The following is a 57,671-nucleotide window of genomic DNA, read 5'->3' on the forward strand; positions in this document are numbered from 1 at the left end:
GTTTAGCTAGGATAGGGTGGATATAATTTAAAGGTATGATATGGCTTAAGTAAACGCCAAAGGCATATTTATCTATAATAGCCATCCATTTTGGGATACGGATAGGGTTCCAGGTTTTGATTCCTATAAATACGAGGGAGGCAATAATTGCGGTATTTGGAGTCACGTAGTTAAAAAAAAGAGGGTCATATTTGTTTTTTTGCGCAGAGAGCTGGTGAGTTGCCCAGAAGGTAAAAACCACAACAACAAGATAGCCAGCCCAGATATACATCGGTCTCCAATTAATTTGTTTAACGGTTAAGTAATACCCCCATACTAAATATCCCATATAACCGGAGAAAAAGGTCAGATCAAATTTTGGAGTATATACGGTCCATCTTTTGTTCATGATTACCATGGCTATCAGCCAAAGTGCTAGAAATAGCTCTATCTCACGTACCGTAAGTTGTCGCATTAATTTTGCTAAAAACGGAATCGCGAGATAGAGCCCGATTATCATATATAGATACCATAGATGTGCATTCGCGCCGTGTAAGATTTTATCCACTGTAATCTCCCTAATTTGATGGGCAGAAAGATCTTGAAAATTGGTGTACCTATAGAAGTAATACAGAAGATAAATGATCGTCCAAAAAACAAAGGGATATAAAAGCTTGGGTAATCTATTTCTATAGAAGAGCATTGTATCTTCGGCTTTTGACAAAAGGAGCGCACCAGAGATCATAATGAATATGGGGACGGAACAGCGCGTGGCTGAATGAATTAAGTTGCTGTAGTTCCAGTTGAAGCCCATTGATTCATAGTTGTATAGATACCCCGTCGAGGCATGGAGAAGTATGACAAATACTGTCGCAATGACACGTAGGTAACTAATAAATACGCTTTTTTCGGACATAAGGTAAAAGTAAAGATTCTTGGAACAGGAATTGGGAATTTGAAATATAAAAATGCAAAAATGAACTTGAATTTATTTTTGCAACGTATTAATAAAAAAATAATTAAATTGCAGAATGGGTTGGGCAACTAAAAAGAATAAAACGTGGGAAGTTAGGCATCTGATGTGGACATTTACGTCTATTATCCTGTTTTTTCCCTTACCGGTTCATATTCACCCCTTCGTCATGATGTCCCAAGCGTCTAAAAGTAAAGTACGCTCTTGGTATGTAATAGCCTGGGCTTTGTTAATGGTCGAATTGGCACTCTTTGGATCTTTTGTCTTCTTCTTTGGCGCGATGTCTCAGGGAATGTTACTCACCTTGGGTGGTTCGGTTGTTTCTTATATTCTAGGTAATGGTCTATTATTAAACCAGGCGAAACCTTATCTCAAAAGATTGGAGCTGGGCGAAGTCAGGCAGCTTACCTGGATTGGGAGTGTGGAACGGCAACAACGCCTCGAATTAGCGCAGGCGAGCATGGAAAGTCCACAGTCGTTTGTGACTAAAATGCTACATTACCGCAAGGAGATTAATAACACAAATATTCATCAGCACATTGATAGAATAATACGTCTTTTTCATTTGTTAGAACAAAGAGATATGATGGAAGCGGAAAAATTTTTGGTACGTCATGGTACAGTAATCAACGTGCTCCGTCAATATGATGAACTTGAAAATACGCGTTTACATAATCAGGTGACTATAGACTCGAAAGTCAAACTGGAGAGTGTGTTGGCCCAAGCTGCTACAGCTATCGAGCAAGATGTCACGAATAGCATAAAATCAAGTTTGCTGGATGTATCTGCTGAATCGGATGTGTATATCCAAACATTAAAAAACAGAAACCTATTAAAAGAATAAGAAACTTAGAACTATGGCTACAATAGATTTAACGACATACGATGATAGTGCCGATAAAAACAACGAAATTCAAGTTAATTTTACGGACGAAGAAAAAGCACTCATCAAGCAGTATAAAGATAAGATCAATCTGAATTCAACGACGGATATTATCCAATTTGGTGTGTCGAGTCAAACGAAGGTAAGTAATTTTTCCAACGAGATATTGAAACAGGTTCGGACAAAAGATATGGGAGGGGCGGAAGATATTTTATTGAATCTCCGTTCGGATATTAAATCTTTTGATGAGAATCTAAAAAAGAAACCGCTGATTCCTTTCTTTGATAACATGAAGAAGAAAATTCAGCGTATGCGTACAGAGTATGCTTCGGTGGAAAAGAACATCCATCAGATTGAGCTGAAGTTGGAGGGACATTATAAAACCTTATTAAAAGACGTCAATATCTTTGACAAGCTTTTTGTAGAGAATCAGAATTATTTTAAAGAACTGTCATTACATATTACTGCAGGTGAAGAGAAGCTACAGGATGTGTATACAAATGTATTACCCCAATTGAAAAAGGAAGCCGAAGAGACCGGTGATCAACATAAGATACAGGCATACAAAGATACGGAGCAACATGTGGTACGTTTCGAGCGAAAGATACACGATCTGAAACTGACGCGTATGGTGGTATTGCAGACTGCACCGCAGATTCGTATGATCCAAAGTAACAGTAGCTCATTAATGGAAAAAGTACAATCGAGTATTGTCAATACGTTGCCCCTATGGAAAAATCAAATGGTATTAACATTAGGGATTGCTCATTCGCAACGAGCTTTAGAGGCGCAGAAGGCCGTGACGGATGCGACGAATGAGCTGTTGCGGAGGAATTCGGAAATGCTGAAGGAGTCTACTGTAAATATTGCGCGCGAAACGGAACGCGGTATCGTCGATATTGAAACCATTAAAAAGGCAAACTCTGATATTATTCAGACGATCGAACAAGTGTTGCAGATCCAACGTGAGGGGCGCGAAAAACGGAAAGTGGTTGAACAGGAATTGTTACAGGCGGAGACGGAATTAAAACAGAATATTCTGAAATCTTCGGATGACACAAAACTAATAAACTAGAAAAAGCAGCATAAAGCTGCTTTTTCTAGTTTTACATTTCCCATCTTTTCTTAGGAATACAGATGAGATCGGAAACTTTACGCAGCACGATTGGTCGCAAATCAAATTTGTTTTCCAATACAACAGAATCTGCGGAATGGTGAACAATTTTAAATCGCGGCAGATATTGACCTTGTTTATAGCACCCTGAAATTTTTTGTTTCCAGTTTTCTTTGGTATAAATGCCTTCTACAATCATACTGTCTCCTCGCACGACATAAACAGCTTTCGCATATTCTGTCCATTTCCCATCTTTGTAACAGCTGTCTGGCATTGTCTTCGTTTTGGCATGTACATGCATAGTGGTGTACACCGAATCGCAAGAAAAGATAAACTCGTGCAACGTATAGTTAAGCATCTGATCCTGATGAGGAATACTATCTTGCACCCATGTGCCGTGTAGATAGGAAGTTCCTTCTGTTTGCATTTCAGAATGACGTTGGCAACCAGCGGTACTAAAAAGCATACCTACTACGGAAAGTAGGCATGTTTGAAAAAAAAGATATTCCTTAAGGTATTTGCTCACTAGACTATTTTAAGGTACCTACCATCTCTTCGGGTTTTACCCACTCATCAAACTCTTCAGCAGTTACATATCCCAAAGAAATAGCGGTTTCTTTCAATGTACTGTTGTTTTTGTGCGCGGTTTGAGCAATCTCCGCAGCCTTATAGTATCCTATTTTTGTGTTTAAAGCCGTCACTAACATCAATGAATTATCTACCAGTTCTTTGATGCGTGCATAATTAGGTTCGATACCTTGTGCACAGTGCTCGTCAAACGAAACACAGGCATCTCCGATTAAGCGTGCCGACTGTAAAAAGTTTGTAGCCATTAACGGTTTGAATACATTAAGTTCATAATGTCCTTGAGTACCGCCAATAGTGATCGCGACATCATTGCCCATTACTTGTGCTGCTACCATGGTAAGGGCTTCACATTGTGTAGGATTTACTTTACCCGGCATAATGGAAGAACCGGGTTCATTTTCAGGAATTATAATTTCACCGATACCCGAACGAGGTCCTGAAGCCAACATACGAATGTCATTGGCGATTTTATTTAAGGAAACCGCTAATTGTTTAAGCGCTCCGTGAGACTCTACGATAGCATCATGTGCAGCTAGCGCTTCAAATTTATTTTCGGCGGTTACAAATGGAAGGCCAGTAAATTCAGCAATATACTTAGCGACGACAACATCATATCCATCAGGAGTATTCAAACCTGTTCCTACCGCCGTACCTCCTAACGCTAATTCGGATAAATGAGCTAAGGTGTTTTTAAGAGCCTTTAATCCGTAATTTAATTGCGCAACGTAACCGGATAGTTCTTGTCCTAAAGTCAAAGGAGTAGCATCCATCAAGTGTGTACGGCCAATCTTTACGACATTCATGAACTCTTCGGATTTGCTTTTCAAGGTATCCCGTAATTTTTCAACTCCAGGGATTGTTACCTCAGCTACAGTTTTGTAGGCAGCAATGTGCATGCCTGTTGGATAAGTATCATTCGAGGACTGCGACTTGTTTACATCATCATTCGCCTTCAATACAGGTTCTCCTTCGCCTATTTTACCGCCGGCCAAAACCTGAGCGCGGTTCGCTACTACCTCATTGACATTCATATTAGACTGTGTGCCCGAACCAGTTTGCCAAATTACCAATGGAAATTGATCGTCCAACTTTCCAGCTAATATTTCATCACAAACGGCAGCAATAGCATCGCGTTTTTCGATAGGTAATACATTCAACTCGTGATTAGCATATGCAGCAGCTTTTTTTAAATATGCAAAGCCTTCTATGATTTCTTTGGGCATAGAAGCCGAAGGGCCAATTTTAAAGTTGTTACGTGAACGTTCGGTCTGTGCTCCCCAGTATTTGTCTGCGGGAACTTGAACTTCGCCCATGGTATCTTTTTCTATTCTGAATGACATATGTTTTAAGTAAAAAAGTAAAAATTATCTAAGGATTAGCTTGTTAAAGCTCAGTTTAAATGATGTAAATTTGTATAGCTGTAAATGCATTAAAGATCCCAGTTTCTTGCTCGCTAATATCTAAATGCGCGTACATAATATCAAGACAAAGTTACGGAATTCAAAACACAAACATAAAAATTAGTGAATTATGTGCCCAATCGTTTGGAGAGCTGCTCGTTGACATGATGGTACAATTGTTTGGGTTTTAAGGTACGCCAAGGCATTTGGTCAAATACGCCTCCAAAGTTTATAAAATAGTCGATATTATGTGTTTTAAATTCTTCAATCACATGTGCTCTAAAGTTAAGAGCTGCAATCCACCCATCTTCGATATCCTGAAACCATTCTTCGTAGTAAGAATCGTCTGAAGCATGAAAATTCAGCACATTTTCACCGATGAGTATAAATTTGGTGATGCCCTCACCAATCATGAGGTCTATCACTTCTCGTTTCAGTGTCATAATATCATTGTAAATGGTGTCATTCCATTCGCCCATGAACTCAATCACGGTATATCTACGATCGTAATCTACATAAAGAACTTTTAAATAAAGGGTTTGCGATCCGAAATGATCCCATTGTGGGTGTAATAGAAAATTGTAAATCTGTTTGTCATATTCAAATTCATTATGAACTGTTCCATAAAAGGGCGAACGCTCATCCTCTGATGAAATATAATCATGGCGCCAATTGTAATATGGTTCTATTTCGTGCACGTATTGTTTTTTGATTAAGTTTGTACTGTTCCAAGCTATTCATTCTCTAAAACAGTTTGGAACTCATTTTGTAGGATAAAGTTAATTAATCTTGCTGAAGAAATTAAAATAACTAATTACTTTTGCAGTCTCATTTGTTTACATGCAAAAAGGTACTAGACGTAATATTTTCGTAGCTGCTACTTATGGAGCTACATTATTACTTGGGCTTATCTTGGGGCAAAATTATGCCGATCAACAGGGTAAGAATCCAAGCAGCGCTTTAGTACCTATTGGTTTTTCGGACAATTCGTATAAAATACAACAGGTATTAGACCTGCTTTCCAATAGCTATGTCGACAGCCTAAATCTAGATTCGCTTCAGAATGGTGCCATCAACCACATCGTCTCGCATTTGGATCCTTATTCTAATTACTTGTTGGCGAATGAGTCTCAAGCCCAAAGTGAAGCTTTGGAAGGTACATTTGAAGGAATTGGTTTGGAATATTTTAATTTAAATGATACGTTGCTGGTCGTAGGGCTTATTACAGATGGACCTTCTGAAAAAGCGGGATTAAAGGTGGGTGATCGTATCATAACCATCGATTCTATTCAAGTTTCGGGCAGGAATATCGGGCAAAAAGTGGTTGAAAAATTGATCCGTGGGAAGAAAGGTTCTCGCGTAAGACTCCAGGTAATTCGTGATAGTGTATTGGTGCCATTTCCCTATAAAGTTATAAGAGATCAAGTAAGTGTAAGCTCCATTGATGTTGCCTACCTCATTAAGCCAACAGTGGGTTATGTTAAAGTACGTCGATTTGGGTTGAAGACAGCTGAGGATTTTAAAAAATCCATAACGGAGCTAAAAAAACAAGGTGTTCAAAATCTTATTCTCGATCTACGTGATAATGGCGGTGGATATTTTCACATTGCCATTAGATTGGCTAGCGAATTCTTTGATGAACAGAAGGTGTTGGTGTACACTAAGGGCGCTCATGAGGACAAAAGGGAGTATTTTTCGGATGAAAATGGGGTTTATGCAGATGGTAAATTGGTTGTTCTCATAAATGAACATACCGCTTCAGCGTCCGAAATTGTAGCAGGCGCCGTACAAGACTGGGATCGCGGAACGATTGTGGGGAGACGCTCGTACGGGAAAGGGATCGTTCAGGAGCAATTTGATTTTTCAGATGGATCCCGGGTTAATTTAAGTATTTCAAGATATTATACCCCTTTGGGTAGAAGTATTCAGAAAAAATATACCGCCAATTGGTCGAGTATGATCGATTATTCGAGCATGTATAACGGGTTATGGGTATTGGACACTACCTTTGCGCACGCACAGACCTATAAAACGTTGGCAGGGAGAGAACTATTTAGTGGCGGAGGGATAAGTCCGGATGTCGAAATTTCTATTGATTCGAATGCCGTCAGTGTATTATACCAACGGATAGCGCAATCGAGTTATTTGGAACAGTTTGTTTATGAGCGTTTTACGAAGAGGTTGCCGGCGTATTCTATTGAAAATTTTTTACAAGGATATCATTTGCCTCAGCAAGAATACACTGCTTTTCTAGCGTATTTAAAGGACAGGGATATAATAATTGATGATCGCAAAGGGAGAGATTTATTGGAGCTTATTCAATCAGATATTGAAGCAATAGTCGGGAGGTATTATTTTGGAAGAGAGGCATATTTCAAAGTTAAGAATAGATATGACGATTACGTCGAACAGGCTATTCGTATATTGACTGCCACCGATCCGGTTAAAGATTAACATCTGCCCAGATCGGGTAGTGATCTGAAAATCGTTCCTTCACAATACCATAGTTGTCAATGTTGAATTTTTTGCCGCACAAAATATAATCTATTTGAAATATAGGGAGCATAGCATAATGCGTTACGCCCCATCCAAAGCCTTTTTCCTGAAATGCATTATTCATGTTTTTACCAACTATATTTACACTATACGACATGGGGGTGTCATTAAAGTCTCCCATCACTATACTTGGATAGGGGGAGGTGTCAATATGTGCACGAAGTGATTTTGCCTGTTCACTCCGGTGTGTAAATGCCTGTTTTAGCTTTCTTCCTACACGCTTTGTTGTTTCTTCGTCTTTCACTTTTTGACCCGTTGGTTTTTGAATAAATTCTTTGTCCTCATCCTGTAAGGCAAAGGAGCGCAAGTGTACATTGTAAATTCGTAAGGTATCAATTTCGCGGCGTACATCGACAAAGATAATACGGTTAATGCCGTACTCGTTTTGGAGTATGGTGCCGCGATTTATGATAGGATACTTTGAGAAAATTGCCTGACCGTATCCTTCATGATCGTTTTGCGACGCAGGTTCGAAATAGTATCCTTCAAAATTACCTTCCTCCTTCAATATTTTTGAGAATTGTGCCTTTCCTTTTAGTTTACTGTAAAATTCCTGAAAACAGACAATATCTGGATTTACCGTGTTGACCAGTTCAATGGCCTCGGATTTGAATGTTTCTTTATTATTGTCTTCTTTTTCAAAAAGATGTACATTGAAACTCATCACACGCAGATTCGTATCGGATTTAGAGGTTATTTTTTCGTTTTTATTCTTGAAATTAATATGTTTGCTCATCAGATTCCAACCCATTAGTATAGGAACCAAACTCAGTAACATGTAACGTCGTTTTCTTAGAAACCAAAAGACGATAAACCCCAAATTGATGATTAAAATTGGAAGATAGCCCAGGCCGAAAAAGGCTATCGGCCAAAAAGATTGTGGATCAAGATAAGAGGCAGAATAACTCAAGATTAAAGCCATTACTGCAAATAGATTAGCGGTAAAGATAGATTTGCTAAAAAAGCCTAGCTTTTGACGAAGAACTCTTTCTTTCGACATTATTGATCTTGCTTACTTGCTTTGAATAATATTTCTTTTTCGCTTGAAGTCAGACTTTCATACCCGTTCATTGAAATTTTATCCAATATCTGGTCTATAGTTTCCTGATTCGGTATTTCCGAATAGCTTTTCTTGTGCGAAGGTGTGTTTTTAGCATTCTCGTTCTTATGGACGATCTTTAAAGTGCGGCGTGCGAACTTTTTATGAAAAAAACTGCTCCAATCATGACCTTTTCTTAATTCGCGCATAAACGCTAAACCGAATAAAACCATACCTAGATATGCTATCGCCGCTGGTTGGTTGGAGATAACGTAAAATCCAAATTGGAGACCAAGATAAATAATAGCTATGGTGCGGAGTCGTATGTTGCCGATAATAAAAACCCGTATTTCGTAAGTGGGTAATAGCAGTGCCGTGGCACTGATGAGAGCAGCGAGACCAAGAGCATTAGTGTTCAGTTGATTTTCGGGATGATTTGCCAAAAAAGGAATATTCCCTACCAACAGATAGGCAATACCGCCCAGCAACAATCCTGCGATGAAAACATATAAAAATTGTCTTCTATTAAGGAAGCTTAAAAATATGTTTCCAAACCAATACAACCACAGACAATCAAAAAGTATATTGAACAACCCTTGGTAAATAAAGGGGTGTGTGATTAATGACCAAGGCTGTGACAAAAACTTAGCAAATGATACTGGAAGGCTAAGCTTGGCAACGACATTATCATATAAATTGCTCGAGACGATGTCCGAAAAACTCAATAGATCGACAACGTGGGTCAAGACAAATAATACAACCTGTATTGTGATGATATATGGTATAGGAGAAGAGGTAGCATAGGTGTCTCTCCAAAAGGATTTTAAGACATTCTCTTTCATATGCATATCGTTAGATTTTTATACATTATTAATAATAACCTCTTTTTATTCCCCAAATTTTGATCAAGAGAAAGCCAAATAGAGCCCCACTTACGTGGGCAAGATGCGCAATAGAAGACCCGGATTGAGAGAACCCCAAATATATTTCGATCAAAATTAATCCAGGTACAAAATATTTTGCCTTAATCGGTACAGGAATAAAGAGTAATTGTAATTCTAAATTAGGAAATAGCATCGCGAAAGCGAGCAACAAGCCATAGATTGCTCCTGAGGCACCTACCATGGGGCCGCTGTAAATTGATACGAGTGTGTTGAAATCCGATTGGGAAAGATGGTTTAGCGATGGACCAGGTATGTATCCAGAAAAGTTCCCTTCGCTATGATAAACCATTTGGTGTTTGCCAAACGGAGAACCGAGTATTTCGTTTACTTCCCAAGCCTGAACACCATATTGTAATACCAAGGCGCCTAAACCGCAAATGATATAGTAATTTAAGAATCGTTTGGAACCGAACACCCGCTCAATGATTGGCCCAAACATAACAAGCGCAAACATATTAAAGAAAATGTGACCAATTCCTCCGTGCATAAACATATAGGTGATAATCTGCCAAATTTGAAAAGAGGGCGAGTCGGGGTAATAAACACCGAATAATTTGTTGGCAGGTTCGAAAATCATTGATCCCACGAAACAGATAATATTTATAATAAGCAGGTTTTTTACAACCGGTGTTAAATTTGAAAATAGGTTATTCATATATAAAGTATAGTGTTCTACTGCATTTTGTCAAATCGTTCCATAAGCTCCTGTAACGTATACGTGATTAACGTTGGTTTTCCATGAACAGATATATTTGGACTTTCACATGCAAATAATTTGTCAATCAAATCTGCCATAGATTCATTGTCAAGGGCTGTCCCACTTTTCAACGCGGCACTTTTTGCAAGGCTGCGGGCGAGATTTTCTCTTTTATTAAGCTTTAATTCAGACTTATTGTTTTTGAAATCTTCCAAAAGCTGTTCAATAATTTTGGCCTCATTCACGTTGTTACCTAAATCTGCCGGAATTCCATCCACAATATACGTAGTTTTTCCGAAAGGTCTCAGTTGAAAGCCTAAGGTATGTAACTCTGGTAAGAGGTCAGTCATCAATTCGAAATCTCCAACACTGAGTTCTACGGTCTGCGGAAACAAACTTTGTTGGCTCGATCCCTTGTTCTGATCCAATTGTTCTTTGTATTGCTCAAATAAGATGCGTTCGTGTGCCGCTTGCTGATCAATCAACAGGAAGCCCGAATGAATTTGAGAAACGATATAGCGGTTGTGAACTTGGAAAAATTGCTTTCTGCTTTCTGACGTTAATATGTTCTTATCGTCAGCTTGATCTTTATCAAAAGGGAGTAGGGGGAGCTGTTTTGCAGATTCCTGCTCAGTAATCTGATAGAGCGTGTCCCAATTCTGCGGAATACCGGTCTTTTTTTCTAATCCTACAGCATAACTATTGGATCGCGAAGCTGCAGTAGAATAATCGGATTCGAAGGGGTTAAAGTTTGGATTAAACGAAATAGTAGGCATTTGGATCTCGTCCAACGGCTTCTGTGTGATGAAGTTGGTAAAGCTGGTTTCCTGATTGAAGTCCAAAGAAGGGGCAATATTATATCTTCCTAATGACCTTTTTACTGCGGATCTTAAAATGGCATAGATGGCTTTTTCGTCTTCGTATTTGATTTCCGTTTTCGTGGGGTGTACGTTTATATCAATTTTTGAGGGGTCAATCTCGATAAAAAGTACATATAAAGGATACGAGTCTGCTGGTAAGATCTCTTCGTAGGCATTCATAATTGCATGATGCAGGTATGGATCTTTAACGAATCTCTTGTTGACAAAGAAAAATTGTTCACCTCGGGTTTTCTTTGCGAATTCGGGCTTTCCTACAAAGCCGCTGACATTAATTATAGTAGTTTCTTCCTCAACCGGAACGAGACGTTGATTGTAATTGTTGCCAAAAAGATGAACGATCCGGTGTTTTAGGGTGCCGGCAGTTAAATGGAAAATTTCATTGCCATCACTGTGGAGGCTGAAGAATATTTCGGGATGAGCTAGCGCGACGCGTTGAAATTCGTCTACAATGTGACGCATCTCGACGGAATTGCTTTTTAAAAAATTACGCCGAGCGGGTATATTATAAAATAAGTTCTTTACTGCAATGCTCGTGCCAGTCGATAAGGATTCGGGATATTGGTCTATGACTTTGGACCCTTCAATCTGTATAATTGTTCCAAGTTCGTCTGCCTCACGCCGGGTTTTGAGCTCAACTTGTGAAATGGCGGCAATGGATGCCATAGCTTCGCCACGAAAGCCCATCGTACGGATGGCAAATAAATCTTCTGCTTTTCGAATTTTGCTTGTAGCATGTCGTTCAAAGCAAAGTCGAGCATCTGTTAAGCTCATTCCGGAACCGTCATCAATTACCTGGATCAACGCTTTTCCTGCTTCTCTGACTATAAGTTTAATCCGATGGGCTCCTGCGTCAATAGCGTTTTCTATCAATTCTTTAACTGCAGAGGCGGGTCGCTGAACGACTTCGCCTGCAGCAATTTGATTAGCGACTGAATCTGGTAGTAATTGTATAATATCAGACATACAGTTGCGAAGTTACGAAAAAAACCTTCATCTTGCCTAGGGCAGGTTAGCACATCCGTCTTTGGAGAACCGCGAATTCATTTATGCGTGAATTCGCGGTTAGGTATTTTACAACGTAATTTGCCTCTTTATACTTTCTTCTAGAGAGATAATTGTTTCCGTGCGCTGTATTCCTTTCAATCCTTGGATGTCTTCGTTTAATACTTTGCGCAAATGGGCGGTGTCACGACATACTATTTTGGCAAACATACTGTATTGTCCCGTGCAATAATGTAATTCTACTACTTCTTTTACCTGCCGTAATTGTTCGACGGCATCAGAATATTGCGAGCCTTTTTCTAGATAGATGCCGAGAAAGGCTGTTATGTCAAATCCAACCTTCTGAGGGTTGATAATTAGGTTTGATCCATGTATTATTCCTAATTCTTCCATCTTTTTCATGCGAACATGTATAGTTCCTCCAGAAACTATTAGTTTTTTTGCTATTTCTGTGTATGGAATTGATGAATCTTCCATTAAAATTGATAAAATTTGGACATCTAAATTGTCTAAATCGTAATTTGTGTAGTTTTTCTCCATGAAAATGGTCTTATTTTGGTATAAAATCCTATTTTTTTTAAAAAGTATAAAAAATTTGCAAATATTTCATATAAAATTTGCAAATAATTGTTTGTTTGTGTATATTTGTTTTATCAAAAGAGATGAAATGATGATAATCTCTTAAAAAAATGCATGTTACTCCCTCAAAATAACATAGGTTTATAATTGGTTAGCGTTGAAGCTCTTCGCCCGGAGAGCTTCTTCTTTTTTTTGTCCAATCATTCACCTTTAATTGTCATTAAGATTTTTGCAAAAATAACAACAAAATTCGTTAAATGTTTTCTATTTTCTTAGAAAAAAGGTTTCAAAATTGTAAATTTTTTAGGATATACGCATGTTTACGCTTTAACGCCTGTTAAATAATTTGTATCTTTAGCTTAGTTAATTCGTTTTAATTTATGGAAGTCGAAGATGTAAAGATATCTAGAAAGAAGCCGATCTACCCCGTAGGGCCCGGGTTGTTTAAATATCTCAAGTTGTACCAACGAGATGGGAAACTTCCTATGTCTTATTTTGACCTGTTGAATTTTCAGGAGACGGTACCGGTTATGGATAAGTTTGGACAGGATACTTTTTGGGAAACACCTCTTTATCCACCCTATCTTCAAGGTCAATTATACGATGGCTTAAAAATAATTTACGCTCAACTTAAAGCCTCAGGAAATACGCGAATTGTCGAACATAAAATTATTGATCGCATAGAGTATTGTGCTTTCGGGAATACGCGACCTTTTCGAATCCGAATTGTTAATCGTTTGAATGATGTGTACGATTATTTCTACATTAAACAGGCGGATGCATCGCGGATATATGGATTGGAATTGGAGGAGATTTTGTCACCTAACCAGGTGAACTATATATACGATCGGGATACGTTGGTAGAGGAGCATATTGTAGGTATACCTGGAGATTTATTTAGTAAGGGGAGGATGTATACGCCTGATTATAATCAAACACGTATTGCCAAAGAGTTTGTGAAATTTAACGAACGCTGTATCATTTCCTTGTTAGGGGATATGCGTGCTTATAATTTTGTTATGCAAATCACACCTGACTTTGATGATTTTCAATTTCGGATTCGAGCAATTGATTTTGACCAACAATTTTATGAAGGTAATTCTAAGGTATATATGCCGCAGTTTTTTAAAGAGAACCTTCCCTATGTAAAACTGTCTATGGAATACCTGACTGAAAAGACAGTATTGCAATATCAGCAGGAAGAACGTTCTTCTATTGTACATCGGGTACGTAGCGAACGTCACCGTATTAAAGATTTACGGGATGCTTCTAAAACACAGCAATTATCTACAGAAGAAAATATTAAACAACTCAGAGAAGGGTATGCGATATTTCACCAAAATGAAAATTACCATAAATGTAAAACGATGACGGATATTGTTGAACTGAATGTTAAAAACGTCATTCGCCAAGTCAAGCTTTAGCGAATACGCTTTTCGTTATCTTTTACAAAGGCTGCCCATCCGGAGTAGGATTTGCCTCTAGTGGTCGTTTTTTGTTGGAAGGAATGGCAAACCGCTACCGCTAGGCCGTCTGTAGCATCTAGAAATTCGGGAGTTTCTTTAAATCCCAAGAGCGTTTGTAGCATAGCCGCCACCTGTTCTTTGCTGGCGTTGCCATGTCCCGTCACGGATTGTTTGATTTTACGGGGGGAATATTCAAATATAGGGATGTCGAAATTCAAGGCTGCCGCCATCGCTACTCCTTGCGCGCGACCTAATTTCAACATGACCTGAATATTTTTGCCATAAAAAGGTGCCTCTAAAGCGACACAATCTGGTTTATATTGTTCAATCAGCGCAGTTGTTTTTTTGAAGATGCGTTGTAGTTTCAATCCATGGTCATCCAGATGGTTCATTTTGATTACACCTAAAGTTTCTAACGTAATTTTACTCCCTAGTTCTTTTATGATACCGTAACCTAATACAGCTGTCCCGGGGTCGATGCCTAGTATGATTCTTTCCTTCGCTTTCTCCATTTGCATAGTGCAATATTACGTAAATAGATGCGCTGTTTTCTAATATCTCTATCTAATTACATAAATTTTAGTAAAATTGTGCTTTGATTTGAAAAAGCGTTGACTAAAAGCCAGAAAAAATATCTCAATTACTGCATTAAGATTGCCATCGTAGGATTGGCATTTTGGTTTATTTACAGTAAAGTCAATAATCAACAAAGCCTCGCTGAATTTAAAAGTTTACTCTCTGGAGTGGATACAGATACCATGTATTGGACAATGGCCTTGATCATACTCTTAATGTTGGTGAATTGGTTTTTGGAAGTAGTAAAGTGGATCTTTTTAAGCCGGGGTATCGAAAAGATAGGTTTTTGGAAAGCGACAAAGTCGGTCTTCTGTGGTTTGACTTGGGCTATTTTTACACCCAATCGAATCGGGGAATATGGCGGCCGTGTACTTTTACTGAAACCAGAGAACAGAGCTAAGGGGGCAGTGGCAATGGGTGTGGGTCTTTTTGGTCAGCTGGTGTTAACCAGTGTTTTTGGTGCGTTGAGTATCGCTTGGTTTGTTTCTACTTTTCTAGAAACGCCGATGTCCGTTACTTTCGGTGTTTGGGTTATTGCGCTAATCTATGCCTCGGCTTTTATCATCCTTTATTTTAATGTGCATTGGATAGACTATATAGTTGGTAAAATAAAAGTCTTGGATAAGGTGAAATCTTTTTTTTCTATACTGGAAAATTTTACCAAGAAAGAATTGTTGCGGGTATTGTTAATTTCTACGGCACGCTTTTTTATTTTTACTTCGCAGTACGTGATCCTTATGTTGGTCTTTTTGCCGGAATTACCTTTTTTTTCTATGGTATTGATGATTTTTATCCTTTTCTTTGTGCAATCTGCTGTCCCTTCTTTGGATATATTTGATTTTAGTGTCCGCAGTTTCGTAGCAAGTAATTTGTATAGTTACATTACCACACAGGAGATTGCTGTAATGGCTATCGTTTCTTGTATCTGGTTTGTTAATCTGATATTACCGGCTATTATTGGTTCTTTTTTTGTGTTGAATGTAAATTATTTAGGTGACAACAATTCTTAATTCTATATTAATCTTATTTGCAGGGATCTATGTTTTATTAGTTCTCTTCATGCGAAAAGGGTGGTCGGGTATTCCTTTTTTCTACTCTTCAAAAGATGTTGGTACGCGTGTGTCAATTTTAATCGCAGCGCGGAATGAAGAGCAAAATATAGCACGCACGATTGACTGTTTATTGGCTCAGGAGTTTCCAAGATCCCTTCTCGAAATCATTGTTGTCGACGATCATTCGACCGATCGTACTTCTGCCATCGTGTCTTCTTATGCTGATCGGGGCGTTCAGCTGATTCGTCTTAATGTCGGAGATACCATGAATTCGTATAAAAAATATGCAATCAGTCAGGCGATTGAAAAGTCTCAAGGAGAGATCATCGTGACAACAGATGCAGATTGTAGAATGGGGCCGAATTGGTTGAAAACTATTGTGCAGTATTTTGAGGAGCACCAATCGTATATGGTTTCTTCTCCGGTGATCTATTCTGAAGAGAAGAGTTTCTTTGAAGAACTGCAGACATTGGAATTTCTGTATCTGATTGGATTGGGGGCTGCGGGTATTGGAAATGGAACTCCTACTACTTGTAACGGTGCAAACCTGGCCTACCGCAGGGATGTGTTTTATGAAATGGGCGGGTTCAACGGTATTGATGAGCTGGCTTCTGGAGATGATGAGCTTTTTTTGCATAAAGTAGCGGAAAAATATGCCGACAGGATCGGTTTTTGTAAAGCTATAGCAGCTATCGTATATACAGATGCCAAACCTGATTTACGGTCTTTTATCAGTCAGCGTAAACGTTGGGCGTCGAAAAGTACAAAATATAAAGACAAGAAAGTTGTTTTTCTGGGTGTAACGATTTGGTTTTTTAACCTAGCTTTAATCGCTTCCTTGTTCTATTTTATCTTTCAATTACCGTATTGCAATTGGGTTTTATTAACAGCTTTCGCATTGAAGATAATGGCGGAGGGTCTGTTTATGATCCCGCTTACCAATTTCGCAGAACGTACTTCATTGTTGAAATTCTTGCCCTTATTATCAATTGTACATTCTTTTTACATTGTGTATATCGGTCTTGCGGGAAATATCGGTAAATATGATTGGAAAGGCCGAAACGTGAATTAATTGTGCTTCACTTTCAGTCGTATCGTATCTTCGGCTAGCTTTACAATCTCTTCCACATTTAGTCCGGCCGTCTGTAATGGCTCTAACACTTCCCAGGATATTGGAGTAAACGGACGGAGAGGAAACATGCCGTATTTCACCATTAAATAGGAACCGTTTATTGCGATCGGGACAACCAAAGCATCCGGATTCTTTTTTAACAAGGTTGCAATTCCACCAACAGAAAATCTTTTCATTTCGCCCGTTTTCGTACGGGTGCCTTCCGGAAATATAAATGCAGACCATCTTTTTTGCTTCATATTATTAGCCAACTTAAGTATCTCGGCAATGGATTGTTTAGGATCCTTGCGGTCAATATTTGCGGCACCACCGTATTTCAAGTTGAACGAGATGCTGGGGATATTTGCGTGCACTAATTCTACTTTGGAAATGAATTTGCCGTGAAATCTCCGTAAAAAGTAAATGAGTGATGGAATGTCAAATGTGCTTTGATGATTTGCAACAAAAATAATCGGATGGCCGGTCGGCAAATTTTTATTGTCTTTAAACGTTACCGTATTGAACAACGTATAATTACAAGCTACTAAAAAGAAATTGAGAATATCGACACTTTTTTTATGTGCAGTGTATCCGCCAATCTTTAAACATAACCATTGAATCGGATGAAATAGTATTAGTGCCAGCGCAAAGCAGGTGTAAAAAATAGGAGTTAGGAAATAGCCTATAAATTTTCTCATAATATATTATAAAGGCGCAAACTTAGATAAATTTATTAACTTTTTTAGCGACGGCATATAAATCAGATTTCGAGGGATCAAGGAAATTAGCTTTTGTATTGTAGTTAGTAAGGGGTGTTGATGTAAAGGAACCTTTTTTTTGCGCCTCTTTCGCCGGCGCGGGACGACTTCTTTTGCTTGGCCAAAAGAAGCAAAAACCAAGACTTGGTCAATGTTACGCTAAAAGCTTTTGGATTTACTAAACAGCTCCAAGTCGTTTCACTTCGGGGATCTGTTCTTAACGCAAATCCAAAGCTTTCTTAACGCTACATCGACCTAGGTCGTCCTTTAAATGGTACTGCATTATAAGGTTAATATAATAAATGCACTACCCTTACAAACTGGACAAATGTCGCCTTGGCGGGTCGACAATAGCAGGAATGGTGCACCGTCGTGTCGAGCCGGCACAGCGACGAGTTTTGGACACTTTTGCGGTCAAAAGTGTCGACCTGTCGCGGTCCAAGCGACAAAAGAAATTTGATTAATTTAAAGGTTCATTTTTATTAGCCCCGTACTCCAAAAAATACATCTATTTATAAATAATAATAATTATATTTTTAATTTTATTTATATTTGTTTTAACAATATTAATATATAAATTCATTATAATGAAGCTTCCTGTTAAGTGTCCAAGTTGTGATGAACAGCTGCGTGTATCGAAATTAATCTGTTCAAGTTGTGAAACCGAAGTGTTAGGTAAATACAGTCTACCGATTTTAATGTTGCTGGAAGTAGATGAACAAGAGTTTGTTCTTCAGTTTTTGCGGAATTCGGGTAGTCTGAAAGAAATGGCAAATCAGATGGGAAAGAGTTATCCCACTGTTCGAAATAAATTAGATGATTTGATAGTTAAACTTAACGTGTTACAAAATGAACAATAGATTGATGTATAAGGAAAGTCAGAATTTTTTGACTTGGTGGTTAGTGTCGGTATTTATCCTTATTATCGGACTTGGGGTATATGCTCGATGGGATGCTAATAGTAATGCCGGTTGGCGTGATCTCTCTGCCGGATTTTGGATAGGAAGCGCCGTTGCGTTGCTGTTTTTATTGATGCGATTAAGAACGCGCATAAATGAGCAAGGGATCCATATTCGATTTATCCCCTTTATATGGAAAGAAAAAAAATGGAAATGGGAAGATATCGGTAAAGTCCATGTTAAAAAATATTCTCCTTGGGAATATGGAGGATGGGGATGGAGATTCGGTGGGCCGGGAGTGGCATATACCACAAAGGGGTTTTATGGCATCTGGATCGTGTTAAAAAATGGGCGAACGATATTGGTTGGCACACAGTATCCCAAAAAGGTCCAAGAATTATTAACTCACTATAAACCGTACAAAGATGAAGCATAATATAGTTAGATTGTTTGTAAATCCATTTACCGATTATTCCGAAAATGTCATGTTGACGGTAGGCATGATGTCCTTTGCTGTCGGCGGATTCCTAGCTTATTTTGGAGAGTTTGATTATCATGGTATATTAAAGATCATCCCTACAAACACGCTTGGCCTTTTTCAGGTTTTTGTCCATCTATTCATAAATGTATTGGTACTGACTTTATCGTTGTTTTCGTTTGGTTATTTCGTCAATAAGAAAACAAGGTTTATAGACGTGTTAAATGTGGTATTGGTTTCTTTTACGGTGATATACACGATGGGCTTATTCTCCGCCATAAGTTTTGCAAAAGAGCTTACGAATAATGTATTGAAGGCCATAGAAAATGGCGATATGAAATTGTCTACGATTACTCCCTTGGATATGTTTTTGCTGTTGCTTTTTTCGTTAATTTCCCTAGTCCTGTTGCTCTATTTTTTCTATCTCATCGTCGTAGGGTTAAAATTTGTTATAAATGCGAAGAAGTTTTATCATGGTGTAGTTATTGTATTAATTGTTTTAATAACAGACGTGCTGTGTCGTTTTGTTAATCTTAGACTTTAATATATGAAGCAATTTTACGTTATCTTTTTCTTGGTGATCCATTCGTGTTTAGGATATGGCGAACCTGTTCAATACCTTAGTGCTTCTCAGCCATATGATACATTAGAGGTTGTATTTACGAATGTATATGACGATGTGCAACTTGCCGGTACGCTTTCTTTTCCAAAAAGGGCAGGTAGATATCCTGCGGTCATTTTATTGACTGGATCCGGAGCGCAAAATCGGGACGAAGAAATATCAGGTCACAAGCCTTTTAAGGTTATCACGGATTATCTGACGCAACGCGGAATTGTAGTGCTTCGCTATGATGACCGAGGTGTCGGAAAGAGTACGGGGCAATTTGATAATAGTACAATAGGAGACTTTAGTAAGGATGCGCTTGCTGCATTAGCTTTTCTAAAAAAGCAAAATCAAGTTGACGCACGTAAAATTGGCTTTATTGGTCATAGTGAGGGCGGTCTGATTGCTGCACTTCTGGCTGGACAGAACATGCGTGACCTATCTTTCATCATGTCATTGGCAGGCCCGGCTATTTCTATTGATCAGTTGATGGTTGATCAATTGTATGCTATTGGAAAGACTTCGGGTATGAGTGAGCCAGCCCTGGAGGCGGCCCGGAGAATAAATGAGAAAAACTTCGCCATTGTAAAAGGCGATTTAAATAATCGCGAAGCTTATAAGGGCTTAATGGAGAATATGAAGATGGTGCCTGGATTTACAGAACATGCTGATTTGTTAGCTATGGTGAGTCCCGCCTATCGTTACTTCCTGCGCATTGAACCAGAAAAATATCTAAAAAAAATAACAATACCCGTATTTGCTGCATTTGGATCTCTAGATGTACAGGTGCCATCTACTCGAAATTTAGAAAGCTTGCACCGCCTTTTGCCTAGAAATCCTAAATCCGTTTTAAAAGAATATGAAGGACTAAATCACTTATTCCAGCAGGCCCAAACTGGCCGGGTAGCTGAGTACGCGGAGATAAAGGAAACATTTAATGAACGCGTATTGTCTGATATGGCGGATTGGATTACAAACTTATAAGTGTCTCCTCTTTTATTTAAGGAGTGGTATTTGAAACAGGTAATATTTTTCCGTTGTAGTATTTGCTGCCATTTTGTGCAAATTCTGCTACATATCTTCCCATTTCAAAAGCCAATGTACCCGCTTGGAAGTCTGGAAATGCTGCTTCAAACATTTCAGTTTGTGAGGATCCCAAAGCAAGGCAGTTTACTTTTATATTATGATCCTTAAATTCTTCTGCTAAACATTCAGTTAATATTCCTAGAGCTCCTTTACTGGCCGAATATGCACTCAATCCGGAAAATTTTGCTGAACCTTGAACGCCGCCCATACTGCTTATATTTACAATGTGGCCTCCGTTTGTCATCATAGGAACAACGTGTTTTATCATGTTTACATGTCCTAATACATTCGTCTGTAACATCAAAGCAAATTCTTCTGGAGAGGTTTCCAAAAATGGTTTTTTTACTAAGGCCCCAGCATTATTGATCAAAATATCAACCGTTTCAAATTTTGATTTGATGAACGGTACTAGAGAATCGGCATAGTTATCGTACACAATGTCAAATTGTGCCGGATAGAGTTTTCCGCCGTCATAATTGAGCGATGAAGCAATTTCATGAAGTTTCCGAAGTTTATCGCCAGACCTTGCCAGTGCAATGATATGATGTTCTTTATTTGCAGTGAGATCTAAAACCGTTTCAAAACCTATTCCACTGCTTGCTCCCGTGATGATGATATTTGCCATTTAAATTTCTTCGTTAGTATTGTCGTTGTCGATTTCTTGTTCTACTTCTGCTGCACTAGGTAGTTTTTCGGCTCCTAGACGTTGTGGCCTAAATATGTAATAGATTCCGGACGTAGCAGTAATCAGAGAAATTACATAAAAAAATAAACTTACTAGTACTACCGTATGTTCTTCAAGCTGTATATATTTTGCTGCTTCAAGGGCAAAAAGCTCTCGGATACCTATTCCACCTCCTATGGAAGGAATAATTGCGACCAAAGAAGAAACCAAAAATATCAGTAGGTAGGGCGAAAATTTGCCGTCAAAGTTTAGCGCGTATAATATAAAAATGGCGCATAAGGTTTGAAAGCTCTGTACGAGCAACGCTTTGGTGTGCGTTTGAAAAAATCGCTTAGCGAAAGGCTTGAAAAACACATGTAAAAAGGAATAGTAGGAGATTGTGCCAATGACAACCGCACTAATGGCGGCGACGTGGGGAATAGCGAGACGGGGCATAAACACAACCAGTGCACAAATAATAATGGCTAAAGCCCAGAGGCCGCTTAACCGATCGAAAAATACCGCACTTAATACTTTTCTCCCCGGAATATCGTGATTCTTCTTTAGGAAATATACTTTATACCCGTCGCCTCCAATTCCACCCGGTAAAAAAAAATTATAGAGTAGTCCCAGCTGATAGAGTCGTAGATTATAACGCTCAGAAAGGGTTAAATGTATGGTTTTAAAGAAGCTATTGAGTCGGGAGGAGGCTATCGCCTGCGAAACGATATAACTTAATAAGGCAAGTATTAGAAACCACCAATTGCAATCTGCCAATGCGTTCTTCAATTCTACAAAATCAATCTTTCGGGATACCCAATAGAGTGCGCCAGATGTCACGACGACTTTAAAAATGTTTTTCGTAATGCTCCAGACCTTTTTGCTGTCCATTTAAATCGAATATATTAAGTAGGCAAAAGTAATGAATTCTTTATAATAGTGGATACATCCGTGTATATAGTAGTACGATATAGACAATAAGAAACAGCGCAGACAAGGCGAAAAACCAGTTGAAGTCGATTTTTGAGAACTTATTTTGCAGTACCAATACCATTAAGGTGATAACGGTAAAAAACAACAAGATAGGAAAAATGACAGCGGATTTGTTTTCAAAATAGAGCGACTGAGTTTGCTTAAAATCGCCTGTGAAAAAGAAATATAAGGAGAACGCGAGTAAGAGAACCAGGACTCGTAAACAGGCTTTAGCAATAATTTTGCTTATGGTATGATTTTTGGATGTCATGAGAATTGATAACAAATGATATAAAAACAAATATATCTAAGTTTGGATATACATCAATAGATTTTTAATAACTTTGTCTTATGCGTAAACATATTCTTTCTGTAGTCTCACTTTTTACAGTGGTATTATTATTGGCATCGTGTGGTGCTCCGAAAAAAGGGACTTCAGGTTCCTCTTCTGCTACGTCGACTTCTGCTTCAGGTCCTTCTGCTTCGCAATGGAGATCGGGAGTAAAGGGCAACTGGGTGTTGAATACAGTGACAAGGGAAGATGTCCCGGCAGCTTATACGATCAAAAATATTTTTGATGAAGCACCGGTAGATTGTTTTATCGGAAGTATTTGGAATCTACCCGGCGGCAATTATAGAGGAAGTATCACCTTTAATGCGGATGGTACATTGTGTGCAAACGGAGCAGTACGGACAATCGTATGGTCTATCTACGGCGGATCAACTACGGAGGAACCGCAATTTCAATTTAAGAAAATTTATGCGGGTGATAAAGCCGCAAATGTGACCACAGGCTATCGTATGAATCTGTCTTTTGCTGATGGAGAAACTTTAGTGATGAAGATGCCAATTCCGTTAGATAACGGTCAACAAGGCAACTTGGTCTTCAACTTCACAAAAGTTGATAGGTAACTTGCATTATGGTGCAATTAAAAAAAGACCTGATTTTCTCAGGTCTTTTTTTAATTCGTCTTTTCTAAGGCTTGTAGAATGTCGCCTATTATATCTTCTTTATCTTCCAGACCTACGGATAAGCGAACAGTCCCTGGTTTTATCCCCAAGTGATTACGCTCTTCTTCAGTCAACTTTGCATGGGTAGTAGTCGCTGGGTGCGTTGCGATTGATCGGGAATCTCCCAAGTTGGAAGTGTATAATATCATATTTAATTCATCCAAAAACCGAAAGGCCCTTTCTTTTCCACCTTTTACTTCAAATGTAACGATACCCCCGCCCGCTTTCATTTGCTTTTTTGCCAGGGCATATTGGGGATGTGAAGGCAGAAATGGATATTTTACGTCTTTAATTTCCGGATGGTCTTCCAGCGTTTCGGCTAATGCCAGTGCATTCGAACAATGCCTATCCATGCGAAGCGCTAGGGTGTCCAAACTTTTCGAGATAATCCATGCATTGAAGGGAGACATCGCAGGTCCCGTATGCCGGATGAAAAACATCATTTTTTTTATTAGTTCTTCTTTACCAACTACAACCCCTCCCAATACACGGCCCTGACCGTCCATATATTTGGTGGCGGAGTGTATCGATAAATCAAATCCATAGTCCAAAGGTTTTTGCAAATAAGGAGTAGCGAAACAATTATCGATAGAAAGGATGATCTCCGGATACTTTTCTTTAAACTTACCCAACCATTCCAAATCAACCAATTCAAGTCCGGGATTCGACGGAGATTCTAAAAAAATAATTTTTGTATTTGGTTGAATTGCTTTTTCCCATTCATCGGGGTTAGCTGCGTCTACATAGCTCGTAGTAACTCCCCATTTAGGAAATAATTGCGTAAATAGCTGATGGGTAGAACCGAAGATGGCACGGGAAGAGATGATATGGTCTCCGTTTTCAACAAAAGCTGCGAAAGATGCGAATACAGCAGCCATCCCTGACGAAAATGCTAACCCTGCCTCTGCGTTCTCCAACGTACACACTTTATTGATAAATTCACTTGTATTCGGATTTGCATAGCGCGAATACACCATGCCCTCTTCTTCTTCAGCAAAAACAGCACGACCTTGTTCCGCACTATCAAATATAAAACTTGAGGTAAGATATAGCGGAGCAGAATGCTCACGTGTAGCCGAACGAGGTACCTGTTCTCGAATTATTTTAGACTGATCTTTATTCATGATGTGCAAAGTTAAGAATTGTTTTTCTATTTGCTTTGTAATGCACAACGGATGTGTTATTAATTTCCGTTTAAAGGGGTAAAATTCCGCCAAAAAGTTTTTTGGACTTTGCGAATTTTGGCGGGATTTTACCCCCTCGGCGTCAAGCCCGTGTGCTATGTTTGTATCGTTGCAACAAGAGTTCGTAAATGTTTAGTTTAATTTAAATTTTTTCAATTATGGCAATTAAGTACAATGTCGCCGAAATCGGCAAACCGGGAGATCCTACGGCTCCCAAAAAGTTCTACGCACGTCCGGTAAGTGCCGGAGAAATCGTATTGGAAGATTTAGCTTCTGATATTTCACATGCTTCGTCTATAAACGAAGCCGATGTATATGCTGTGCTACAGAGTCTGCTAAGGGAGATCCCGCGCAACATCTCGCGGGGATACATTGTCCGTCTGGGCAATCTGGGTTCCTTTCGTCTGGGGTCGAACAGCACCGGCACCGATACAAGGGAAGAGGTCAGCGCTACGAACATCGTTCGTACACGTTTGATTTTCCACCCGGGCAAGCAGCTAAAGTCGCTCCTGGAGGGTTTAACTTTTAAGAAAACCGAGTAGTTCGCCTTTTTGAATTACAGGCCGAAGTCTGCATCTATTGGGTGCAGACTTTTTTTTGCCCTAAAAAAAGCCTAAAACGACTGTGTTAAAATAAAAAAACGCTTCGTAAACTTTCCAAAACCTGTGGACAAGTTGACAAAGTTCACGAAGCGTTTTAAAAAACGACTTCGTAGAGATTTGAAAGTGTTTTTTTAGACTTTTTCGGGTTAATAATTTAAGTCAAAAATTAATTTAATTAATCTACGGATGCTTAATTTAGCGGGTTGGATGCATCCAATATTCTTTCATAGTTTGTTCTAAAGTTGTTTCTTTTAAGGCCTTTTATCGTTAAAACAACTTACTATATATCGCTATGATAAATGTTTTTCGGCCGATTGTTCGTTCGTGGTTGCTCAGAAAAAATAGAATTATTTGAGTAAATATTTGGTAATGAACTGCTTATTTTTTATTTTAGCGTTTAAATAACTAATTGTTTAACTGAATTAGATACGACGGGTATTTAATTCACCAAAAAAAACCGTAATTGTTATGAAAAGTCAGTTACTTATGTTGTATAGACTTTCCCTTATTTTCATTGCTTTTTTAGCCGTTTCCTGTAATGATGAAGCGCCTTTAGATGAACTGGCTGAAGATCTTTACACCGTTAGTTTTACCATTGACGGGTTTGCTGCTACACGCAATCCGATTAAGAGCGGTACTGGCCGGCTTAAAAAATTAGCTTCTAATACTCCATCGGGTACATCTACTGATACCGAGGGCTATCTGTATTTCTGGTCATTTAATAGTGAAAACCTGAATCCGGATGTTAATTTAGGCGCTGGTACAAGTATCACCTATAATAACGGTAGTGTTCCGGACAATTTTCCCGTATCAACGTATCAAAACGAGAATTACGCCGCCGGTAAAGCACTAAGTATAACGGGAGGACGTGAACTGTTTATCAAGATGCCGATACAGCTGGCCTCCTCTGTTACGAGCTTCGGATTGGATATCGGCAGCACTGATATAGGGCCTAAGGATTTTGAATTGTACTACAGTTTAGATCAAGGAGCTAGTTATGAGCCATTAGCGCTGATTAGTCAGTTTGGTTCCTTTTCAAATAATGCAAAAAACTCATTTGTCTATGATCTTCGGGATAAGAATATTAACAGTTCTTCTTTGTTGTTAAAATTTGTTTTCAAAGCCGGAGAGCGGGGTAGCGCAGGTGAGTATGGGAATACAGGCGGGACCTTTCGGATCGATAACGTATACCTAAAAGGTACAGCAGAATCTATCTCTGGGCATACGCTCAAGAAGCTGCACTACAATATTTTTCATCAGGACAAAAATGATATCGTGTATAGCGGAGAAGTGGATTACGAAGACAACACCGATATCCAAGTGCAATTGCCTTTAGGCAAATACTATGTGTCTTTTGTGTCGAATGCTTCGAAGCAGGATCTATTGATGCCTACGGATCCCTTATGGAAAAGCTTCTATGTGAGTAATCGGTTTTCCAATCATGCAGCTGAAATCTTCGGCTATAGTACTGAACTCGAGGTTAACGCGGACGCGCAATTGAATGTGGAACTTATTAGGTGGTATAGTCAGATCAAATTTGAATTCACAGATGCAGTAGACCTATCAAAAGTAAAACATATCCGGGTTAGTCAGGAGCATGAACCTTTCTTTTACGCACCTTTCGTATCGGATCTCAGCAATCCGGTATTGGACCAAAGCGATATTGAGCTCAGCATTGATGATCTTTCCGCCAACAAACAAATTGTGTTTCATCAGTTTCTTGGACTTTTAAACGAACTTAATCCTCTTTCTTATCAATTAGAAGTGTTTGATGAGCATAACAATATACTTCGCACGTTTTCGGTACAAAGCACATTAAAGAATAATATGCAACTGGTTTTTCGGGGTGAACTTTTAAAGGATTTACCACAGGCGATTGGCTTTACAGTTACCAAAAATGAAAATTGGGGGGATAGTAAGGAGGAAGATTTTTAGATCAAGTATAATACGTCATCGAATCGGAAACTATAGTTAGGGTCTTTTTCGATGACGTATCATATTTTTATTCTTTTCCCCTTATGGCATGAATGATGCCTTCTAGATTGTCATTAAATTCCAGTAGCTGAGCAAACATCTTGTCGTCCTTTCCTAACCCACCATGCTTGTTGTTTTTTCGAAATATTTCTTTTATTTGTTCCCAACGTTTCTGTTCTTCGTCCGTAATTAATCCGGCTAATTCTTTTAATTTAAGTAAATTACTTTCTGTGTCCGCCGTCAATGTTTGGGACTCACTTTCGTAGTGAGCCAAAATGAGGTCGTCAATTTCTTTATTATTCATCATTGGAACGACCGAAGCGACAAGCTTACTCATATTTCGGTAAGAACCCTGCATTTTGAAAGATGGTTCTGTACGGTAGGCATCTTGCATAGCCGCACTTTGGATGTAATTTTTGTTGACGTTGACGACCACATTTCGAATGGTTAGGATGTGTTTTAGTACAGTCATAAAATCGTCAACTTCTTGCTTGAGATAATTTCCTTCTAGGTCCGGTAATTGTTCCGTCCCAGACTGCACGACTTCAATCAATGCGTAGAAATCTTTAAATGATTTGCTGGCAATTTTTTCCAAATATGGATTTTCTATTGCTGCATTTTCGATTAAGCTGAGGTTAAACAGGTGTTCTGTATCTCCAATTACATCTCCTAGGTTATATACATCGGCGCGATTTGCCAACATATCTGGTATTTGAAATTTAGAACCACTTTCAGTGTACGGATTACCGGCCATGACAATGCAAAAGCGCTTCCCACGTAAATCATAGGTTTTGCTTTCTCCTTCAAAAATACCGTCCATTTTGCGTTGACCATCAGCCAAGGAAATGAATTTCTGTAAGAACTCCGTATTGAGATGTTGAATGTCATCGAGGTATAGCATTACATTATCCGCCATTTCAAATGACAAATTTATTTTTTTCAGCTCCTCTCGCTCACCAGAAGTTTTGGCTTCAATTGGATCTATTGAGGTAATCGAATGCCCGATTGTTGGTCCGTTGATTTTGACAAAATGTAAGCCCATGGTTTTTGCGAGGTATTCCATTAATGTCGTTTTACCATATCCCGGAGGGGATATCAATAGTAACATGCCCATTCGGGCGGTTCTTTTATTATCGCCCGCTGCTCCTAATTGTTTGGCTAAATTGTTTCCGATTAACGGGAAATATACTTCGTTAATCAACTTATTGCGAACAAATGAGGTTAAGACCTTTGGTTCGAATTCATGTATTTTAAGTTCTTTTTCGTATCCCTTGCTCAATTGTTCCTTCACCGCCAGAAAGTCTTCAAAACGAGGTACCTTTTTGTTAGTGAAGTCTGCTAATCGCTGAATAAAATTGTGGTAATTAATGTGTAAATGTCCGTTATCCAATAGTGAATGGTTGCCTTTTAGCCCTTCTATATCCGTTTCATCTTTGCCAAATATTAGTTCATAGTCATCTTTTGGAAATAATAATGCGGTTGCGGTCTCTTCAATATACTTACGATATATTTCGGACTTTTCATTTTCGTCGATAAAAGAATCTAGCCAGTTTAATATTAAGTAGAATCGATCTTCTAGTGCATATTGTTCGTTTTCTAAATCGGATTGAAAATCTTTTAATGATTTTTTATTTTCCAATAAACGGAGAAAATTTTGTTTCAACTGATCCGCACTTTCGCTGAAGACCAATCTGCCGTACTTGGTAAAGGTCTGAAAAAGATATGTAGCAACAGTTTCAGCCTGTATTACGTTTAAGTCGAGCGCGGTTTCCCAAGTATTAAACTGGCTGACGATTTGGTCGATTACTGATTGGTAGCGTTTCGAACGAGGGAATGCCTTCAGAACCGAATGCGAAGAGTGTATCAATGCATGTAATCGTTTACGCTGATCTTCTGGAAGGGAATGCCAAAATAGTTGTGCGATTGCGCGTAAATGGGCATCGTAGCGCAATAAGTCTAATTTTTCGTCTAATTGCTTAAGGCTTTTATAAATTTGGAGGGCATCAGAATTGTGGACACCTTTTACATAACTTTCACTATAATTCTGTTCTACATTTTGCGTAATAAATTGTTCTGCGTCAAAATCTTTTTGTTTTTGCGAGGCTAGAAAGGTCTTATAGGCTAAGTATTCAGCACGATAAATTTCTGCATTTTCGGAAACCAGCTCTTGCTCCCAAATATCTTTGTATCCTGTGATCTTGCTGTCTGCGACTTTTTGGTAAAAGCTTGTACCAGTTAGGTGGTAGTACAATTCATCATTACGGCGCAGTAGGGTTAAACTTAAGGATTGGTTGTTGACCGCAAATTTGTGTTTTCCTAAAGCAATGATGTTTTCTCCGTCAACGTATAATTCTGTTTTGTCGCGTAAGACACGTAAGGCATCTTCTTGAGATTTTTTTAGCTGGTTTTCTAAATTTTCCGCTTTCGAGACATCATCCAATGTTTTGAGTTCGGCCACCAGCTGGCGGACTTTGTCAATCATTAAATCCGATGCGTAAAAGCTTAGTATTTCTTCGCGTGATGCTAATGTTTTTGACTTGTTCTCGATGTTTTTTAGTACACGTAGTCCGATTTGCTCTAAAGAAGATGTACGTTTGTTTTTTTGTTCAACGATTTGTTCGCGCCGCGAATTGAAGGCTTTAATGACCTCATCCCGTTTGTCTGCAACTTTTAACGCAAAATCGTCAAATTCTGAGAATTTACTCTCCAGCTCTTCTAGTTGAACTACGACTTTGGTGTAGTACTCATCTACTTTTTCGACGGAGGTGGATAGCTCGAGATAGTTGGTGACAGATTGTTCCAGCAGCGTCAATTGTGCAGAGAATTCTGCCACTGCTTCTTTACTTTTTAAACTGTTTAATTTTCGGGTTAGTTGTGCGCGTACCTCATTTAATGAAGAGAAAATCAATGATATTTTCTCAATTATTTTGGTGGTCTGTGTGGCGTCATCGATTTTTAAGCTGTTTAAAATATCGATCAGGAGCTCCAGCTCAGCTGAAATATCGGTATTATTTTCTTCGACCTCCTTCGCATCGAAAGCTTTGGTTATCTCTTCGACTTTTTTCTTCTGTTTTATGACGCGTTGTTCGTAGGGTAGGAGCGCCTCATCTTTGAGCAAGAAAACAATGGTTTTCTCCGAAAGTTCTACCGAGATCTTCTCAATCTTTTCGGTGAGTGCTGCAATACGAGTTTCGTTAGTATATTTAACGTTTTTTAGATCGATGATTTCCCCTTGCAATTTTCGTCCATCAGCCAACTGATGTACCAATTGATCCAATTTTTCTACAGTTGTGCTGTTGATGGAGAAGAGTAGAGTTTCTAACTTTTTGTTTGTATTCTCTACGATTTCAAGCGCATGTTTGCGTAAGGCTTGCACTTTTACAAATTCGTCTATAGCCGTGTTGGCAACTTCTGAAATTTGTAGTAAGGGTTCACCTAGGCTTTTTAATGAAGTATCATTTATCCAAAAATAGCTATCCAATATAGCATTGGTTTTACGTAAAATATCTTCGTAAAGGCCTTCGTAACTATCCTCTTTATTGGTCAATTGTATGACCTCTTGCACCTCGGCCATAGCTTTGACAATTTGTTTGTTGCCAACTTTGTATAATGGATCATCTCTGCGCTCCATATTTTCCTGAAGCGCAGCCATGTAAGGTGTTTCCCAGATCTGAACTTGGTGATGTCTTGTCGCCTCCGCTTCGGTCCGGAAATAGATTAACGAGCCATCTTGAAATACTGTAAATCCATTGCAAATGATAGGTGTTTCTACCACTTGTTGGATGATATTATAGGACATTAAGATGTATGTATTGCTATCAGCTTGGGTAAATACGTACAAGAAATCTTCCCCGTTCGGTGATGCAATTCGACGTAAGAAAGTAACATCTTGTAAATTGTTGTCAAAAACCTTATACGTACCATTTTGCAAATAATAACCATTCGAAAATATTATACCTTGATTATCGGGGAGCAAAATGGCAGATTCGTTTAATGATTTTACGTTGACTACCTCTTTGGTGCGTTGGTTGAAGATATAAGCCCTGAAATCTTCCTGATACGGCTTAATACGAATCGTTATAAGATTTCCTAAATCCGCATAATAGTAATCCGCATCATCCAGTTGTTGATCTGTATTGGTTACTTTTTCAGAATAAATACCCTGTCCCGAATCTGTATTATTCTCTATTTTGAACGTAATATCGCCGTGTAAAGCTTCAATAAAGACTTTGTCCAGAATAGAGATGTGTGGATATTTACCTAAGCGACGGTCATCTAATGTCGTTTTTGTCCATCCAAATCCATATTGTGCCGGAAGTTTTACCTCATGTATACTCCTGTCGTCCTGATAAATAAGTTTTCCACCTTTTATGAGCCACTTAAAAGCTTTTCGGTCTTCCGCATTTTTACTAGTTTGGAAAATCATGTAAAGATAATTTTCCGTTCGACGGAATTTGGAAAATATAGAATCTCGGTAATATTTATACAGATTTTGGTAATCAGTTATGAAGTTTGGATCATTAATTATCTCTAGAGAAAGGGGATTGAAGTGGTTGTCCTGAAAAGCATAAATGCTAAACACATCCTCCAGCTTAATCTCTGTTCGTAATCCAAAATGCACATTGTATCCGAAAATGCAAATGTTGTCCAAGGCTATTATTCCTCTTGCAACGCAGTTGTTTTCGGTAGTAATACGTTGGTTTGCTTTCAATACAAAACTGGTTGAATTGAAAACTTCCTTGCGTGCTTGGTTTAGTTCACCTATGCGTAATACCAAGTCTTCACGTTGCGTCAACAAACGCTTACGAATAATTTCGTACGATCCTGTATCTAATGTGTCTTGTTTCGTTTTTACCCCGATGTTCTCTTGCATTGATTATAGATTTGAGGCTATTTAACTTTATTAAATTTTAGTTCTTGTCCGTTTTGATATAGGGTTACGGCGTTTACTTGATCATTCTCTTTTGAAAATTTTAGTTCGGCTTTTACAGCAGTATAAAATAATTCCAATTCACTTTTTGGAAATATGGGGATAGCAGATTGGCCTGATAACTTAGCAGAGATGTTTCCGTTATCATCAGCTGTTATTTCAAATTCTAGTTCAGGATGTTTATCGTACTCATAAATACCTAATAATTGTTTTACTTGGAATTCCATTAAGACAATAGCTTCTGATAATGTTTCTCTTTCAATTTTAGGAACTTCTTGATTTCGAAGAATCTTATCAATAGCAGAAGTCAGTGGATAGACATTTATTGTATTTGATTTATTTATCAATGCGATGAAGTATCTTTGATGTTTACCTTCTCTAATAATTATAGAATGATATCCGGGGTATCCACCAGTATGAAATTGCATTTTATCATCATTTAGAAGACTATCCGTAAATATCCAACCAAACCCATAGTAAAGCCCTTCTGACATTTGAATAGGTCTACCGTCATTGAGACTGTCAACAGTGATAGCTTTGGCAAAATTCTCTTTCTTTACTAAAGTATGTTGGTGTAACGCTTCATTCCATTTTAGTAAATCTTGAGCAGTACTCGAAATTCCATATGGTCCGTACATCCCATCAAAATATTTGACATAATTGTATGAAGGAAAGTCATCTACAGATGTGAAGGACTTTGATTTTGCATCATAAGCTAATCCTGTTGCATAGTTATTTAAATTGGCCTGAGGTGTGCGAGCAGAAAAGACAGATGTATTTTTCATTTTAGCAGGCTTAAAAATAAACTTTTCCATGTAATTGGCGAAGGGTGCTCCTGATACTTTTTCAACAACTAGCGCTAGCAGTAACCAGTTTGTATTAGAATACATGTAATTGTCACCGGGTGTGAATAGTAAAGTATCAATTCTATTTTCTATAATTTGTAATGCATCTTTATTCGTATTGATTTTTGTTTTGTCAAACCAACTAGCGTCCCATCCTAAGAACTCAGGGATTCCAGAAGTATTGCGAAGTAGATTTTTAATCTTTACACCTTTGAATTTGAGGTTAGGAAAATAGTTGTTTATTTCATCTTCAAAAGAAAGCTTACCTTTTTCTTCCAATTGCATGATAGCCATAGCTGTAAATTGCTTACTAACGGAAGCTAATTCAAAACGGCTTAATTCGTTTATTTTATTTTTCTTATTTACATCTTCATAACCAAAGTATTCCTCATACACGATTTTACCCGAATCTATTACCATAAAGGCTCCACTTAATTCTCCATCTGTATTTAATGATTGAAATAAGGAGTCTATTCGCGCGGTTTTATCCTGTGCTTTTACCGTTAGCGCAAATAAAAAAAATAAAAATGTAATGAGATGTTCTTTCATGTGTTTGGTAATATTTTTATAGACCTCTTGGGTTTATTTATTAAATAAACCCAAGGGGTTTAATTGTAAGTTTAACTCAATTTCTTATTTGAAACGCCTAAATTTTTAGCAAGGCCAAACAAGGAACTGATAAACCCGGCATCTCCACTGTCGTCTGCATCTCTGGCCGCCTGTTGTAATTTGATCAGCGCGGCTGAAACCGTAAGGTTCTTAATGTCATTGGATGAAATTCCGTATTTGTCAGCTAAGCTGCGAACTTTTTCAGCTAAATCACCTTTTCCGTCGGGACCTAATAAAGAGCCTTTAATGTCTAACGCATGTTGTGAATTATTGATTAAGTGATCGAAACCTTTCGAATTCGAAACCTGGCGAACAATATTTTCGAAGAACATGGTTTCGCCACCTACGATGTCAATCTTCGCAGATTTTAAAGCTTCCGATAATACACTTGATTGAGCTGCTGCAATATCTTTTTGGATATGAATATGCGCAAGTTCTATGTCGCGTTCTTTTTGTAATTGTAGTTTGAACTCCTCGTGCTCTCTGCCTACACCATCCAATTTCTTCATCGCTTCAGCTTTCTCTTCTATACCTCTCGCTTCGGCTAATGCTTTTTCACGAACGATTTCCGCCTCCATCAAGCCCTCCTTCCGCATAGCATCCGCTTTTTTCTCTATGATATTTGCTTCTGCTGCACCTTGAATCTGGGCAGCTTCTGCTTTTGCGATCATCACTTCCGCCTCCGATAAGCCCAATGCAGCATCCTCTTTTGCCTGTGCCTCGGCTGTGATTTTTCGAGCTTCAGCATCTCTTACGGATGCTTCTTTCTTTGCGTCAGCTTCTATCAGTACTTCCTGTGCTTTTTTCTCGGCTATTTTAAGCGAAGCATCGGCATCGATTACTTTTTTCTCCGCCTCTTGTTCTGCCGCAATCTTAGCAGCTTCTGCTGCTTTTACTGTACCAATTAATTTTTCTTCCGCTTCCTGTGACGCTGCTATCACACCTGCTTGTTTAATCCGTTCTACTTCGCGGAAAACTTCCAGATCTTTAACCCCCTGTTGTTCCTCGATAACCCCCTTCTCCAGTTGGACGCGTTCTTTGATAACCCCTTGGATACTTTTTTTCTCGGTTTCAATAGATCTTTCTTTATCAATTTGGGCTAGGGTTACAATACGTTCGCGTTCCGTTTGCTCCAATGCCCGGTCTTTTTCTACACGTTCTGTCTCTACTGCATCCGTACGCAATTTGTTTTTTTCTGCAATAATGATCTGACGCAATTTGTTTTCTTCTTGAATAGCTAATGACTCCTCGGTAGCAATCCGAACAGTTTGTGCTTTAAGACGTTCTTCTTCTCGAACCTTCGTTATCTCAGCTTCTTCGCGGGCTTTAATGTTATCTATTTCGCGACGTTGCTTTTCTTCTTTTTCTGCTAACTGACGCTCCAATTCTAAAATAGCTTCACGCGCTTCTACATTCTGTTTTTTGATCACCTTCTCCTCTTCGCGGCGGATAAGATTGGCATTCATGTTTTGCTTAGCCGTTAGTTCCGTGATTTTTTTGATACCTTCTGAATCCAATATGTTCTCGGTACTTAAGAACTTAAGTTCCGTTTGTTCCAAATAATCAATTGCACAATCATCCAGAATATATCCGTTCAAATCGGTACCAATGATATTGAGAATTTCATCACGAAATTCACGTCTTGCTTCGTACAATTCGATGAAGTCGAATTTTTTACCAACTGTTTTCAACGCTTCTGAAAATTTGGCTTCAAAGATGTTTTTTAATGTTTCGGGCTCACTTGCGCGATCACAGCCCAGGTTTTGTGCCACATTAATAACATCGTCAACGGATTTGTTTACGCGGACAAAGAAGGCTACTTTGATATCTGCACGAATGTTGTCTTTACAAATTAAGCCGTCACTTTGCATGCGGGCAATCTCGATTTTTTTAATGGAAATATCCATGATTTCCATTTTATGAAATACAGGGATCACATACATCCCTTTATTAAACGCTACTTTTGATCCACCTACACCGGTTCTTACAATTGATTTACCTTGAGGGATTTTCTTGTAGAACATACTCAGTACAACGAAGAAGGCTACGATAATAAAGATGATAGCGCCTATTCCTATTAAGACGGCCCCAGTGATGCCATCTACGAATAATAATATGTTACTTGCCATTTGGTTGATGTGATTAAGTGGTTAAATGTTGTTTAAGTTTATATTCTTTGTTACGTAATAGTATTTTTTGTTCGGCGTTTCGTCGATCACGATAATGTCATCTCCGTAATTTATCTTTTCACCATTTCTGCTTTTTACATTGAGCCGGATGACATCCTTATCAACGACAAGTTCTGCAGAACCTACGCTTTCTCCTTGTATAGTAGACCGCATTTTACCTGTTCGCCCTAAAAAATCAAGTGCTTCTTCACCTAGATAGCCTACATTTTTATAGAGCTTGACTACTGGAACCGTAACGTAGTGCATTAGAAAATAGGTCAATAGGAATATAGGAAGGAGTATAAAGACAGATTTCCAGCCATATGAAGATAGATTAAACGCGAAGGAAGATGCTATCGTTATCATCCAGCCGATAAATTTGAATAATGTCACGATTACCATCAGTGGTGCTTTGCCAATATTTATAAAATCCATAGCTTTAGATAGAAAGGATGGCTGCGCGTCAGCTTCGGCATCCAAATCATCCGGTGCATCAATATCTTGTATATCCGCACCGTCAAAATCGATGTCAATGTTAGCATCTCCAAAATCAAATCCATCGCCCAAAAACATGGTCAGAAGCCAGTACAGTAAAGATAGGCCAGTCAGGACCGTCATTATTGCATTCGGTAGTGGATTAAATAGTAGGTTTAGAATTTCAGCCATCGTATTGCTTTTAATTTGTTATCGTTCTCTTTTAAACGTGTAGAGGAATGCATATGTGCCCCCTGTTGAGATTGCGCTTTCAGCGGTCACGAGTTCCCAACCTTCTCGACCCATTATATTTAGTTCTTCATCAATTCGATCCGATTCAAAGCCGCTCTTTGTCCAACTGAACTTGGAGTCAATCTTAATCGTTTTGTATTCAAATGTTTTCATCTTTTAATCCTATTTGCTTTTTCAACTCGTTTAGTTCTTTCGAGACTGCTTTATTTACGTCATCTAGCTGATTGAATTTATCAGCTGCGTTGTGGGCAGCTATTTCTCCAAAAGCATCCGCCAAGGAAGCATCTGCTGCTACTTTTGCCTTCAGTCGCTCCAACATATCAATTGTGCTATTGTTGTCCATATTAGCTATTTGCTTGTTTGCTAACTCCGATGCGGCACTCACTTTTTGTTTGGCTCTTAAAGTTGTCAATTCTTTTTCCCATTTAGAAATGTTTAACTGTAAAATTTCCAGATTTTGAGCAACTTCTTCCAGTGTAAGTTTGTGCTCTTCTGCCTGCTTCTGCAATGTAAGCGTATGTTCTAAAAAATCCTTTTTTTGTAATAGGGCTTCTTTTGCCAACCTATTTGCGATTTCAGGTGTAATCTCACCCGCATTGGCCTTTAGTAGGATATGCTTGGCTTTATCTTCCAATTGTTTCGTTTTTTCTTTGTTCTCCGCGATTTTGTTCTCCGAACGAATCTGGAATGCTTTGGCCTTAGCATATTGTTCGGTTGTCGTGGCGAGTTCTTCTTTCAGATCGCGGATGCCTTGCTCGGTCATGCTAATGGGATCTTCCATCTTATCGACTAGAGCATGAATCTCGGATTGTCCGATTTTTAAAAGCCTTTTGAAAATATTCATCATATCGTTGTCTCTATTTCGATTATAATTTTGAAAACTTGATTAACTGTTCATAATATTCACTCAGAAGTAGAGAAAGTGAATTAATCGCTGCCTCAAATTCATTTTGATCAAGATTGTGTAGTTGTAACGTGTAACGAAATATTACGCGTTTACCATCCTCTGTCAATGCGAATGCACCATGTACAATATCTCTGTTCTTAATCAACAAAGCTTTAAAGGTAAATAGATTGTCTTCGCCCAGTGTAAAGAGATATTGTTCAAAAATAATAATAGGTGGTGCGACCCCAATAATGAGATTCCTTATATTATCTGCTTCGCTTTCTACAAGGAGTACACCGTCTTTTGCATTCTTGGATACTACTGTGAAATCAAGATCAGTAATGAATTTTTCTACCTTTTTAAAATGCATTGGCTAATAATTTTATATATTTGCTTATTATCTTTGCATAAAGATAGTGAATGCAAAAATATTTTGCAATATTTTTTTGAAAAAAATTATAAATGAGTCAAATCGGGAATAACATTAAGAAACTTCGTAAAGTGAAAGGGCTAAGTCAGCAGGCGTTTGCGGAACTTTTTGGATTAACAAGAGGTAATATTTCTTCATACGAAGAGTTTAGGGCCGAGCCTCGTATTGAAGTTATTTTACAGATTGCAAAATATTTTAGCATACCTGTAGCTGAATTGCTGGAAAAGCAGTTGACGGTAAACGAAATCTTAAATTTTGAAGATTACTTTGTTGATGGTAGTGCGACAAAGAATGCTAAAAACTTGGCACAAATACCGTTTATTGGAAGAGAAGCGTTTCAGATGGGGCAACATGTGTTAACCGACCTTATTAATTTACCTCAGGTTTATTTTCCCGTCTATAGTAAGAGCAGTTTTATGGCTGTTGAAAACAATTCGTTTATCCCAAGACCGGTGTCGTTTCCCTTTGAGGAAAATGCGATCTTATTTTTTGAACATGTAGACGTGGATATTCTGCATACACTGGACAGGCATTTTGGCTTCTATTTAAAGGAGGAGAATTTGTTTTTTGGACAATATGAGGTAGAGGGAAAAGATATTGAATTGGTTTTAAATGATTGGAAGAAGGTTTCCTTCACTGCGGAAGATGCCATATGCTTTTGGAAGCTCTACGCAAAGTTTGAGAAGGTTTTATGATATCGTTAATTTACAAAGTAAGAGATGCAACTAGGATGGATGCATCTCTTACTTTCATCGCTGGGACTATGGCGTGGGATATATTATGAAGGTTTCATCTCCAATTTTAAAAATCGTGCTGTTTCGCTGTTTTTCTGTTTAATAAGATCTTCGGGTATACCCGAAAAAAGAAGTTTTCCGCCGTTTTTACCACCCTCAGGCCCCATGTCAATTACCCAATCGGCTACTTTTACAACATCTAGGTTGTGTTCGATAATCAACACCGTATTTCCACGATCTACTAACCGATAGATTACACCCAATAGCACGTTGACATCTTCGAAATGTAAGCCCGTTGTCGGTTCATCTAAAATATAAAATGTATTCCCTGTGTCTTTTTTAGAAAGCTCGGTCGCCAACTTGACGCGCTGCGCCTCGCCTCCTGATAGGGTAGTGGAGGATTGTCCCAATGTGATGTAGCCTAATCCCACGTCTTGCATGGTTTTTATTTTACGATAAATCGAAGGGATGTTTTCAAAGAAAGCTACCGCTTCATCGATACTCATATCCAATACATCAGAAATCGATTTTCCGCGGTACCGTACTTCTAGCGTTTCACGATTATACCGCTTACCTTGGCAGGTTTCGCATGGAACCTGTACATCGGGTAAAAAGTTCATTTCAATGATTTTCATGCCTGCTCCTTGGCATGTTTCGCAACGACCGCCTTTAACATTGAAAGAAAAACGACCTGGTTTGTAACCGCGTATCTTTGCTTCAGGTAATTGTACGTACAGGGTTCGTATATCAGAGAAAACTCCAGTGTAGGTAGACGCATTAGATCTTGGTGTGCGGCCAATCGGGCTTTGGTCTATTTCGATTACTTTATCAATGTCTTTAAGTCCTTCTATACTCTTGTAAGGAAGGGGATGTGCTTTTGCACGAAAAAAGTGATGGTTTAGAATCGGGTAGAGTGTACCTGTTATCAAACTGGATTTTCCCGATCCTGAGACCCCGGTTACCAAGATTAGCTTGTTTAAAGGGAAATCGACAGTTACGTTCTTTAGGTTGTTACCTGTCGCACCACGTAAAGTAAGGTGCTTGCCATTCCCTGCGCGACGCTTCTCTGGGATTGCCACTTGTTTTTTGCCATTAAGGTATTCTGCAGTAAGGGATTTGGCTTTTAGGATCTCTTCTGGTTTGCCTTCAGCGACGACTTGCCCACCATGTACACCCGCTTCGGGTCCCATGTCGATAACATAATCCGCATTCAAAATCATGTCTTTGTCGTGCTCTACGACCAAAACAGAATTGCCAATATCCCGCAGATTTTTAAGAGAATTAATCAGTCGTTCATTATCGCGCTGGTGAAGTCCTATACTCGGCTCGTCTAGGATATAAAGTACGTTGACCAGCTGAGAACCTATCTGAGTTGCCAGGCGGATACGTTGTGCTTCTCCTCCGGACAGTGTTTTCGACGAGCGGTCCAAAGTGAGATAACTTAGGCCTACATCTAATAGGAAGCCCAAACGTGTACGTATTTCTTTGAGGATTTCTGTGGCAATCGTGCGTTGACGTTCATCTAGACGATCTTCTAATTGATCGAACCATTCCATCAGCATAGAAATATCCATTGCCGCGAGTTCACTAATATTTTTGCCGTCTATTTTGAAATGAAGGGACTCTCTTTTTAAGCGAGCTCCCTGACAAGTTGGACAAGCTACTTTTGTACGAAAATCTTCCAAAGACGGTGCGTCATCATGTTGTTTGCCATTCATTTCTTCCAACATCTTGAAGATGCCTGAAAACTGCACCCGATATTCGCGAGCACCGTACGATCCGTAAGAAACGGATAGCGGAATAGGATCGTCTGTTCCAAACAGTAGCATATCAATCTGATCCTCGGGAAGTTTTTCAATCGGGGTCGTTAAATTGAAATCAAATTTGCTTGCAACAGCTTTTAATACGGCAAAATTCCAGGATTCCCGAAGCGGACCTAACGGGACGATTCCCCCTTTTTGAATACTCAATTTGCGATCTGGAATAACGCTATTTTTGTCGATTTCAAAAATGTATCCCAAACCATCACATTTAGGACAAGCGCCATAGGGCGAGTTGAAGGAAAACGAATTGGGTTGCGGCTCATCATATGAGATGCCGGATTCCGCATCCATGAGGTAGCGACTGAAAAACTGCTCCTTATTCTCTTTGTTGGCTATTTTTATAATTCCTTTTGCCGTTTTCATTGCCTGCATGACTGAAGTGTACAATCTTTTCTGATCTTTTTCATTGACCTGAAGACGATCTACGACTGTTTCAATATCATGGATTTTATAACGATCTACCTGCATTTTAGGAACCAGATCTAAAATTTCACCATCGACACGTACTTTAGTGTATCCCTGCTTGCGTATTTGTTCGAATAATTCCCGATAATGTCCCTTGCGGCCTTTTACGACCGGAGCTAATATATAAATGGCTTGATCCGTAAATTCATTCAGAATACGTTGTACGATTTGCTCTTCCGACATACGTTCCATGCGCTTGCCCGTTACGTACGAAAAGGCTTCCCCTGCGCGCGCGTATAGTAAGCGCAAGAAATCATATACTTCCGTAATAGTTCCAACAGTTGAGCGTGGATTTTTACTCGTGGTTTTTTGTTCAATAGAGATCACCGGACTTAACCCCGCGATCTTATCGACATCCGGTCGTTCCAGCCCTCCTAAAAATTGACGGCTATATGCAGAAAATGTTTCCATATAGCGACGCTGTCCTTCAGCATAGATCGTGTCAAAGGCAAGAGATGATTTACCACTGCCACTCAGGCCGGTAATAACAACCAATTCATTTCTTGGAAATGATACATCAATATTTTTAAGATTATGAACACGTGCTCCGAATACTTCTACTTCACTTTGATCCCCGAGGTCTACTGCTTTTGATTTCGTCATTGAACATTGAGTTTTTGCAATTCGCAAAGGTACAGATTTTTAAGAGGACAAACGAAGGTGCTGAAAATGAATTAAATTTATTTGCGTTAGATATTTCAGTTTATCTATTTAGTATTATTTCGTAATATTGAATCGACTAACATTCTTTTTGTGAAAAAAATAGATTTGAGTAAGCAGGAAATTGAAGTTGTACAAGAAGTGCTTGATCATTGGCAAGAACAAGGTCTTTTGGAACAGTCGAAAGTGACGGAACTTAAAGACAATATCGGTGAAAAAGGGTTTGAATGGAAAACAATGGCACGTTATGCCTTTTGGGTCGCATTGGCGTCTTTGGTCTTTGCTGTTGTATCGCTATTTTCTGATGATGCATTAGTAAAGTTCGTAGAACGGTTTTACGAAACACCGAATCTCGTTTTCTGTGTTTTATTTGGCGCGCTAGCCGCTCTGTTTTACGTATTGGGGTTTAGGAATAAGAAGAGATTTCCGGAAAAGACCTTCTCCAATGAAACATTGATGTTGGCGGGTTCCTTCGCGACGGCAGCATGTATTGGCTTTTTTGGACAAGTGGTGGATCGAAATACAAGTCATTTCACCATATTATTCCTATTATCGATAGTAATATATGGCATATTATCCGTGAAATTACAGAGCAAACTGATATGGATATTTACATTAGTGGCGCTTGGTATTTGGTTTGCCACGGAAACGGCTTATCATAGCGATTGGGGCTTTCGATTTTGGGGGATGAATTACCCATTGCGATTTACAATTTTCGGAATATTACTAACCGTATTTGCAATATGGGGACAGCCTCGAGTGCCCGTCTTGCAGCCACTTCATTCAACAAGTTATGTAGTTGGTCTCCTCTATACGATGATTGCGTTATGGTGCTTATCTATTTTTGGAAATTATAGTGATTTCGCTGCGTGGACGGAAGTGCGACAATACGAGATTTTCTACTGGGGATTACTAGGTATTACGCTTTCTTTAGGTCTCGCATTATATGGAATGAAAGTCAAGGATAACGTCTCCAGAGATATTGGATTTATGTTCTTTTTACTGAATCTGTACACCCGTTTCGTCGAGTACCTTTGGGATAATATCAACCGCACAGTATTCTTTTTGATATTAGCCGTCTCTTTTTGGTTTGTAGGTCGCTGGTCAGAAAAGATCTGGAAAAAAAAGGGAGCGTCTTAAAGTAAGGCTAAACTGTATAAATGATCATTCAGAGGCTTGCCAACAATCTAAATGCCTGATTAAAAAATATAACATTTAGTCTTTTGGACAGCCTCTATTAATTTATCTTGATACTGTAGGTGATGTCCACTCCCCCGGCAGCGAGCATATCGTGTACTGAACAATATTTTTTGACCGCAAGTTCTGCAGCTTTATGCGCTTTGACCTCGTCAATCTGGCCCTTCAACAAAAAGTTGATATGGATGGAGGTAAAGATGTTGGGAATCTCATCACGTCTTTGTCCTTCAACTTCCACCTCAATGTCTTCTATTTCCTGCCGTTGTTTTTGAAGAATGGTAGTGAGGTCAAAAACGCTACAGGATCCCAAAGCCATCAAAATAAGTTCCATTGGCCTTACACCTTTGCCCTCTCCTCCGATAGATTCGGAACCGTCTATGTTTACGCTAACAGGAGACAGTTCACTCAAGGCCTCAAAGTGAACAGCTTTATTTTTGCGATTTAAGTGGACTTTCATATGAACTGTTTTAGATGAACAAACTTAGATAAAATGCTTTGCATTCACAAACTGACGTAGTGAGATCCGTCATACTTAGTTATAAACGAAACCCACACGTGTTGTCGCCCAAAAAAGACGGGAATAACTCGTGCAAGCTGCATCGTCATTTAAAACAATTTATTCGAATGAAACTTAGGTGAATTTGGCTTTATGTGTAAATATAATCGCGTTACATATAAAGCTAAATTTATCGGTTTACCTACGGTGAGCTTCCTACGGTCGGTTCTCCTCGGCCAATGAGAATTTATTATAGAGGAAATATACGAATCGCTTGTCTGCTGAGTGTGAAATAAAGCGAGGCCCGAGCGTGTTTATCGGGCCTCGCTTATCTTTATTAAGATCCTACTAAGGATATTTAACACCTCTGTACTTGGTCACATCAACCTTTGGTACTCGTGCATTATACTTCGTATTGATCGCGTCGATAAATAAGTTGGCGATTAAGGCGTTTCCTATAGGTGTAAGGTGAATACCGTCTAACGAAAAAGCATTCCCCTGTATAAAAGCAGCGCTAACATTTATTCCGTTATAAGAAACTCCAGTTGTTTTTACCTTATTTAAATAAGCATGTGCATCGGCAATAGCAAGTTGTTTGCTCTCTGCCACTTGTTTGATAACCGTGTTAAATGCATTGACACGACCGGCTATCTCAACCACTTCATCTTTATCAATCACAAAGCGATCATGTAATGGGTTTAGCGGTGTTAAACCATAATATTGAATACCATTACTTGTTTTTCCGAGTGTGTCGGTCGGAAAAGATAAGGTAAAGAGATCTTCTGCTGTTGCGATACGTGGCCCCGATGCCGTAGAGATGTAGATTTCCTTAAATGCGCCGCCTGTAGACGCTTCAACCCCTGCTTTTAAACGGTCAGTCGTTACCGTAGTAAAAAATGGTATGGCGGTTACATCAGGAATGGTGGCTACAACACCTTTTTTTTCGTTCTCCGTTAGCTTATTGATGAAGCCTCCGTACCCATTCGTGAAAGTCGTTACCGAGGTAAAAGTCGTAGTAGCATCGCCTACTGTTTCATAAGCGCCATTCATGGCATATCCCAGTATATCGTTGTTACCTAACCAAAAGGAGAAAAAGCTATGGTCTCTCGTGGTCACGAAATCGAAATAACTTTTTGCGTTCACCTCTGCATCAGACAAGAGGCGTTCAAAATACATATTTAATCCGCCAAATTGAGGTACGTAAGCGAGATCCACCCGCATACCCGGTACGCCATAGTTTTGAATTTCTCCGGTATATTTGGTCAGTTTTCCAGCTTCCCGGTAAGCTAAATTGGAAGTTATCTGCTCCATGACAGGCTGACCATCAGTAAGTGATTTCAATTGCAGGTATCCCGACCCGTTACGTTGCTCTTCCGAAAAAAATGGCGAATTAAAATTGCCTCCTCCAACATTCTTCAATTGTTCAGCAATCAAGTTTGGAAAAGCGACTTGTTGCCCCTCAAGGTAGAGTCCTCCGTCGGCGAAACCAGCGGTAAGCGAATTGCCAATAGCAATATACGTTGAAAAATCTACATCCGACCCTGCGGACGATTCGTATGAATCTATTTCAGGAGCACAGGAATATGCAGTAAGAGATAGGGAAATAATTCCTAAATATACTTTTATCGTGTTGTTAAATCTTTTCATAATGTTGTTACCATTTGTAAGTTAGCGATATACCTGGGGCATGGATGTTTGTCTTATATGTACCTGATAATCCCGAAGCTTTGTTCGTTACGGTACGCGCCTGCATTTGTTGAAATACATACGCCGCAGTTAAGTCCCATTTGTCTGAAAGCAGGTATGTAAAACCTGCAGAGGCCATAACCCTGTTGTTGTCTGGTGTCTCCGGCGAAACATATGGTCCCCTTACAGGAGAAAAAACATATCCTACGCCCGCTCGTAAAGTGAGATCCTCACAAGTTCTGTAGTTAATCCCCACCTTACCTGAAAATGCATTTTCATATTTTTTTTCTTGGTGCGTATCCTGTAAAACTGGCGTGTTGTCCGCGTAATCAAAGTCTAAACTTTTATAAATGTCATATCCAATAAACGTCGCATCGGCGGCAATATCTACTTTCGTACTGGCAGGGAAACTTATGCCGAAATTAAATGAGGCCGGTAGCGGAAGTTCTGCATTAAAAGTGGTATTTGGAAAAGATGCTGCTAGAGACGAGGGGACAGAAAATTCGGCATCGCCGTCTTTTAATTTGGTAATCACCTTCGAGCGGTAGCTGAGGGATAACGCTACATTGTTTTCCAAATGATAATGTATCCCTATGTTGTATCCCGTACCAGTTCCCGTACCCGACAGGTTCGCTTGGCCACTACTGCCGTCGGCCATAGATACAGGTAAGGAACGAGATAGGTCAACAAGTCCAACATTGTATACGAATCCGCCACCAATACCAAAATTTTCAGTTAGTTTAAAACTTAGCGTAGGTTGTATATAAATAGCTCTCATCTGTAAATGGTTGAGCTCATATTTGCCCGGCCAATCTGTACCCCAATCCACCGAACCTCCGAAGGGCGTGTAGACCCCGATCCCTGCTTTCCACCAGGAGTTCTTCGGACCGAAAGTAGCAAAAACAGAAAATGGAGGGGTAATCTTAAATTTCGTGTCGTGAATTTCTGTACTGTTGTATTCCCTAAATGCAGATCGGTACATGACAGCGGATGCGCCGACGGAAATGCCGTTTCCATCCATCTTGGATAAAGCGCCAGGACTGTAAAAAATGCTTGCCTCATCGATAAATAGCGCTGATCCAGCACCAGCCATACCCACCGCCTTCTGACTTTGTGTATTGACTTGCGAGCCTTGTGCAAATAATAAACTAGGACTCGCCAATAATAAACTTAGTAGTAATTTTTTCATATGCGTATAGTTTGACGTTTATATTTTTCTGTTCGAAACTTTGATGATAAACTTTTTATCACGTCTAGTTCATATGTATTTCGGTTAGCTAATGACGATAAATATAATGCTAACATAGTATTTTTTTGTTAATAAAAATAATTTTTTGTCTTTTTTTAATAGAGTTACCTGAATTAGCTATATTCAAAAAAAAATAATTTATCATGAGTCAAGTAAAATTTAAAGGAAGTCCTGTAGATACAAAGGGCACATTACCTGAAGTAGGAGCTAAAGCTCCCAATTTTTCATTAACTGGAGGAGATTTATCGCAAAAAACACTCGGAGATTTTGCAGGTAAGAAAGTGATTTTAAATATTTTCCCTAGTGTAGATACAGGTACATGTGCGGCTTCTGTACGGAAATTCAATGAAAAGGCCTCTAGTTTAGAAAATACGATCGTGTTATGCATTTCTAAGGATTTACCTTTTGCACAGGGACGTTTTTGCGCAGCCGAAGGATTGGAAAATGTCGTTTCACTATCTGAGTATAAAGATGCTAATTTTTCAGATGCATATGGCGTTAAGTTTGTTAGCGGCCCTTTGGAAGGTTTATTGAGCCGTGCTATAGTAGTGTTGGATGAAAATGGACATGTAACATATACAGAACAAGTAGAAGAGACCGTAGAAGAACCGAATTACGATGCTGCATTAGCTGCGCTATAATTCGGATCCTTTTACAGAATTATGGAGGAAAAGTTTATAACCGATATTTTTCATAGCTCTGTTTGTGCTTATCATAACTTTCCTTCTATATGTTTCAGTTGCTTGCATATAAAGGGAAAGTTATCTAAGTTTGGGCAATATTGCTTAATATGGAATCAAATACGCGTAAGACGGCCCTTATTACTGGAGTAACCGGTCAAGATGGAGCTTATTTAGCTGAATTTTTGCTTAAAAAAGGTTACATTGTACATGGTTTAAAAAGGAGAAGTTCGCTTTTCAATACAGATCGAATCGATCATCTTTATCAAGATCCTCATTTAGACAATCGTAATTTTATTCTTCATTACGGGGATTTGACAGATGCTACTAATTTAATTCGCGTCATTCAGCAAGTACAGCCGGATGAAATATATAATTTGGCCGCACAATCTCATGTAAAAGTAAGTTTCGATACGCCTGAGTATACGGCTAATGCCGATGGTATAGGAGCCCTTCGCATATTGGAAGCGGTGCGTTTGCTAGGGTTGACGGAAAAAACGAGAGTTTATCAGGCTTCTACCTCCGAATTATACGGATTGGTACAACAAGTGCCTCAGAGTGAAACTACTCCATTTTACCCACGTAGCCCATATGCTGTTGCCAAAATGTATGGGTATTGGATTACGGTAAACTATCGCGAAGCATATAATATGTTTGCATGTAATGGGATTTTATTTAATCATGAAAGTCCCGTTCGCGGAGAAACATTTGTCACACGTAAAATTACCAGAGCCGTCGCAAAGATTGCTTTGGGTCTGCAGCATAAATTATATTTGGGAAATCTCTCAGCACAACGAGATTGGGGGCATGCTAAAGACTACGTTGAGGCTATGTGGCTTATTTTGCAACAAGAAAAGCCAGAAGATTTTGTTATTGCTACAGGTGTGACGACAACCGTTAGAGACTTTGTACGATTGAGTTTCGGTGAACTGGGGATCGAAGTTGAATTTAGCGGTCAGGGGGAAAACGAAAAAGGTGTGATAATCGATAGGGATGAAGAACGTTTACAGTTATTAAACATAGATCCAGAACGTATAAAATTGGGTCAGACGGTAGTTAAAGTCGATTCGAGTTACTTTAGGCCTACTGAAGTGGATTTACTAATAGGCGACCCATCAAAAGCACAACGTCAGTTGGGATGGAAACCTAAATATACCCTTGAAACACTGGTTTCTGAAATGGTACTATCCGATTTACACCTTATGCACAAGGAGCAATATCTCAAAGAGGGTGGGTTTGACGTCCTTAATTACTTCGAATAGTTAAATTGGAATAATTTTTGATATCCAATGAGCAATGAGGAATACGAACGACAATCGGAAAAAATACAATAGTGAGCAAGACTATGGAAGTTAAAGGTGCAAGTCAACGAAGCGGAGAGTCGGAGGAGAAAAAAGACAATTCCAAAATTTATTTTTTTATTATAGCTATAGTCGCGTTATTGATGACTAACGTCTATTTCTATGTGAAATTTAAATCTTCGGGGGAAAAACTTTATACGATAACATTAGAGAAAGAAAGTCTACAAATTGAAATAGATCGAATTGAAGCCGAATTGGATAATTTAGGTAATCAAGATATTGCGCTGTCCGGAGAGATCATTGCATCAGAGCGTGAGGCAAGAAATATGATTGAAGGGCTTCGGGAGAAACTAGAAATTTCAGGCATATCAGAGGATGAGCTGGCGTCTGCAAGACAACAGGTAATTCGTCTGAAGAAAGATGTTGCCGATTTGAAGGTAAGTATGAATGAACTGAGGCTTCAGAACGATATGTTGGCAAGAGAGAATGAACTACTCTCATCTAAAGTTCGAGAAAGGTCACAGCGTATTGAGGAAATCTCACTTAAAAATAAAGATCTCAATGATAAAGTTAATATTGCTTCGTCTATTAAAGTTTCCAATATACAGATTAATGGTATTGAAATATCTAGAAGGGGCAATATTGAAATAGAAACTAAGGCAAAGAGAGTTGATGAACTACAAATTAAATTTACTATTGCCGATAACCCGTTGGCTGTTGAAGAAAATAAAGACGTTTTTATTCGTGTAATAGATCCACAAGGTAATTTAATCGCCAATCCAAATAACGTTTTTTATATTCACGGTGATAAACTTCAATATTCTACTAAAGAGTCAATTCGTTTTACCAATAGAGGAGAAGAGTATCAGTTCTTATGGAAGGATGCAAGTCAGGGATTTAAGAAAGGGGCATATACGGTGTTATTGTATGCCGATAATGCTATTATGGGCAGATCGAGTGTTGTTTTGAAATAAAGTCTGCAGAATATTAAATAATTATTTTCTCCTTATCACGCCTAACTTTTTGTTTAATGCCGAAAAACGGATCACCCAAGATCTAAAGGATATTGCTAGTATTAAAAGAAGGTTTCTTTTGGATAATATTTTTTGTCCTCACCGCCGGACGGGCTCTTCCTTTTTTTATAAAAAGAAAGAAAAAATCGTCGCTGTACTGGCTCGCTACAACGTTTCTTCCTTCCTGCAAACCGCGATCCACTAAGGCGACATTTACCGAACGTGTAAGGGTAGGGCATTTTGTCAAAAATATTGATCTTATACTTCAGCTGAACTAAAAAGGACGGCCTTATCGAATTTGGACGTGCAGGCAGCAGATGATATGTTGCAGAAGCGTACAATCAGCACTTAACCAAGCAGATCTCAGCCCTCGAAATGGGATAGCGCGGTGGAGGCCTAAGAGCTGCGCACTGTATCATCGCGTCGCCAGAACGACAAATACGGTATCAGCCTTGATTTTTTGTTTCGTTTTTTATCAAGAAAAAATGAAAGCCTCGTCGCGGCGAGCGACAAACTGGCTAATTAAATCCTTCTTTTAATACTAACAATCTACAGAAATCTTGCTTAATCCAACGACTAATCAAGATCCATTGCTATTGATGCAGATGGTTAGCGTATTGATTACTTAACTCGTCAGATTTTCTTTTTTTGGAAAAACAAGTGAAGCAATAATACTTATGGCCAGTATACCGATAATTATTATCAACGAATGTATGGTTTTAAACCCGAGTTGTTCTAACCAATCATGTAATAGCATCTTTGCACCAATGAACACCAATAAGAAGGCAAGACCTACTTTTAGGTAATGGAATTTATGGATAATATTTACCAGCAGGAAGAACATAGATCGTAATCCTAAGACGGCAAAAATATTAGAAAAGAACACAATGTAAGGGTCTTTAGTGATAGAAAATATTGCTGGGATTGAATCTACTGCAAAAATCAAATCTGTAAATTCAATGACCAATAACACCAAAAAAAGAGGGGTCATATACTTCACACCATTTTCGAGATGAAAGAAGCGTCCTCCATCCATTTTGTGCGTAACTTTGAAATACTTGGAAGCAAATTTTACGACACGGTGGTTTTGAGGATCGACCTCTTCTTCCGTATTACGGTTAATAAACATATTAATGCCCGTATACACTAAGAATCCTCCAAAGACGTAAAGTATCCAACCGAATTTAGCAATCAGTGCGGCCCCTACGAAAATGAAGATACAACGTAATAATATAGCACCTATGATTCCCCATACCAATACTTTATGGTAATATTTTTCAGGGATACCGAACGAAGAGAATAGCAGTACCATAACAAAAATATTGTCGACAGAAAGCGCGTATTCAACGACGTAGCCAGTCAAATACTCGATGGTCAAATTTTTGTTGTAAATTTGGATACTTGCTGCAAGATCGGATTCAATGATTTGAATGTTGTGGTAATTTTTTGCGATGATTTCCTTGAGCCGAGCTATGTCGTGGATGTTATGCAGTTCATTTCCCCAAAAATAAAGTACTAGCCCGAATGCCAAAGCAAAAAGCACCCAGACCGTAGACATGATCGCTGCGGTTTTGAACGAGACAGGTTTGTCCCCTTTGGAAAACAACCCTAGATCTATAGCAAGCATGAGGATGATAAAAATTATAAATCCTCCAAAAAACATTAACTCGTGACTCATATCTTATTTTTTTCTTTCTGTGGTGAATTTGACCAGTTGCTGTAACCCGGTCTTGTATATGTTATCGGGAAATTGTGCTAAAATTTGAAAAGCTTCCTGCTGGTAAGCTAACATTTTTTCGGTTGCATAATCCAATCCACCGCTGCTTCGTACAAAATGAATGACTTCTTCTATCTTTCTACCGTCATCATTATGATTTTTAACCAAATTAATAATTCGTCTTTTTTCAGCGGAAGTCGTTTTACTTAACGCATATATAAGCGGTAGCGTCATTTTCTTTTCTTTGATATCATTACCGACGGGCTTGCCTATATCATCCACACCGAAGTCGAATAAATCATCTTTGATTTGGAATGAAATGCCTATTTTTTCGCCAAATTTGCGCATTTTTTCTAAAGTATCTGGAGCAGCATCTACCGATGAAGCACCACAGGCACAGCACGATGCGATAAGAGAGGCAGTTTTTTTTCGAATTATTTCATAGTAAATATCCTCTTTGATGTCCAACTTGCGGGCTTTTTCAATTTGTAAGAGTTCACCTTCGCTCATCTGCTCAACAGCTTCAGACACAATTCGGAGTAATTCGTGTTCCTGATTCGCTACGGATAAAAGCAAGCCTTTGGAAAGAAGGAAATCCCCTACCAGTACGGCAACTTTATTTTTCCACAAGGCATTCACGGAAAAAAAACCTCTTCGCTCATTGGCATTATCCACTACGTCATCATGAACGAGCGAAGCCGTGTGAAGCAGTTCTACTAATGAGGCGCCGCGATAGGTGGACTCATTAATTGTACCACATAGGCCAGCAGAAAAAAATACAAACATCGGACGCATCTGCTTACCTTTTTGCTTGTATAAATATTGAGTGATAATATCTAATAATGGAACAGAACTCTGCATAGATTGCTTGAACTTTGCTTCGAAAGTTTCCAGTTCTGTTGCTATGGGTTTTTGTATCTCTTTTAACGTTAGCATGAATGACGGTAAATATCAAATAGAGTCTAAATGATCCTTTAAAGATAAGAAAATAACTTTATAAAGATTTGACAGTTTTATCTAATTCTTCGAACCATTCTTCTCCATATTCGCGAATAAGAGGAGCCTTTAGAAATTTGTAAACGGGAACCTGAAGCTCTTTTCCGAAACTACACGCATCTTTACAAATATGCCATCTATCATAATGAAGCACGTCAAATTCAGGATAGTGTGTGGTACGAATAGGATAAAGGTGACACGAAATAGGTTTTTTCCAGTGTATTTCACCTAATTCATAGGCTTTTTCAATAGCACATTTCGTAATGCCATTCTCCCAGGTAACATATGCACACTCTTTATTGCCATCTACACATGTGGTTGTTAAGTCGCCATCTGCGTCGATAACATGTGTACCTTGTTCTTCAATGGCTTCAATACCTTTTGCCGTCATGAAGGGTTTTACTTTGGGGTATATTTCCTTTAATACATGTGTTTCATCTTTACGTAAAGGTGCTCCAGAATCGCCTTCTACGCAACAGACTCCCTTACATTTTGATAAGTTACAAACAAAATCGTTGTTTATCAAATCCTCATGTACTAACACATTACCAACCTCGATCATGATTTATTTATTTTGAATAGCTGACTTTTTTTCCAAGTTCGTATTTTAGCCCTTTTGCATCGGTGAGTTCCATGGTCACAGACCCAATTAGGATCTCGACATGTGCACGTACAGGAATCCGATTTCCATCATTTGTTACCCAAAGGTATAATTTACTGTTCTTTTTAAAGATGCGTCCTGGTTTTATTTCCGGACTGAATTTGATACATTCAACTGTACCTAGGCTTGTTTTTATTTTTTCTATACCTTCATATGTAATGCCCAGTTGTTCAACTTCATCGTTTAAGAAGTAGGAAATCTTGAAGGCATCGCCTTTTTTTAGAGAAGACAAATCTAAATTTCTTGCGAAGTAATAGGCGGATAGAAGGTCAAATGTTTGTAATACTGGCGTTTTGAAGGTGCCTTTTCTGCCTTTTACGGATCTGTTCCTGTGATCAAAAGTAGCGTACTCTTTACGCGTATAGCTGCCCTCACGTATATCTTCGGTATACAAATGTGGAAGGTAGGTATCTCCATCTATATAGGAGTCATATTTGTTTTTGACCGTATAAAATACAGAAAAAGCGCCCGAAGTTTCTCCGACCGCATTTAAGTGGAATGTTTCATTTCCACTAAATTTTAAATTGGATTTACTTACAGATAGAACTCCTGTCGCGGCAGACATAAAGCCGTATTTAAGTTTATAAGTCAACTTTTCGCCCTCTTTGAATGTTGGTTCTTTTAGATAAGGTAAGGTGTTTTGTCCCATGCTTACGGAAGCCGTAAATAATATAGACAGAATAAGTATATATATATATTTCATGTTTAATAGGACAATCTTACAAATAAAAAGTTTAACTTTTTCGCTTGAACACCGGAACGGTAGAGCAGGGCTCTCCATACATGATGCTCTTAGCCACTGTGCTTAGCTGAGTAGTAAATAACACAAATGCGCTTTCTGGGATATAAATATCTCCGCAACCTTTTACGACCACTCGTTGATCCTGATATTGAGAATAATCTATTTTAGTAATTTCCTCCAGGAAAAGGCGTTGTTGCACTTCTTCTAAGGTGCCAAATTGCACCGATTTTGCATACGGCGTTAATTTGTTGGCTAATATCATATAGGCCCACGTCGGAACAATAGCATCTGTTGAGCAGGTAATAGCAACGATTTTGTTTTGATAGTTTGACCATTCATGATCTTTAACGAATTCTCTAAAATCTTTTTCCTTTAGAATGAGGCCATGAAAAAGATTGTCCTTGATATCATAAAGAATAATATCCTCTTTCGGAGCATAATTAGCTAAATCTACCGTAAGTAGACCGCTTTGTGCTACTTTGTTAATTATGTTTTCCTGAATATCCATCTCGCATAAATATAAAAAAAGCCGGACAAATTACGGTCCGGCTACAAAAATAATTATAATATCTTAATAGAATCTAATACGATTGTCATCTATATCTGCATTGTCTTGAAGGGCTTTGAAGATAGAGCCCCAAGCACGTTGTTGTCTGTTAGACAACAACTGTTTTTGTTGTTCTTTTTTCTCCGTGTCTACCATCTCTTTAGGATTTACGAAGCTGTTTACTTGAACCACATATACACCTTGAGATCCTTCGATAGTTTTAGATGGCTTATTTGGCTGTAGCCCAAATACTGTACCCACTACTGCATTTTCCAAAGCCACTCCTGGAATTACAGGATTAGCTAGTACAATGTTTTCTACGCTAATGGCAGCTTTACCCAGTTTTTGTGCGACTTGATCAATAGAAGATGCACCACTTAGCGCATTGTCCATTTTTTCTTTTAGCATGCGTGCTTTAACGAAGTTTTTAACACCAAGTTCAATGTCCGCTTTTATGGCGCTTAATGGCTGGATACCTTTTGCGTTGATATGGTTAACTTTAGCTACGATAAAGTGACTGTCTGTCTCAAAAATTTTATCGGAAACTTCACCTTCTTTCGCTTCAAATGCCCAACGGGATAATTCCCTAGGAACTTCGGAACCATTTAGCGTATTGTCCATAGCCTGTGTTCTCGATGATTTTTCTACTTTCAACCCTTGTTTCTGAGCGAGTTCATTAAAGTTCTTACCGTCTGCACTGGTAAAAAACTCGTTTGCCTTAGCGTATACGGCATCTGTTGTTTCTTTTCCGGCAGTAATTACTTTGTCTACAATAGCTGCTTTTACAATTTTCGAGTTACCTATTTGTTTCTCGATCTTGATGATATGAACACCGAATTGAGAGTTTACGATAACTACGTCACCAGCTTTGCCGCCAAATGCCGCTTCTTCAAATTGTTGAACCATTTGACCACGAGGAAAAGTACCTAAGGAGCCGCCGTTGATTTTACTTCCTTGATCTTGGCTAAATTCTACCGCCAAGGCTGAAAAACTATCTCCTTTGCTGATTAAGCCCTTAATAGAATCTGCTTTAGCTAATGCCTTATCTACACCACCTTCCGCGGTAGGATTTAATAAAATGTGGCTAGCCTGAACTGAATCTGGACTGAATTTAGCATCAATCACCTTTGCTATTTCATAAGCTCCATTTGATAAGTAAGGTCCAACTGTCGTTCCTATATTAACGTTGAATAAAACAGAATCTAACGCTGGGCTTACCTGGCCTTTTCTGATATAGGTAACCGGATATTTTGTGTCTGAATGTTGCGTAGCAAACAGGGAATCATTTGTAGATGCGATCAAATCAGATTTTAAGCTCTGAATAGTTGTTAACGTTGTCGCTGAATCATTAGCTGTAGGTCTTGCATCAAATAATACATAATCTAAAGACCGAGATTCTTCCGGATTTTTAAATGAATTTTTGTGCTTATCATAGTATGCCTGATAATCGGCGTCTGTCAACTTGATGTCGGTTTCATTCACGGAAGAATAATCCAACAGCACATATCTGAAGTTGGCTAATTTATTTTTAGCGGTATATTCATCTTGTGCCTCCAACGCCGTAACATATACTACGTTATTTAATAAATTAGCATATTTTTCGTTCAGTCGTTGCGTACGGATATTGTCTAACAACATTTCCCATTGTGCGCTTACTTCTGAATTGCCATTCTTCGATTCGTTAATTACTTGATTTAGGTAATTGCGATCAAACTGACCGGTTTGCGGATTCATGAATGTCTGGGTGATTTGAGAAGATGGGTTGGGCCCCGTCACTAGATCGTTAAATTCTTTTTTACCGATAGTTAATCCTATTTTCTCAATTTCTGAGTTTAATAGTTCTTTTGAAATGAACTGATTCCAAACTTGTTGCACGGCAAAATTTCTGATTTGTGGAGTTTCCGCTCCTCCCATTTGTTGCTGGTACATCGCAGATGTTTGGTCTACTTGTGCGTTGAAAAGTTGGTAATCGATGACTTCTCCATTTACACTCCCTACCTGATTTTGCTTATTCATCCAAAAAGGCATTCCCGATTGGATAATGTCTCCTAATAAAAATGCAACAATTGCTAAACCTATTACGAATATCACTAATCCCGCACGGTTACGCAAATTCCCCATTAATCCCATATCTGTATACTGTATTTAAGTGTTCTTAGTTATTTAATTGACCTAATTTAAAACAAGGTGCAAGATACAACTTTTATGAAAAAAAATGTAATATTTTACGATTCTATGAAAACAATATTATTTTTTTGTGTTAAACTCGTTTAATTCCCAAATGAAGGCAATTGAGACTCACTCGAGGGAGTGAAGTATCCCGTCGGAAATTGCGTTCTGATGTCTACTAACTTATCATCGGCTTGAAACGACGCGGCCTGATAGCTTACTTTTCCGTCCTTATCCTCGAATAGAATATTGACATGGTTATAATAGATTTTCTTATTTTCATCGTAAAATAATTCCTCTGTTTTGATTTTTGAACCATCAGCTCGGGTGATGACCACGTTTTTTTTGAATTCGGTAATGCTTTCCTTGGCACGTTGCAGAGCATAGTCTGAAGTTACACGTTGGAGTTCTTGACCAGTGGCCTCATCGTAGAAAATAATTTGGACCCCTTTTTTGAATTCATAGTTACCTGTCGTGTCGTGATAAATACGCATTTCGGGAGCTGTTAATTGCGCTTTTACTTTTGCAGAGTCGCTATAGATTATTTTTACGTTTTTAGAAATATCCACCGCCTCTTCCTCTTGGATATTAGCAAGACGGTCAATATCTTTCATGTCATTTTCACAGCTATTAAACGATAAAACCCCTATTAGTGCGAAAAACAATAGGGGATAAAATCGTGTTTTTTCAGCGAAGATTAGTTTAATCATAGCTTCTCCTTCTGAACCAAGTATCGTTGATCGTGAACCCTAAGTTAATATTAATATAGCGCTCCCTTACCAAGTTGTTATTTAGCGTTCCTTGTTGTCCGAATTCGGCGGATATATTAATACGAGAGAAGGTAAGGCCGAAGTTTGTTTCAGAAAGCGGTAAGCCTAAACCAACTGTTACGGCCATATCTGCGATATCGTTATTATTTAATCGTATTTGTGTTTGGTTGTAGCGGAATCCTAAACGGTAATCTACGACGTTCCAATATTTAACAGAGGTCGGATCGGGTTTAAATTGCCCGCCTATAGCGACACCATAATTTTTACCTAACTTAATTTCTCCCTCACGTGTTTGGAAGTCACTCCAATCCGTGTATTTGAAATCGGCACCGACCATCCAGTTATAACCTTTGGACAGCGTGAAACCAATATTGTGTTTTAAAGGCAAGTTGATTTTTCGGTTTGCTCCTACAGTAGAGGAAGAGGTATCTAATGCAATATTCTGAAAATCGTCGTCCAATGATGGTTCGTTGCGGGTAACCAAACGCGTAGACTTGCTGTTGATCGTATTATTCAACGTTCCAGAGTACCCTACGGTGATGTTCATCTTTTTGCCTAGAGACTTAAAATATTGAACACCGTAATCTATTGTGGCTCCTCTTATTAATCGGGTTTCCTCCAGTCTGGCATTATAATTTCCCAATGTTAGTGGAAATTCTACTTGCGCTATGTCGGATAGATTTCCAAACAAGAAGCCTACATTCGCGCCTACGCTTAGTCCTTTAATCGGACTCAAACCATAACCTATAAATGCTTTATTAACACCACCTTCGCCTGATGCCGATTTCTTGTACGTTAGGGTGTCATATATCGAAACTTCTGAAGAGTTATAACCTACATCCGAAAAAGGCATTAATCCAAAAGCAATACCACCCGCCTTCGCCAGCGGAATCCCTATCGCGATATGGCTAAACGCGAAATCGGCGGTGTTATCAGTTGCCGACCCTTTTCCCAATTGCGTTATGTTACCGTATAGCCCTGCTTCCAAGATAGTTTTTGAAAACGCAGAGTAACTCGCGGGATTGGAAATATTGAGAATTGGAAGACCCGCTTGATAGCGTACGCCTGCCGCGATACCAGCCATCGAACGAGTTTGCGG

51 protein-coding genes (2 of these 51 running past the window's edge) are annotated in these 57,671 nt (G+C 38.8%); 18 read left to right on the plus strand and 33 right to left on the minus strand.

Annotated features, from left to right (window positions below; translation table 11 throughout):
• A protein-coding gene (locus tag C4F40_RS01250) for an acyltransferase (protein WP_196937558.1) crosses the window boundary here: on the minus strand, positions 1-895 show its 5' portion. Its footprint begins 113 nt before the window's first position; only the first 895 of its 1,008 coding nucleotides appear in the window; its start codon is at positions 893-895; the stop codon falls past the left edge of the window.
• A 115-nt stretch (positions 896-1,010) separates the two neighbouring features.
• Between C4F40_RS01250 and C4F40_RS01255 the strand changes: the two genes are divergently transcribed.
• Positions 1,011-1,796 carry a hypothetical protein gene (locus C4F40_RS01255; RefSeq protein ID WP_196937559.1) on the plus strand — a complete coding sequence of 262 codons (786 nt, stop codon included), beginning with the start codon at positions 1,011-1,013 and terminating at the stop codon, positions 1,794-1,796.
• A gap of 13 nt (positions 1,797-1,809) precedes the next feature.
• On the plus strand, positions 1,810-2,910 hold the full coding sequence (locus C4F40_RS01260; RefSeq protein ID WP_196937560.1) for a toxic anion resistance protein: 1,101 nt from the start codon (positions 1,810-1,812) through the stop codon (positions 2,908-2,910).
• A gap of 31 nt (positions 2,911-2,941) precedes the next feature.
• Here C4F40_RS01260 and C4F40_RS01265 read toward each other — a convergent pair whose 3' ends face one another.
• The 3 genes from C4F40_RS01265 to C4F40_RS01275 form a co-directional block, all read right to left on the minus strand.
• Entirely contained in the window at positions 2,942-3,475 is a 534-nt protein-coding gene (locus tag C4F40_RS01265; RefSeq protein WP_231389881.1) for a fumarate hydratase, read from the minus strand.
• Positions 3,476-3,479: 4 nt separating this feature from the next.
• Positions 3,480-4,877 (minus strand): class II fumarate hydratase, encoded by a 1,398-nt coding sequence (gene fumC / locus C4F40_RS01270; protein WP_196937561.1) that lies wholly within the window; start codon positions 4,875-4,877, stop codon positions 3,480-3,482.
• A 188-nt stretch (positions 4,878-5,065) separates the two neighbouring features.
• Complete coding sequence (locus C4F40_RS01275) at positions 5,066-5,635, minus strand: hypothetical protein (protein ID WP_196937562.1); 570 nt, start codon at positions 5,633-5,635, stop codon at positions 5,066-5,068.
• Between the two features lie 142 nt (positions 5,636-5,777).
• Here C4F40_RS01275 and C4F40_RS01280 point away from each other — a divergent pair, with 142 nt between their 5' ends.
• Positions 5,778-7,391 (plus strand): S41 family peptidase, encoded by a 1,614-nt coding sequence (locus tag C4F40_RS01280; RefSeq protein WP_196937563.1) that lies wholly within the window; start codon positions 5,778-5,780, stop codon positions 7,389-7,391.
• On the opposite strand, the gene C4F40_RS01285 is transcribed toward C4F40_RS01280, so the two are convergent.
• The 5 genes from C4F40_RS01285 to C4F40_RS01305 all read right to left on the minus strand — a co-directional run bounded on the left by C4F40_RS01285 (position 7,381) and on the right by C4F40_RS01305 (position 12,596).
• Entirely contained in the window at positions 7,381-8,493 is a 1,113-nt protein-coding gene (locus C4F40_RS01285; RefSeq protein ID WP_196937564.1) for an endonuclease/exonuclease/phosphatase family protein, read from the minus strand. The two genes, C4F40_RS01280 and C4F40_RS01285, sit on opposite strands and share 11 nt — an antisense overlap.
• Positions 8,493-9,374: a rhomboid family intramembrane serine protease gene (locus tag C4F40_RS01290; RefSeq protein WP_196939228.1), complete on the minus strand. Its 882-nt coding sequence runs from the start codon at positions 9,372-9,374 to the stop codon at positions 8,493-8,495. The genes C4F40_RS01285 and C4F40_RS01290 overlap by 1 nt, the downstream gene beginning before the upstream one ends.
• 28 nt (positions 9,375-9,402) lie before the next feature.
• Positions 9,403-10,131, minus strand: a complete 729-nt coding sequence (locus tag C4F40_RS01295) for a rhomboid family intramembrane serine protease (RefSeq protein WP_196937565.1) — start codon at positions 10,129-10,131, stop codon at positions 9,403-9,405.
• A gap of 17 nt (positions 10,132-10,148) precedes the next feature.
• Positions 10,149-12,017 carry a DNA mismatch repair endonuclease MutL gene (gene mutL, locus C4F40_RS01300; protein ID WP_196937566.1) on the minus strand — a complete coding sequence of 623 codons (1,869 nt, stop codon included), beginning with the start codon at positions 12,015-12,017 and terminating at the stop codon, positions 10,149-10,151.
• 108 nt (positions 12,018-12,125) lie between these two features.
• On the minus strand, positions 12,126-12,596 hold the full coding sequence (locus C4F40_RS01305; protein WP_196937567.1) for an Lrp/AsnC ligand binding domain-containing protein: 471 nt from the start codon (positions 12,594-12,596) through the stop codon (positions 12,126-12,128).
• A 419-nt stretch (positions 12,597-13,015) separates the two neighbouring features.
• Here C4F40_RS01305 and C4F40_RS01310 point away from each other — a divergent pair, with 419 nt between their 5' ends.
• Complete coding sequence (locus tag C4F40_RS01310; RefSeq protein ID WP_196937568.1) at positions 13,016-14,059, plus strand: hypothetical protein; 1,044 nt, start codon at positions 13,016-13,018, stop codon at positions 14,057-14,059.
• On the opposite strand, the gene ruvC is transcribed toward C4F40_RS01310, so the two are convergent.
• A complete protein-coding gene (gene ruvC, locus C4F40_RS01315; RefSeq protein WP_196937569.1) occupies positions 14,056-14,619 on the minus strand; it encodes a crossover junction endodeoxyribonuclease RuvC in 564 nt (187 codons plus the stop codon). The two genes, C4F40_RS01310 and ruvC, sit on opposite strands and share 4 nt — an antisense overlap.
• A 93-nt stretch (positions 14,620-14,712) precedes the next feature.
• Between ruvC and C4F40_RS01320 the strand changes: the two genes are divergently transcribed.
• Together C4F40_RS01320 and C4F40_RS01325 are read left to right on the plus strand one after the other, a co-directional pair.
• Positions 14,713-15,687 carry a lysylphosphatidylglycerol synthase domain-containing protein gene (locus C4F40_RS01320; protein ID WP_196937570.1) on the plus strand — a complete coding sequence of 325 codons (975 nt, stop codon included), beginning with the start codon at positions 14,713-14,715 and terminating at the stop codon, positions 15,685-15,687.
• A 49-nt stretch (positions 15,688-15,736) separates the two neighbouring features.
• Entirely contained in the window at positions 15,737-16,801 is a 1,065-nt protein-coding gene (locus C4F40_RS01325) for a glycosyltransferase family 2 protein (protein ID WP_196937571.1), read from the plus strand.
• Here C4F40_RS01325 and C4F40_RS01330 read toward each other — a convergent pair.
• Positions 16,798-17,538: a lysophospholipid acyltransferase family protein gene (locus C4F40_RS01330; protein WP_196937572.1), complete on the minus strand. Its 741-nt coding sequence runs from the start codon at positions 17,536-17,538 to the stop codon at positions 16,798-16,800. The genes C4F40_RS01325 and C4F40_RS01330 overlap by 4 nt on opposite strands.
• A 647-nt stretch (positions 17,539-18,185) precedes the next feature.
• On the opposite strand from C4F40_RS01330, the gene C4F40_RS01335 reads away from it, so the two are divergent.
• Genes C4F40_RS01335 through C4F40_RS01350 form a run of 4 tightly spaced genes read left to right on the plus strand, consistent with a single transcriptional unit; the run spans position 18,186 to position 20,563 of the window.
• On the plus strand, positions 18,186-18,458 hold the full coding sequence (locus tag C4F40_RS01335) for a DUF2089 family protein (RefSeq protein WP_231389882.1): 273 nt from the start codon (positions 18,186-18,188) through the stop codon (positions 18,456-18,458).
• The gene (locus tag C4F40_RS01340) at positions 18,448-18,933 is read left to right on the plus strand and encodes a hypothetical protein (protein ID WP_196937573.1); all 486 of its coding nucleotides are present in this window, start codon (positions 18,448-18,450) and stop codon (positions 18,931-18,933) included. Before C4F40_RS01335 ends, C4F40_RS01340 begins: the two co-directional genes overlap by 11 nt.
• Positions 18,923-19,519: a hypothetical protein gene (locus C4F40_RS01345; protein WP_196937574.1), complete on the plus strand. Its 597-nt coding sequence runs from the start codon at positions 18,923-18,925 to the stop codon at positions 19,517-19,519. The genes C4F40_RS01340 and C4F40_RS01345 overlap by 11 nt, the downstream gene beginning before the upstream one ends.
• Before the next feature lie 3 nt (positions 19,520-19,522).
• Entirely contained in the window at positions 19,523-20,563 is a 1,041-nt protein-coding gene (locus C4F40_RS01350) for an alpha/beta hydrolase family protein (protein ID WP_196937575.1), read from the plus strand.
• Positions 20,564-20,579: 16 nt separating this feature from the next.
• On the opposite strand, the gene C4F40_RS01355 is transcribed toward C4F40_RS01350, so the two are convergent.
• Positions 20,580-21,290, minus strand: a complete 711-nt coding sequence (locus C4F40_RS01355; RefSeq protein ID WP_196937576.1) for an SDR family NAD(P)-dependent oxidoreductase — start codon at positions 21,288-21,290, stop codon at positions 20,580-20,582.
• A complete protein-coding gene (locus C4F40_RS01360; protein ID WP_196937577.1) occupies positions 21,291-22,220 on the minus strand; it encodes a lysylphosphatidylglycerol synthase transmembrane domain-containing protein in 930 nt (309 codons plus the stop codon).
• Between the two features lie 432 nt (positions 22,221-22,652).
• On the opposite strand from C4F40_RS01360, the gene C4F40_RS01365 reads away from it, so the two are divergent.
• Positions 22,653-23,213: a hypothetical protein gene (locus tag C4F40_RS01365; protein WP_196937578.1), complete on the plus strand. Its 561-nt coding sequence runs from the start codon at positions 22,653-22,655 to the stop codon at positions 23,211-23,213.
• A gap of 50 nt (positions 23,214-23,263) precedes the next feature.
• Here C4F40_RS01365 and C4F40_RS01370 read toward each other — a convergent pair whose 3' ends face one another.
• Positions 23,264-24,436, minus strand: a complete 1,173-nt coding sequence (locus C4F40_RS01370) for a trans-sulfuration enzyme family protein (protein WP_196937579.1) — start codon at positions 24,434-24,436, stop codon at positions 23,264-23,266.
• A gap of 218 nt (positions 24,437-24,654) precedes the next feature.
• Here C4F40_RS01370 and C4F40_RS01375 point away from each other — a divergent pair, with 218 nt between their 5' ends.
• Positions 24,655-25,038, plus strand: a complete 384-nt coding sequence (locus C4F40_RS01375; RefSeq protein ID WP_196937580.1) for an HU family DNA-binding protein — start codon at positions 24,655-24,657, stop codon at positions 25,036-25,038.
• A 528-nt stretch (positions 25,039-25,566) separates the two neighbouring features.
• Complete coding sequence (locus tag C4F40_RS01380; RefSeq protein ID WP_196937581.1) at positions 25,567-27,033, plus strand: hypothetical protein; 1,467 nt, start codon at positions 25,567-25,569, stop codon at positions 27,031-27,033.
• A 67-nt stretch (positions 27,034-27,100) separates the two neighbouring features.
• On the opposite strand, the gene C4F40_RS01385 is transcribed toward C4F40_RS01380, so the two are convergent.
• The 7 genes from C4F40_RS01385 to C4F40_RS01415 form a co-directional block, all read right to left on the minus strand.
• Positions 27,101-31,945, minus strand: coding sequence for a DNA repair ATPase (locus tag C4F40_RS01385; RefSeq protein WP_196937582.1), 4,845 nt, complete (start codon positions 31,943-31,945; stop codon positions 27,101-27,103).
• Between the two features lie 17 nt (positions 31,946-31,962).
• Positions 31,963-33,396 carry a serine hydrolase domain-containing protein gene (locus C4F40_RS01390; protein WP_196937583.1) on the minus strand — a complete coding sequence of 478 codons (1,434 nt, stop codon included), beginning with the start codon at positions 33,394-33,396 and terminating at the stop codon, positions 31,963-31,965.
• Positions 33,397-33,467: 71 nt separating this feature from the next.
• A complete protein-coding gene (locus C4F40_RS01395) occupies positions 33,468-35,585 on the minus strand; it encodes an SPFH domain-containing protein (RefSeq protein WP_196937584.1) in 2,118 nt (705 codons plus the stop codon).
• Between the two features lie 21 nt (positions 35,586-35,606).
• On the minus strand, positions 35,607-36,290 hold the full coding sequence (locus C4F40_RS01400) for a hypothetical protein (protein ID WP_196937585.1): 684 nt from the start codon (positions 36,288-36,290) through the stop codon (positions 35,607-35,609).
• Positions 36,291-36,308: 18 nt separating this feature from the next.
• Positions 36,309-36,503: a DUF4177 domain-containing protein gene (locus C4F40_RS01405; RefSeq protein ID WP_196937586.1), complete on the minus strand. Its 195-nt coding sequence runs from the start codon at positions 36,501-36,503 to the stop codon at positions 36,309-36,311.
• Positions 36,490-37,197 (minus strand): PspA/IM30 family protein, encoded by a 708-nt coding sequence (locus C4F40_RS01410; RefSeq protein WP_231389883.1) that lies wholly within the window; start codon positions 37,195-37,197, stop codon positions 36,490-36,492. Before C4F40_RS01410 ends, C4F40_RS01405 begins: the two co-directional genes overlap by 14 nt.
• A gap of 19 nt (positions 37,198-37,216) precedes the next feature.
• A complete protein-coding gene (locus tag C4F40_RS01415; protein ID WP_196937587.1) occupies positions 37,217-37,606 on the minus strand; it encodes a type III secretion system chaperone family protein in 390 nt (129 codons plus the stop codon).
• A gap of 92 nt (positions 37,607-37,698) precedes the next feature.
• Here C4F40_RS01415 and C4F40_RS01420 point away from each other — a divergent pair, with 92 nt between their 5' ends.
• Entirely contained in the window at positions 37,699-38,361 is a 663-nt protein-coding gene (locus C4F40_RS01420; protein WP_196937588.1) for a helix-turn-helix domain-containing protein, read from the plus strand.
• An 83-nt stretch (positions 38,362-38,444) separates the two neighbouring features.
• Here the strand turns inward: C4F40_RS01420 and uvrA are convergent, their stop codons facing one another.
• Positions 38,445-41,291, minus strand: coding sequence for an excinuclease ABC subunit UvrA (gene uvrA / locus C4F40_RS01425; protein ID WP_196937589.1), 2,847 nt, complete (start codon positions 41,289-41,291; stop codon positions 38,445-38,447).
• Positions 41,292-41,441: 150 nt separating this feature from the next.
• Here uvrA and C4F40_RS01430 point away from each other — a divergent pair, with 150 nt between their 5' ends.
• A complete protein-coding gene (locus C4F40_RS01430; protein ID WP_196937590.1) occupies positions 41,442-42,488 on the plus strand; it encodes a DUF2157 domain-containing protein in 1,047 nt (348 codons plus the stop codon).
• 97 nt (positions 42,489-42,585) lie between these two features.
• On the opposite strand, the gene C4F40_RS01435 is transcribed toward C4F40_RS01430, so the two are convergent.
• From C4F40_RS01435 to C4F40_RS01445, 3 genes are all read right to left on the minus strand, one after another.
• Entirely contained in the window at positions 42,586-43,002 is a 417-nt protein-coding gene (locus C4F40_RS01435; RefSeq protein ID WP_196937591.1) for an OsmC family protein, read from the minus strand.
• Between the two features lie 387 nt (positions 43,003-43,389).
• Positions 43,390-44,688 carry a G-D-S-L family lipolytic protein gene (locus tag C4F40_RS01440; RefSeq protein WP_196937592.1) on the minus strand — a complete coding sequence of 433 codons (1,299 nt, stop codon included), beginning with the start codon at positions 44,686-44,688 and terminating at the stop codon, positions 43,390-43,392.
• Between the two features lie 7 nt (positions 44,689-44,695).
• Positions 44,696-45,916 (minus strand): OmpP1/FadL family transporter, encoded by a 1,221-nt coding sequence (locus C4F40_RS01445; protein WP_196937593.1) that lies wholly within the window; start codon positions 45,914-45,916, stop codon positions 44,696-44,698.
• A gap of 203 nt (positions 45,917-46,119) precedes the next feature.
• Here C4F40_RS01445 and tpx point away from each other — a divergent pair, with 203 nt between their 5' ends.
• The 3 genes from tpx (at position 46,120) to C4F40_RS01460 (ending at position 48,931) form a co-directional block, all read left to right on the plus strand.
• A complete protein-coding gene (gene tpx / locus C4F40_RS01450) occupies positions 46,120-46,617 on the plus strand; it encodes a thiol peroxidase (RefSeq protein ID WP_196937594.1) in 498 nt (165 codons plus the stop codon).
• Between the two features lie 149 nt (positions 46,618-46,766).
• Positions 46,767-47,918 carry a GDP-mannose 4,6-dehydratase gene (gmd, locus tag C4F40_RS01455; RefSeq protein WP_196937595.1) on the plus strand — a complete coding sequence of 384 codons (1,152 nt, stop codon included), beginning with the start codon at positions 46,767-46,769 and terminating at the stop codon, positions 47,916-47,918.
• Positions 47,919-48,001: 83 nt separating this feature from the next.
• Positions 48,002-48,931 carry a hypothetical protein gene (locus tag C4F40_RS01460; protein WP_196937596.1) on the plus strand — a complete coding sequence of 310 codons (930 nt, stop codon included), beginning with the start codon at positions 48,002-48,004 and terminating at the stop codon, positions 48,929-48,931.
• A 664-nt stretch (positions 48,932-49,595) separates the two neighbouring features.
• Here the strand turns inward: C4F40_RS01460 and C4F40_RS01465 are convergent.
• The 8 genes from C4F40_RS01465 to C4F40_RS01500 all read right to left on the minus strand — a co-directional run.
• On the minus strand, positions 49,596-50,648 hold the full coding sequence (locus C4F40_RS01465) for a TerC/Alx family metal homeostasis membrane protein (protein WP_196937597.1): 1,053 nt from the start codon (positions 50,646-50,648) through the stop codon (positions 49,596-49,598).
• Between the two features lie 3 nt (positions 50,649-50,651).
• The gene (locus tag C4F40_RS01470) at positions 50,652-51,623 is read right to left on the minus strand and encodes a polyprenyl synthetase family protein (protein WP_196937598.1); all 972 of its coding nucleotides are present in this window, start codon (positions 51,621-51,623) and stop codon (positions 50,652-50,654) included.
• A gap of 58 nt (positions 51,624-51,681) precedes the next feature.
• Positions 51,682-52,245, minus strand: a complete 564-nt coding sequence (locus C4F40_RS01475; RefSeq protein ID WP_196937599.1) for a DUF3109 family protein — start codon at positions 52,243-52,245, stop codon at positions 51,682-51,684.
• A 7-nt stretch (positions 52,246-52,252) separates the two neighbouring features.
• Positions 52,253-53,047 carry a DUF3108 domain-containing protein gene (locus C4F40_RS01480; RefSeq protein WP_196937600.1) on the minus strand — a complete coding sequence of 265 codons (795 nt, stop codon included), beginning with the start codon at positions 53,045-53,047 and terminating at the stop codon, positions 52,253-52,255.
• Between the two features lie 31 nt (positions 53,048-53,078).
• Positions 53,079-53,594 carry a DUF2480 family protein gene (locus C4F40_RS01485; RefSeq protein WP_196937601.1) on the minus strand — a complete coding sequence of 172 codons (516 nt, stop codon included), beginning with the start codon at positions 53,592-53,594 and terminating at the stop codon, positions 53,079-53,081.
• A 63-nt stretch (positions 53,595-53,657) separates the two neighbouring features.
• Entirely contained in the window at positions 53,658-55,763 is a 2,106-nt protein-coding gene (locus tag C4F40_RS01490; protein WP_196937602.1) for a peptidylprolyl isomerase, read from the minus strand.
• 140 nt (positions 55,764-55,903) lie between these two features.
• Complete coding sequence (gene lptC / locus C4F40_RS01495) at positions 55,904-56,512, minus strand: LPS export ABC transporter periplasmic protein LptC (protein ID WP_196937603.1); 609 nt, start codon at positions 56,510-56,512, stop codon at positions 55,904-55,906.
• Positions 56,505-57,671: the 3' portion of a porin family protein gene (locus tag C4F40_RS01500; protein ID WP_196937604.1), read on the minus strand. The gene runs 159 nt beyond the window's last position; only the last 1,167 of its 1,326 coding nucleotides appear in the window; the start codon falls outside the window, past its right edge; the stop codon is at positions 56,505-56,507. The genes lptC and C4F40_RS01500 overlap by 8 nt, the downstream gene beginning before the upstream one ends.

The sequence above is a fragment of the Sphingobacterium pedocola genome, assembly GCF_015209965.1.
Classification (GTDB): domain Bacteria; phylum Bacteroidota; class Bacteroidia; order Sphingobacteriales; family Sphingobacteriaceae; genus Sphingobacterium; species Sphingobacterium pedocola.

Excerpts from the sequence above, each read along its gene's own strand:
- C4F40_RS01255 (WP_196937559.1), top strand. The coding sequence starts at position 1,011 with ATGGGTTGGGCAACTAAAAAGAATAAAACGTGGGAAGTTAGGCATCTG.
- C4F40_RS01260 (WP_196937560.1), top strand. The coding sequence starts at position 1,810 with ATGGCTACAATAGATTTAACGACATACGATGATAGTGCCGATAAAAAC.
- fumC (WP_196937561.1), bottom strand. The coding sequence starts at position 4,877 with ATGTCATTCAGAATAGAAAAAGATACCATGGGCGAAGTTCAAGTTCCC.
- C4F40_RS01280 (WP_196937563.1), top strand. The coding sequence starts at position 5,778 with ATGCAAAAAGGTACTAGACGTAATATTTTCGTAGCTGCTACTTATGGA.
- C4F40_RS01285 (WP_196937564.1), bottom strand. The coding sequence starts at position 8,493 with ATGTCGAAAGAAAGAGTTCTTCGTCAAAAGCTAGGCTTTTTTAGCAAA.
- C4F40_RS01290 (WP_196939228.1), bottom strand. The coding sequence starts at position 9,374 with ATGAAAGAGAATGTCTTAAAATCCTTTTGGAGAGACACCTATGCTACC.
- C4F40_RS01295 (WP_196937565.1), bottom strand. The coding sequence starts at position 10,131 with ATGAATAACCTATTTTCAAATTTAACACCGGTTGTAAAAAACCTGCTT.
- mutL (WP_196937566.1), bottom strand. The coding sequence starts at position 12,017 with ATGTCTGATATTATACAATTACTACCAGATTCAGTCGCTAATCAAATT.
- C4F40_RS01305 (WP_196937567.1), bottom strand. The coding sequence starts at position 12,596 with ATGGAGAAAAACTACACAAATTACGATTTAGACAATTTAGATGTCCAA.
- C4F40_RS01310 (WP_196937568.1), top strand. The coding sequence starts at position 13,016 with ATGGAAGTCGAAGATGTAAAGATATCTAGAAAGAAGCCGATCTACCCC.
- ruvC (WP_196937569.1), bottom strand. The coding sequence starts at position 14,619 with ATGCAAATGGAGAAAGCGAAGGAAAGAATCATACTAGGCATCGACCCC.
- C4F40_RS01325 (WP_196937571.1), top strand. The coding sequence starts at position 15,737 with ATGCGAAAAGGGTGGTCGGGTATTCCTTTTTTCTACTCTTCAAAAGAT.
- C4F40_RS01330 (WP_196937572.1), bottom strand. The coding sequence starts at position 17,538 with ATGAGAAAATTTATAGGCTATTTCCTAACTCCTATTTTTTACACCTGC.
- C4F40_RS01335 (WP_231389882.1), top strand. The coding sequence starts at position 18,186 with ATGAAGCTTCCTGTTAAGTGTCCAAGTTGTGATGAACAGCTGCGTGTA.
- C4F40_RS01340 (WP_196937573.1), top strand. The coding sequence starts at position 18,448 with ATGAACAATAGATTGATGTATAAGGAAAGTCAGAATTTTTTGACTTGG.
- C4F40_RS01345 (WP_196937574.1), top strand. The coding sequence starts at position 18,923 with ATGAAGCATAATATAGTTAGATTGTTTGTAAATCCATTTACCGATTAT.
- C4F40_RS01350 (WP_196937575.1), top strand. The coding sequence starts at position 19,523 with ATGAAGCAATTTTACGTTATCTTTTTCTTGGTGATCCATTCGTGTTTA.
- C4F40_RS01355 (WP_196937576.1), bottom strand. The coding sequence starts at position 21,290 with ATGGCAAATATCATCATCACGGGAGCAAGCAGTGGAATAGGTTTTGAA.
- C4F40_RS01360 (WP_196937577.1), bottom strand. The coding sequence starts at position 22,220 with ATGGACAGCAAAAAGGTCTGGAGCATTACGAAAAACATTTTTAAAGTC.
- C4F40_RS01365 (WP_196937578.1), top strand. The coding sequence starts at position 22,653 with ATGCGTAAACATATTCTTTCTGTAGTCTCACTTTTTACAGTGGTATTA.
- C4F40_RS01370 (WP_196937579.1), bottom strand. The coding sequence starts at position 24,436 with ATGAATAAAGATCAGTCTAAAATAATTCGAGAACAGGTACCTCGTTCG.
- C4F40_RS01375 (WP_196937580.1), top strand. The coding sequence starts at position 24,655 with ATGGCAATTAAGTACAATGTCGCCGAAATCGGCAAACCGGGAGATCCT.
- C4F40_RS01380 (WP_196937581.1), top strand. The coding sequence starts at position 25,567 with ATGAAAAGTCAGTTACTTATGTTGTATAGACTTTCCCTTATTTTCATT.
- C4F40_RS01385 (WP_196937582.1), bottom strand. The coding sequence starts at position 31,945 with ATGCAAGAGAACATCGGGGTAAAAACGAAACAAGACACATTAGATACA.
- C4F40_RS01390 (WP_196937583.1), bottom strand. The coding sequence starts at position 33,396 with ATGAAAGAACATCTCATTACATTTTTATTTTTTTTATTTGCGCTAACG.
- C4F40_RS01395 (WP_196937584.1), bottom strand. The coding sequence starts at position 35,585 with ATGGCAAGTAACATATTATTATTCGTAGATGGCATCACTGGGGCCGTC.
- C4F40_RS01400 (WP_196937585.1), bottom strand. The coding sequence starts at position 36,290 with ATGGCTGAAATTCTAAACCTACTATTTAATCCACTACCGAATGCAATA.
- C4F40_RS01405 (WP_196937586.1), bottom strand. The coding sequence starts at position 36,503 with ATGAAAACATTTGAATACAAAACGATTAAGATTGACTCCAAGTTCAGT.
- C4F40_RS01410 (WP_231389883.1), bottom strand. The coding sequence starts at position 37,197 with ATGATGAATATTTTCAAAAGGCTTTTAAAAATCGGACAATCCGAGATT.
- C4F40_RS01415 (WP_196937587.1), bottom strand. The coding sequence starts at position 37,606 with ATGCATTTTAAAAAGGTAGAAAAATTCATTACTGATCTTGATTTCACA.
- C4F40_RS01420 (WP_196937588.1), top strand. The coding sequence starts at position 37,699 with ATGAGTCAAATCGGGAATAACATTAAGAAACTTCGTAAAGTGAAAGGG.
- uvrA (WP_196937589.1), bottom strand. The coding sequence starts at position 41,291 with ATGACGAAATCAAAAGCAGTAGACCTCGGGGATCAAAGTGAAGTAGAA.
- C4F40_RS01435 (WP_196937591.1), bottom strand. The coding sequence starts at position 43,002 with ATGAAAGTCCACTTAAATCGCAAAAATAAAGCTGTTCACTTTGAGGCC.
- C4F40_RS01440 (WP_196937592.1), bottom strand. The coding sequence starts at position 44,688 with ATGAAAAGATTTAACAACACGATAAAAGTATATTTAGGAATTATTTCC.
- C4F40_RS01445 (WP_196937593.1), bottom strand. The coding sequence starts at position 45,916 with ATGAAAAAATTACTACTAAGTTTATTATTGGCGAGTCCTAGTTTATTA.
- tpx (WP_196937594.1), top strand. The coding sequence starts at position 46,120 with ATGAGTCAAGTAAAATTTAAAGGAAGTCCTGTAGATACAAAGGGCACA.
- gmd (WP_196937595.1), top strand. The coding sequence starts at position 46,767 with ATGGAATCAAATACGCGTAAGACGGCCCTTATTACTGGAGTAACCGGT.
- C4F40_RS01460 (WP_196937596.1), top strand. The coding sequence starts at position 48,002 with ATGGAAGTTAAAGGTGCAAGTCAACGAAGCGGAGAGTCGGAGGAGAAA.
- C4F40_RS01465 (WP_196937597.1), bottom strand. The coding sequence starts at position 50,648 with ATGAGTCACGAGTTAATGTTTTTTGGAGGATTTATAATTTTTATCATC.
- C4F40_RS01470 (WP_196937598.1), bottom strand. The coding sequence starts at position 51,623 with ATGCTAACGTTAAAAGAGATACAAAAACCCATAGCAACAGAACTGGAA.
- C4F40_RS01475 (WP_196937599.1), bottom strand. The coding sequence starts at position 52,245 with ATGATCGAGGTTGGTAATGTGTTAGTACATGAGGATTTGATAAACAAC.
- C4F40_RS01480 (WP_196937600.1), bottom strand. The coding sequence starts at position 53,047 with ATGAAATATATATATATACTTATTCTGTCTATATTATTTACGGCTTCC.
- C4F40_RS01485 (WP_196937601.1), bottom strand. The coding sequence starts at position 53,594 with ATGGATATTCAGGAAAACATAATTAACAAAGTAGCACAAAGCGGTCTA.
- C4F40_RS01490 (WP_196937602.1), bottom strand. The coding sequence starts at position 55,763 with ATGGGATTAATGGGGAATTTGCGTAACCGTGCGGGATTAGTGATATTC.
- lptC (WP_196937603.1), bottom strand. The coding sequence starts at position 56,512 with ATGATTAAACTAATCTTCGCTGAAAAAACACGATTTTATCCCCTATTG.